The sequence below is a fragment of the Streptomyces sp. JW3 genome, assembly GCF_052216785.1.
Taxonomy (GTDB): domain Bacteria; phylum Actinomycetota; class Actinomycetes; order Streptomycetales; family Streptomycetaceae; genus Streptomyces.
The window spans coordinates 1-41,969 of record NZ_JBQOUX010000072.1 but is presented as its reverse complement, the minus strand read 5'-3'; the positions used below and the strand labels follow the sequence as shown (position 1 = coordinate 41,969).

General features: G+C 70.1%; 38 protein-coding genes. 15 read left to right on the top strand and 23 right to left on the bottom strand.

Translation table 11 applies throughout. The features are described 5' to 3' along the window. Positions 1-343 precede the first annotated feature (343 nt). A complete protein-coding gene (locus tag ACTT8P_RS25880; RefSeq protein WP_442834148.1) occupies positions 344-985 on the bottom strand; it encodes a DNA-3-methyladenine glycosylase in 642 nt (213 codons plus the stop codon). Between the two features lie 149 nt (positions 986-1,134). Between ACTT8P_RS25880 and ACTT8P_RS25875 the strand changes: the two genes are divergently transcribed. The 3 genes from ACTT8P_RS25875 (at position 1,135) to ACTT8P_RS25865 (ending at position 3,163) form a co-directional block, all read left to right on the top strand. Continuing rightward, the gene (locus tag ACTT8P_RS25875) at positions 1,135-1,917 is read left to right on the top strand and encodes a sporulation protein (RefSeq protein WP_442834147.1); all 783 of its coding nucleotides are present in this window, start codon (positions 1,135-1,137) and stop codon (positions 1,915-1,917) included. A gap of 41 nt (positions 1,918-1,958) precedes the next feature. Beyond that, entirely contained in the window at positions 1,959-2,498 is a 540-nt protein-coding gene (locus ACTT8P_RS25870; RefSeq protein WP_442834146.1) for a YbhB/YbcL family Raf kinase inhibitor-like protein, read from the top strand. A 158-nt stretch (positions 2,499-2,656) separates the two neighbouring features. After that, positions 2,657-3,163, top strand: coding sequence for an HNH endonuclease (locus tag ACTT8P_RS25865; protein ID WP_442834145.1), 507 nt, complete (start codon positions 2,657-2,659; stop codon positions 3,161-3,163). Between the two features lie 113 nt (positions 3,164-3,276). On the opposite strand, the gene ACTT8P_RS25860 is transcribed toward ACTT8P_RS25865, so the two are convergent. The 3 genes from ACTT8P_RS25860 to ACTT8P_RS25850 form a co-directional block, all read right to left on the bottom strand. Then, positions 3,277-4,218 carry an SPFH domain-containing protein gene (locus ACTT8P_RS25860; RefSeq protein ID WP_361173405.1) on the bottom strand — a complete coding sequence of 314 codons (942 nt, stop codon included), beginning with the start codon at positions 4,216-4,218 and terminating at the stop codon, positions 3,277-3,279. Positions 4,219-4,361: 143 nt separating this feature from the next. Continuing rightward, on the bottom strand, positions 4,362-4,796 hold the full coding sequence (locus ACTT8P_RS25855) for an NfeD family protein (RefSeq protein WP_442834144.1): 435 nt from the start codon (positions 4,794-4,796) through the stop codon (positions 4,362-4,364). 54 nt (positions 4,797-4,850) lie between these two features. Continuing rightward, positions 4,851-5,648, bottom strand: coding sequence for an ABC transporter ATP-binding protein (locus ACTT8P_RS25850; protein ID WP_361173411.1), 798 nt, complete (start codon positions 5,646-5,648; stop codon positions 4,851-4,853). Between the two features lie 150 nt (positions 5,649-5,798). Here ACTT8P_RS25850 and ACTT8P_RS25845 point away from each other — a divergent pair, with 150 nt between their 5' ends. Next, positions 5,799-6,581 carry a hypothetical protein gene (locus ACTT8P_RS25845; protein ID WP_442834143.1) on the top strand — a complete coding sequence of 261 codons (783 nt, stop codon included), beginning with the start codon at positions 5,799-5,801 and terminating at the stop codon, positions 6,579-6,581. Positions 6,582-6,747: 166 nt separating this feature from the next. Here the strand turns inward: ACTT8P_RS25845 and chpE are convergent, their stop codons facing one another. The 3 genes from chpE to ACTT8P_RS25830 form a co-directional block, all read right to left on the bottom strand. Further along, on the bottom strand, positions 6,748-6,993 hold the full coding sequence (gene chpE, locus ACTT8P_RS25840; RefSeq protein WP_442834142.1) for a chaplin ChpE: 246 nt from the start codon (positions 6,991-6,993) through the stop codon (positions 6,748-6,750). A gap of 112 nt (positions 6,994-7,105) precedes the next feature. Continuing rightward, the gene (locus tag ACTT8P_RS25835; RefSeq protein WP_442834141.1) at positions 7,106-7,762 is read right to left on the bottom strand and encodes a response regulator; all 657 of its coding nucleotides are present in this window, start codon (positions 7,760-7,762) and stop codon (positions 7,106-7,108) included. Then, positions 7,755-8,900, bottom strand: a complete 1,146-nt coding sequence (locus ACTT8P_RS25830) for a GAF domain-containing sensor histidine kinase (protein WP_442834140.1) — start codon at positions 8,898-8,900, stop codon at positions 7,755-7,757. Before ACTT8P_RS25830 ends, ACTT8P_RS25835 begins: the two co-directional genes overlap by 8 nt. Before the next feature lie 295 nt (positions 8,901-9,195). Between ACTT8P_RS25830 and ACTT8P_RS25825 the strand changes: the two genes are divergently transcribed. The 3 genes from ACTT8P_RS25825 (at position 9,196) to ACTT8P_RS25815 (ending at position 12,121) form a co-directional block, all read left to right on the top strand. Continuing rightward, a complete protein-coding gene (locus ACTT8P_RS25825) occupies positions 9,196-9,897 on the top strand; it encodes an SDR family NAD(P)-dependent oxidoreductase (RefSeq protein ID WP_442834139.1) in 702 nt (233 codons plus the stop codon). Further along, positions 9,894-11,054, top strand: coding sequence for an S-adenosylmethionine:tRNA ribosyltransferase-isomerase (locus ACTT8P_RS25820; protein ID WP_442834138.1), 1,161 nt, complete (start codon positions 9,894-9,896; stop codon positions 11,052-11,054). Before ACTT8P_RS25825 ends, ACTT8P_RS25820 begins: the two co-directional genes overlap by 4 nt. Before the next feature lie 359 nt (positions 11,055-11,413). Beyond that, positions 11,414-12,121, top strand: coding sequence for a transglycosylase SLT domain-containing protein (locus ACTT8P_RS25815; RefSeq protein ID WP_442834137.1), 708 nt, complete (start codon positions 11,414-11,416; stop codon positions 12,119-12,121). Positions 12,122-12,213: 92 nt separating this feature from the next. Here ACTT8P_RS25815 and ACTT8P_RS25810 read toward each other — a convergent pair whose 3' ends face one another. After that, positions 12,214-14,793: an FHA domain-containing protein gene (locus tag ACTT8P_RS25810; protein WP_442834136.1), complete on the bottom strand. Its 2,580-nt coding sequence runs from the start codon at positions 14,791-14,793 to the stop codon at positions 12,214-12,216. 241 nt (positions 14,794-15,034) lie between these two features. On the opposite strand from ACTT8P_RS25810, the gene ACTT8P_RS25805 reads away from it, so the two are divergent. Together ACTT8P_RS25805 and serB are read left to right on the top strand one after the other, a co-directional pair. Further along, positions 15,035-16,978: a streptophobe family protein gene (locus ACTT8P_RS25805; protein WP_442834135.1), complete on the top strand. Its 1,944-nt coding sequence runs from the start codon at positions 15,035-15,037 to the stop codon at positions 16,976-16,978. Between the two features lie 119 nt (positions 16,979-17,097). Beyond that, positions 17,098-18,336: a phosphoserine phosphatase SerB gene (gene serB / locus ACTT8P_RS25800; RefSeq protein WP_442834134.1), complete on the top strand. Its 1,239-nt coding sequence runs from the start codon at positions 17,098-17,100 to the stop codon at positions 18,334-18,336. A 52-nt stretch (positions 18,337-18,388) separates the two neighbouring features. Here serB and ACTT8P_RS25795 read toward each other — a convergent pair whose 3' ends face one another. From ACTT8P_RS25795 to ACTT8P_RS25780, 4 genes are all read right to left on the bottom strand, one after another. Continuing rightward, positions 18,389-18,907, bottom strand: coding sequence for a SixA phosphatase family protein (locus ACTT8P_RS25795; protein WP_442834133.1), 519 nt, complete (start codon positions 18,905-18,907; stop codon positions 18,389-18,391). Positions 18,908-19,023: 116 nt separating this feature from the next. Continuing rightward, positions 19,024-19,230 carry a hypothetical protein gene (locus ACTT8P_RS25790; protein ID WP_442834132.1) on the bottom strand — a complete coding sequence of 69 codons (207 nt, stop codon included), beginning with the start codon at positions 19,228-19,230 and terminating at the stop codon, positions 19,024-19,026. Between the two features lie 209 nt (positions 19,231-19,439). Continuing rightward, positions 19,440-19,556 (bottom strand): SGM_5486 family transporter-associated protein, encoded by a 117-nt coding sequence (locus tag ACTT8P_RS25785; protein WP_442834131.1) that lies wholly within the window; start codon positions 19,554-19,556, stop codon positions 19,440-19,442. Positions 19,557-19,614: 58 nt separating this feature from the next. Then, positions 19,615-21,015 (bottom strand): CynX/NimT family MFS transporter, encoded by a 1,401-nt coding sequence (locus ACTT8P_RS25780; protein WP_442834130.1) that lies wholly within the window; start codon positions 21,013-21,015, stop codon positions 19,615-19,617. A 61-nt stretch (positions 21,016-21,076) separates the two neighbouring features. Between ACTT8P_RS25780 and ACTT8P_RS25775 the strand changes: the two genes are divergently transcribed. Continuing rightward, positions 21,077-21,769, top strand: a complete 693-nt coding sequence (locus tag ACTT8P_RS25775) for a FadR/GntR family transcriptional regulator (protein WP_442834129.1) — start codon at positions 21,077-21,079, stop codon at positions 21,767-21,769. On the opposite strand, the gene ACTT8P_RS25770 is transcribed toward ACTT8P_RS25775, so the two are convergent. From ACTT8P_RS25770 to ACTT8P_RS25735, 8 genes are all read right to left on the bottom strand, one after another. Beyond that, complete coding sequence (locus ACTT8P_RS25770) at positions 21,747-22,049, bottom strand: hypothetical protein (protein WP_442834150.1); 303 nt, start codon at positions 22,047-22,049, stop codon at positions 21,747-21,749. The two genes, ACTT8P_RS25775 and ACTT8P_RS25770, sit on opposite strands and share 23 nt — an antisense overlap. Before the next feature lie 356 nt (positions 22,050-22,405). Continuing rightward, the gene (gene fabI, locus ACTT8P_RS25765; protein WP_442834128.1) at positions 22,406-23,173 is read right to left on the bottom strand and encodes an enoyl-ACP reductase FabI; all 768 of its coding nucleotides are present in this window, start codon (positions 23,171-23,173) and stop codon (positions 22,406-22,408) included. Positions 23,174-23,178: 5 nt separating this feature from the next. Next, positions 23,179-23,898 carry a 3-oxoacyl-[acyl-carrier-protein] reductase gene (gene fabG / locus ACTT8P_RS25760; RefSeq protein WP_442834127.1) on the bottom strand — a complete coding sequence of 240 codons (720 nt, stop codon included), beginning with the start codon at positions 23,896-23,898 and terminating at the stop codon, positions 23,179-23,181. Between the two features lie 242 nt (positions 23,899-24,140). Next, on the bottom strand, positions 24,141-24,527 hold the full coding sequence (locus ACTT8P_RS25755) for a type II toxin-antitoxin system VapC family toxin (protein ID WP_442834149.1): 387 nt from the start codon (positions 24,525-24,527) through the stop codon (positions 24,141-24,143). 5 nt (positions 24,528-24,532) lie between these two features. Then, on the bottom strand, positions 24,533-24,820 hold the full coding sequence (locus ACTT8P_RS25750; protein ID WP_442834126.1) for a type II toxin-antitoxin system Phd/YefM family antitoxin: 288 nt from the start codon (positions 24,818-24,820) through the stop codon (positions 24,533-24,535). Positions 24,821-24,913: 93 nt separating this feature from the next. Beyond that, a complete protein-coding gene (locus ACTT8P_RS25745; protein WP_442834125.1) occupies positions 24,914-27,115 on the bottom strand; it encodes an AIPR family protein in 2,202 nt (733 codons plus the stop codon). A 10-nt stretch (positions 27,116-27,125) separates the two neighbouring features. Then, on the bottom strand, positions 27,126-28,634 hold the full coding sequence (locus tag ACTT8P_RS25740) for an N-6 DNA methylase (protein WP_442834124.1): 1,509 nt from the start codon (positions 28,632-28,634) through the stop codon (positions 27,126-27,128). Positions 28,635-28,841: 207 nt separating this feature from the next. Then, complete coding sequence (locus ACTT8P_RS25735) at positions 28,842-29,312, bottom strand: ATP-binding protein (RefSeq protein ID WP_442834123.1); 471 nt, start codon at positions 29,310-29,312, stop codon at positions 28,842-28,844. Between the two features lie 155 nt (positions 29,313-29,467). Between ACTT8P_RS25735 and ACTT8P_RS25730 the strand changes: the two genes are divergently transcribed. Next, positions 29,468-30,337, top strand: a complete 870-nt coding sequence (locus tag ACTT8P_RS25730) for a helix-turn-helix domain-containing protein (protein WP_442834122.1) — start codon at positions 29,468-29,470, stop codon at positions 30,335-30,337. Then, complete coding sequence (locus tag ACTT8P_RS25725; protein WP_442834121.1) at positions 30,334-30,555, top strand: DUF397 domain-containing protein; 222 nt, start codon at positions 30,334-30,336, stop codon at positions 30,553-30,555. The genes ACTT8P_RS25730 and ACTT8P_RS25725 overlap by 4 nt, the downstream gene beginning before the upstream one ends. A 65-nt stretch (positions 30,556-30,620) precedes the next feature. Here the strand turns inward: ACTT8P_RS25725 and ACTT8P_RS25720 are convergent, their stop codons facing one another. From ACTT8P_RS25720 to ACTT8P_RS25710, 3 genes are read right to left on the bottom strand one after another with little or no spacing between them, the layout of a single operon-like run. Continuing rightward, on the bottom strand, positions 30,621-32,234 hold the full coding sequence (locus tag ACTT8P_RS25720) for an N-6 DNA methylase (RefSeq protein WP_442834120.1): 1,614 nt from the start codon (positions 32,232-32,234) through the stop codon (positions 30,621-30,623). A gap of 8 nt (positions 32,235-32,242) precedes the next feature. Continuing rightward, a complete protein-coding gene (locus ACTT8P_RS25715) occupies positions 32,243-33,775 on the bottom strand; it encodes a restriction endonuclease subunit S (RefSeq protein ID WP_442834119.1) in 1,533 nt (510 codons plus the stop codon). Continuing rightward, on the bottom strand, positions 33,772-37,266 hold the full coding sequence (locus ACTT8P_RS25710) for a type I restriction endonuclease subunit R (protein WP_442834118.1): 3,495 nt from the start codon (positions 37,264-37,266) through the stop codon (positions 33,772-33,774). Before ACTT8P_RS25710 ends, ACTT8P_RS25715 begins: the two co-directional genes overlap by 4 nt. Before the next feature lie 409 nt (positions 37,267-37,675). On the opposite strand from ACTT8P_RS25710, the gene ACTT8P_RS25705 reads away from it, so the two are divergent. The 3 genes from ACTT8P_RS25705 to tyrS all read left to right on the top strand — a co-directional run bounded on the left by ACTT8P_RS25705 (position 37,676) and on the right by tyrS (position 41,928). Next, positions 37,676-39,199 (top strand): TldD/PmbA family protein, encoded by a 1,524-nt coding sequence (locus tag ACTT8P_RS25705; protein WP_442834117.1) that lies wholly within the window; start codon positions 37,676-37,678, stop codon positions 39,197-39,199. Further along, the gene (locus tag ACTT8P_RS25700; protein ID WP_442834116.1) at positions 39,196-40,593 is read left to right on the top strand and encodes a metallopeptidase TldD-related protein; all 1,398 of its coding nucleotides are present in this window, start codon (positions 39,196-39,198) and stop codon (positions 40,591-40,593) included. Before ACTT8P_RS25705 ends, ACTT8P_RS25700 begins: the two co-directional genes overlap by 4 nt. A 66-nt stretch (positions 40,594-40,659) precedes the next feature. Beyond that, positions 40,660-41,928, top strand: coding sequence for a tyrosine--tRNA ligase (gene tyrS / locus ACTT8P_RS25695; RefSeq protein ID WP_442834115.1), 1,269 nt, complete (start codon positions 40,660-40,662; stop codon positions 41,926-41,928). Positions 41,929-41,969 lie beyond the last annotated feature (41 nt).

Sequence of the window (41,969 nt, the reverse complement as noted above, 5' to 3'; positions counted from 1 at the left end):
CCGAGAGACTCTCTCAGGCTTTCCTCCGGGCGCTTCCCTTCGGTCTTGCTGTCTTGCGTTTCCGACTCTATCAGATCGTTTTCGCGATCCGATTCCCTGTCGACGGGATTGCCGTAGGTCTTGGGCTTTCGCCTGTCGGCCTTTCGACATTCACTACGTTAGCGGGTTTCCCGGCCGATTCATAATCGGCCTTTCGCGAGTTCGAATTCGGGCATGCGAGCACGCCGAATGCGACCCCGCTGAGGGGTAGTGCTACGTAGTGGGTTGGCCGCTTCGGGATGCTGGCGATTGCCGTACCCGGCTCAAGCGGCTCGGGCTACGTTACGCAACGCGCAAGGGCGCGTCAACTTCGGCGTCGCCTGGGGACGTGCGCCCGGTAAGGGCTGACGGTGGGGTCGTCGGCGATCCAGTAGCGCCAGGGGTGGACCCCTCCTTCGCCGGCCACGCCGGTGCGCGGGCCGTTGCGTACCTGGTCACGGGGTGTCACCGTGCCGGTCAGGATGCGCAGCGGGGTGTCGCCGGGGGCGCAGGCGTCCGTGCCGTTCAGGGCGCGGTCGACGTCGAGGGCGGTGGCCAGGCGGGCCGGGCCTTTGGCCAGTTCCTTGTCGTTGCGGGCCGAGAGGCGACGGGTCCGGGCCAGCTCCGCGCCCTCGACGATCTCGCCGGCGCGGAGCAGGACCGCGCTCGATCTGCCCTCGGGGCCGCACACCAGGTTCATGCAGAACCACATGCCGTAGGTGAAGTAGACGTACACGTGTCCGGGGGGACCGAACATCACGTCGTTGCGGGGGGTCCGGCCGCGGTAGGCGTGCGAGCCGGGGTCGTTCTGACCGTCGTATGCCTCGACCTCCGTCAGACGGAGGGTGATTGGGCCGTCCGGGGTGGTGCGGACGAGGACGCGGCCCAACAGGTCGGGGGCCACCTCGAGGACGGGGCGGTCGAAGAACTCCCTGGGCAGGGGCGTACGGTCAGGGGTCGCGATCATGCCGTCCGAGCGTAACGGAGACGGTAGGGGTGGTGGGGTGGTCAGCGGGTGGATGCCTTGCCAAGGTGGGCGCGGAACCGGCCACGGCCGGATCGCGTTTGTAGGGATCAAGGGTTCGGTTCACGCGTAAGCGCTGGAGAAGGAGAGACATGGCGTTCAAGAAGCTGCTCGCGAGTCTGGGAGCCGGCGGGGCCTCGGTCGAGACGGTGCTGAACGAGGTGAACGTCGTTCCGGGCGGGGTCGTCCAGGGCGAGGTGCGGATCCAGGGCGGGTCCGTCAACCAGCAGATCGAGGGGCTGTCGGTCGGGCTCCAGGCCAAGGTCGAGGTGGAGAGCGGCGACCAGGAGTACAAGCAGGACATCGAGTTCACCAAGGTCAGCCTCGGGGGCGCCTTCGAGCTCCAGGCCGGCGCGGTGCACGCGGTGCCGTTCGGTCTTGAGATTCCCTGGGAGACGCCGGTCACGATGATCGACGGGCAGGCGCTGCGCGGGATGAACATCGGGGTGACCACCGAGCTGGCGATCGCGCGGGCCGTGGACTCCGGGGATCTGGACCCGGTCAACGTGCACCCGCTGCCGGCGCAGAAGGCGATCCTGGACGCGTTCATCCAGCTGGGCTTCCGGTTCAAGAACGCGGACATGGAGCGCGGGCACATCCGGGGGACGCGGCAGAAGCTCCCCTTCTACCAGGAGCTGGAGTTCCAGCCGCCGCAGCAGTACCGGGGGCTGAACCAGGTCGAGCTGAGCTTCGTCGCCGACGACCAGGCGATGGACGTCATCCTGGAGATGGACAAGAAGCCGGGGCTGTTCAGCGAGGGCAGCGACACCTTCCGGTCCTTCCAGGTCGGGCTGCACGACTACCAGGGGACCGACTGGGCGGCGTACCTCAACCAGTGGCTGTCCGAGGTCGGCAGCAAGCGGAACTGGTTCTAGGCTCGGAGGCGACTGAACGCTTTCGATCAGGAGGTACCGAGGTGTCCCAGCTCAAGCGGCGGCCGCTCCCCCATGACTTCCACCCGCCCGTGCCGGCGTTCACGGTGACGAGCGAGGACGTCGAGGAGGGCGCGACGCTCAAGGACGCTCAGGTGTACGCGGCCGGCAACACCTCGCCGCAGCTGCGGTGGGAGGGGTTCCCGGCCGAGACCAAGAGCTTCGCCGTGACCTGCTACGACCCGGACGCGCCGACCGGCAGCGGGTTCTGGCACTGGGTGGTGTTCGACATCCCGGCCTCGGTGACCGAGCTGCCGGTGGGTGCGGGCAGCGGGAAGTTCGAGGGGCTGCCGGAGGGTGCCGTCCAGGCGCGCAACGACTACGGCAGCAAGGACTTCGGGGGCGCGGCGCCGCCGGCCGGGGACGGGCCGCACCGGTATGTGTTCACGGTGTACGCCGTGGACGCGGAGAAGCTGGGGCCGGACGCGGAGGCGTCGCCGGCGTTCGTCGGCTTCAATCTGCGGTTCCACACGATCGCCCGGGCCCAGCTGATCGGCGAGTACGAGGTGCCCGCCGAAAGCTGACCCACAATCGAGCGTTCATGGAACGTTTGCTCGCCCCTGGTCTTGGAAGTGATCAGGGGCGGGCATTTTTTTATTGCGTTGTCCATCTCGGCGTGCCCGGCCAGAGTTGATCCAGCCCGCCAGGGGGTGGGCCGGTGCATACGGGAGGTGGGCTGGTCATGCGGGACACGCTGGTGCTGAACGCGAGCTTCGAGCCGCTGTCGACGGTGACGTTGAACCGAGCCGTCGTTCTGGTGCTCCAGGACAAGGCCGTCGTCGAGCAGGCCCACCCCGAACTGCGGATGCGCGGAGCCGCGCTGGACATACCGGCGCCCCGGGTGATCAGGCTGTGCCAGTACGTACGGGTGCCCTTTCGAAGACGTGCGCCGTGGTCGCGGCGGGGAGTGCTGGTGCGGGACCGGCACCGGTGTGCGTACTGCGGGCGGCGGGCCACCACCGTGGACCACGTGGTGCCGCGGTCGCACGGCGGACAGGACACCTGGCTGAACACGGTGGCCTGCTGCGCGGAGGACAATCACCGCAAGGCCAACCGGACGCCGGAGCAGGCGGGGATGCCGTTGCTGCGGGAGCCGTTCGAGCCGACGCCGGCTGATGCGATGTTGCTGGCGCTGGCCAGGGATGACTTTGCCGCGTTGCCGGAGTGGCTGGTGTTGGACGCGGCGTAGCGGTTTCGCCGTGGGGGGTTCGGTTGTTCCCCGGCTGCGGGTTCGTGGGGGTTGGTCGCGCAGTTCCCCGCGCCCCTGGGTGGGCGGCGCGGGGCCTGCGTTCAAAGGTGCTGTCAGTCGATGGTCGGCTTTTCTCGGCGTTCCTGGGCGGGGACCGTGGGGGCGCTCGGGGCGCCGCCCAGGCCGCCGAAGTTGCCCATGGCGCCGGAGAGGCCCTTGAGGGCGTCGCCGATCTCGCTGGGGACGATCCAGAGCTTGTTGGCGTCGCCCTCGGCGATCTTCGGGAGCATCTGAAGGTACTGGTAGGAGAGCAGCTTCTGGTCCGGGTCGCCGGCGTGGATGGCCTCGAAGACCGTGCGGACGGCCTGGGCCTCGCCTTCGGCGCGCAGGGCGGCGGCCTTGGCCTCACCCTCGGCGCGCAGGATCTGGGACTGCTTCTCGCCCTCGGCGCGCAGGATCTCGGACTGCCGGACACCTTCGGCCTGGAGGATCGCGGCGCGCTTGTCGCGGTCGGCGCGCATCTGCTTCTCCATCGAGTCCTGGATGGAGGTGGGCGGCTCGATCGCCTTCAGCTCGACCCGGTTGACGCGGATGCCCCACTTGCCGGTGGCCTCGTCGAGGACGCCGCGCAGGGCCGCGTTGATCTCCTCGCGGGAGGTCAGGGTGCGTTCCAGGTCCATGCCGCCGATGATGTTGCGCAGCGTGGTGACGGTGAGCTGCTCGATCGCCTGGATGTAGCTGGCGACCTCGTAGGTGGCGGCGCGGGCGTCGGTGACCTGGTAGTAGATGACCGTGTCGATGTTGACCACCAGGTTGTCCTGGGTGATCACCGGCTGCGGCGGGAACGGCACGACCTGTTCGCGCAGGTCGATGCGGTTGCGGATGGTGTCGATGAACGGGACGACGATGTTGAGGCCCGCGTTCAGCGTGCGTGTGTAGCGGCCGAAGCGCTCGACGATGGCGGCGCTGGCCTGGGGGATGACCTGGATCGTCTTGATCAGGGCGATGAAGACCAACACCACCAGAATGATCAAGACGATGATGACCGGTTCCATGGTCGTTCCCGTACCCTTCTCCGCCTCGGCGCTCTCGGCAGATCCTGACTGCTGCTGATCTTACGGCTGTTGAGGATCTTGCTGGTCGAGTGTGACAGACCGTCGCCCGCCTCGGGGGCTGTTTCCCCAGTTCGTCGTGGTGATCACAGGATGATCGCGGTCGCGCCCTCGATGTCCACGACGTCCACCTCCTGTCCCACGTCGTAGGAGCGCGCGGTGTCCAGGGAGCGGGCCGACCAGATCTCTCCGGCCAGCTTGATGCGGCCGCCGCCGGAGCCGTCGACGCGTTCGAGGACGACTGCCTGTTTGCCCTTCAACGCCTCGACGCCCGAGACGAGTTGGGGCCGGTCCTCGCGGTGCCGGGCCGCGATCGGGCGGACCACCGCGATCAGGGCGACCGAGACGATGACGAAGACGAGGACCTGTACGACGACGCCGGCCCCGATCCCGGAGGCGATCGCCGCGGCGACGGCGCCCACGGCGAGCATGCCGAACTCCGGCATCGCGGTCACGACGAGGGGGATTCCGAGTGCTGCTGCGGCGACGAGCCACCACACCCATGCGTCGATGTCGTTCACATGGTCATGGTAGGTGCGGGCGTCGCTGCGGGACAGGGCGCAAGGGGGGCGGGGTCAGGACAGCGGGAGGCCCTGCGCGGTCCAGCGGTCGCCGACCTGCTCGACGACGAGCGGGAGGCCGAAGCAGCGGGAGAGATTGCGGGAGGTCAGCTCCAACTCCAGCGGGCCGGCGGCCAGTACCTTGCCCTGACGGATCATCAAGACGTGGGTGAAGCCGGGGGCGATCTCCTCGACGTGGTGGGTGACCATGATCATCGAGGGGGCGATCGGGTCGCGGGCGAGGCGGCCGAGGCGGCGGACGAGGTCCTCGCGGCCACCGAGGTCGAGGCCGGCCGCGGGCTCGTCGAGGAGGAGCAGCTCGGGGTCGGTCATCAGGGCGCGGGCGATGAGGGTGCGCTTGCGCTCGCCCTCGGAGAGGGTGCCGAACCTGCGGTCCAGGAACTCGGTCATGCCCAGGCGGTCGAGGAAGGCGCGGGCGCGCAGCTCGTCGATCTCCTCGTAGTCCTCCTGCCAGGTGGCCGTCATGCCGTACGCGGCGGTCAGCACGGTCTCCAGGACGGTCTGGCGCTTGGGCAGCTTCTCGGTCATGGCGATGCCGGCCATGCCGATGCGGGGGCGGAGCTCGAAGACGTCGGTGCCGGGCCGGCCGAGGGTCTCGCCGAGGATGGTGGCGGTGCCCGCGCTGGGGAAGAGGTAGCTGGAGGCGAGGTTGAGGAGGGTGGTCTTGCCGGCGCCGTTGGGGCCGAGGATGACCCAGCGCTCCCCCTCCTTGACCGACCAGGACACCTCGTCCACGAGAGCCCGGCCCTCACGGACCACGGATACGTCCTGAAGCTCCAGAACATCGCTCATGAGCGCGTTGTCTCCCCTTACAGTGTGGCCGGTCTCGGCTGTGGCGTACGCCTGTGGCTCGGGTGGTCGCGCCGGTGGGCGCAGCCCCTATGAAATCTACGCCACCGGTCGGCCGGGCCGTTCCATCGGTCCGGTCCTTAGGGTGGGGGCATGCTCACGGAACCACGTGCGGGACGACTCGCCTCTTGGGGTAATGCCCTTCTTGTCGGACTTGTATCGCCGGACGACGCGGTGCTCGCGATCGTCGGTGCGGACGCGGTGCACCGGGTGGCCGGGTTGCCGGGTGAGTCGGCGCCGGTCGGGCTGACGCTGGCGCTGGGGCGGCTGCGGGCGCTCGGGGTGACCGGGCTGCGGGTGGCGCTGCCGGCGCCGGGGCATCCGCTGGGGCTGAGCGGGCCGCCGGAGTTCAACGCGCGGGCGCTGGAGGCGGAGCAGGCGGTGGTCTGTCACGGGGCGGCGCTGGGGCTGGTGCCCGAGGTGTACGAGGCGGGGCCCGCGGGTGACGTGCACGTGGAGGTGGTCTGGCACTGTCTGCCGGTGCGCCAGGCGCCGCCCGCGGACGTGCCGTCGCTGTCGGAGGCGGAGCGGGAGCTGGCGGAGGCGCTCCGGGACGCGACGGAGATGCTGACCCGGCTCGATGTGGCCGGGTCGGGGCCGGTGACTCAGGCGGCGGTCGCCGCCTACCGGGCGCGGGCGGAGGCGGGGCGCGAGGTGCTGGCGCCGGGGTATCCGCCGCGGGCGGTGCGGGTGCTGGAGCTGGCGCAGCGGGTGGGGGCGCTGGTGTCGCTGGCGTACGAGAACGGGCCCGGGGGTGCGGTGAGCGCTTCCGAGATGGCGGCGCGCTCGCTGGCGCTGCGGCCGGTGGAGCGGACGGCTCGGCGGGCGCAGGTCGCGGCGTACAACTCCGTGGTGGAGGAGCGGGGGCGGAGGTGAGGTCGTTGAAGGGGTGAGCGGCGTCGAGGTGAGCCGGGTGGGGTGACGCGGTCCGGCGTCGACGGGGTGCCGTCCGCGCCCACCCGTGCCGCCCATGCCGCACGGGTGCCCGCGGGCAGCGGGCAGCCGGCAGCGGCTTTGACGGCACCCCGTCGCACGACAAGGGTCAGCGGTTGAGGCCCAGGTTGCCGAAGGCCGGGTTCAGGACGCCGATGACGCTCACGCTGTTGCCCACGGCGTTGACCGGGACGTGGATCGGCGCCTGGACGACGTTGCCCGAGGCGACGCCCGGGGAGTTGACGGCCTTGCCGTGCGCGTCGGCACCGCCGGTGGCGGAGGCCATTCCGGCACCGGCGGCGATCAGACCGCCGGCCACCATCGTCACGGCCGCTGCCTTCTTCAGGTTCTTCACTTGCAAGCCCTCCTTGCGATCACCGCGGCGGGCGCCGCGGCACGCACTGGAGAACGGCCGGACCCGCCGGAGGTTGCGCCATCCGGGGGACATTCCCACGACGGTATGAATCTCACTTCGGAGTGGAACCTTCCGCATGGCCGTGGCGTACGGCCCACAGGGCGGCCTGGGTGCGGTCCGCGAGGTCGAGTTTCATGAGGATGTTGGAGACGTGCGTCTTCACCGTCTTCTCGGAGAGGACCAGGGCGCGGGCGATCTCCCGGTTGGAGCGGCCGTCCGCTATCAGGGCGAGCACCTCGCGCTCCCGGTCGGTGAGGGAGCCGCCCCTGCCGTGGGCGGCGCCGAAGCCCTCCGCGGAGAGCAGGGCGCCGGCCACCTCGGGCTGGAGCAGGATGTGACCGGCGTGCACCGAGCGGATGGCGCCGGCCAGCGCGTCGGGATCGACGTCCTTGTACACGTATCCGGCGGCGCCCGCGCGCAGGGCCGGGACGACCGTGCGCTGTTCGGTGAAGCTGGTGACGATCAGTACGCGCGCGGGGTGGTCGAGTTCGCGCAGCCGGCGCAGGGCGTCGACGCCGTCCATGCCCGGCATCTTGACGTCCATGAGGATCACGTCGGGGTTCAGCTCCGTGGCGCGGGCGACTCCTTCGGCGCCGTCGGCGGCCTCCCCGACCACCTCGATGTCGTCCTGGACCTCCAGGAAGGTGCGCAGGCCGCGGCGGACCACCTGGTGGTCGTCGACGAGCAGCACCCTGATTGCGTCAGCCACCGGGGACCTCCATCCCGATCGTGGTGCCCTTGCCGGGCTCCGATTCGACGGTCAGCGTGCCGCCGGCCCCGCTGGCCCGGTCCCGCATGGAGACCAGGCCCAGATGGCGTCCCGCGCGGCGCACGGCGAGCGGGTCGAAGCCGCTGCCGTCGTCGGTGACCCGCAGTACGGCGCCGGGACCGGATCGGTGCAGGGTCACGTCGACGTGCTCCGCGCCGGAGTGCCGCAGGGCGTTGTGCAGCGCTTCCTGGGCGACCCGGAGCACGGCTTCCTCCTGGGCGGCGGGCAGGGCGCGGACGCCGTGGCCGGTGAAGGTGACGCGGGCGGTGTGGGCGCGGTCGAGGACCTGGACGTGGGTGCGCAGGGTGGCGAGCAGGCCGTCCTCGTCCAGGGCGGCGGGGCGCAGCTCGACGACGGCGGCGCGCAGTTCGTCGGCGGCCTCGGCGGCCAGCGCGGCGACCTGCTGGAGCTCGCCCTTGGCGCGGGCCGGGTCGCGGTCGACCAGGCGGGCGGCGGCCTGGGCGGTCAGGCGCAGGGAGAACAGTTTCTGGCTGACCGCGTCGTGCAGTTCGTGGGCGAGGCGGGTGCGTTCCTCGGCGATGGTCAGTTCGCGGCTGCGCTCGTAGAGGCGGGCGTTGGTGAGAGCGATGGCGGCGTGCTGGGCGAGGATGCCGAGCAGTTCCTCGTCGTCCTGGGTGAAGCCGCAGCCGCCCTGGGGTTTCGCGCAGTTCTTGTTCGCCAGGAAGAGCGCGCCGATGACCTCGTCGCCGTCCCGGATCGGCAGGCCGAGGAAGTCGACGAGGTCGGGGTGGGCGGCCGGCCAGCCCTCGAAGCGGGGGTCCTCGCGGACGTCGGCGAGGCGCTCGATCCGGGCGTCGTGCAGCATCGCGGCGAGGATGCCGTGCTGGCGGGGCAACGGGCCGATGGCCTTCCACTGCTCGTCGCTGATGCCGTCCACCACGAACTGGGCGAAGCCGCCGTGGTCGTCGGGGACGCCGAGGGCCGCGTACCTCGCGTCGAGCAGCTCGCGGGCCGAGGCGACGATCGTCTTGAGGACGTCGCGCACCTCCAGGTGTCTGCTCATGGCCAGCAACGCGGAGCTGACCGCGGCGAGGCCGGACCGGGGGCCGTGACTCATGACCTCACGGTACCGGCGGGGTGTGACAGCGCGGATCGGGCCTGTGGCGGGCGGTTACGTGGGTCGGTGGTCCTAGGGCGGAGGTCCTGGCCTCTGGGGGGGACTTCTGGGCGGGGGATGTGGGGCTCCGGATGGAGGGGGCCGGTCGGGCGGCTTACGGCGAAGGGACCGGGGGCTTTGCGGCCCTTGTCCGAGGTGGCCGGGGCGGGGTGGTTCCTACGTTGAGGGCGTCGAGGGCGTACCAGTCCTCGGCGGGGACGCAGGGACGCAGGGACGACGAGGGGACGTGGGTGGCATGCCGGTGGCGATCATCACGGGGGCGTCGAAAGGGCTGGGCCGGGCGCTGGCCGAGGCGCTGGCGGGGCGCGGCTGGGACCTGGTGCTGGACGCCAGGACGCCGGGGCCGCTTCAGGCGGCGGCCGACGCGCTGGAGCGGCGGTACGGCACGCGCGTGAGGGCGCTGCCAGGGGACGTCACGGACGCCCGGCACCGGGCCGCGCTGGTGGCGCGGGCGCGGCGGCTGGGCGGGGTGGACCTGCTGGTGAGCAACGCCAGCGCGCTGGGCGCGGAGCCGCTGGTGCGGCTGGCTGAGCTGCCGCCGGCGGGGCTGCGGCGGGCGCTGGAGGTGAACGCGGTGGCGGCGCTGGGCCTGGTGCAGGAGGCGCTGCCGCTGCTGCGCAGGTCCGGCGCGGGCACGGTGGTGACGGTCAGCTCGGACGCCGCCGCCGAGGCGTACGGGACGTGGGGCGGCTACGGGGCGTCGAAGGCGGCCCTGGACCAGTTGGCGGCGGTGCTGGCGGTGGAGGAGCCGGGGCTGCGGGTCTGGGCGGTGGACCCCGGGGACATGGCCACGGACCTGTACGCGGCGGCCGTACCCGACGATGCCGGGCCGCGGCCGGAGCCGGGCGCCGTGGTGCCGGCGTTCCTGCGGCTGCTGGACGAGCGCCCGGCGAGCGGCCGCTACGCGGCGCCGGCGCTGCTGGACGGGCGGCGATGACGCCGGCGGTGCGGGTGCCCGCGGAGCTGTCGGCGCGGGTGCCGGCCGAGCAACGCGGGCCCGGCCTGGACCGGGACGACGTACGGCTGCTGGTGTCGCGGGGGACGGAGGTGGCGCATCACGCGTTCCGGGAGCTGCCGCGGCTGCTGCGGGCCGGGGATCTGCTGGTGGTCAACACCTCCCCCACGCTCGCCGCGGCCGTGGACGGGCGGATCGGGCGGCACGCGCGCGTGGTGGTCCATTTCTCCACGCGCGGGGACGACGGCCGGTGGGCGGTGGAGCTGCGGGAACCGGACGGGCGGGGCACCACGCGCGCGCGTGCGGGACGCGCGGGGGCACGCGCGGGGACTGAGGTGTGGCTGCCCGGGGGTGCCCGTCTGGTGCTGGAGGAGCCGCTGAGCGCGCGGGGGGAGCGGTTGTGGTGGGCGCGGGTGGAGGTGGTGAGGGCTGAGAGGACTGAGAGGGCTGAGGGGAGGGGTGCGGGCGGGACGGGCTCGGCGGGTGGGGTCCGGGCAGACGAGGTCCGGGCAGGCGGGGCGGTCGGGGTCGACGTACCGGGACTGTTGCGGGTGCACGGGCGGCCCATCCGTTACTCCTATACGGCACGGGACCAGCCGCTGTCCGTGTACCAGACGGTGTTCGCGCTGCCGTCCGGCGACGGGGCGGGCAGCGCGGAGATGCCGAGTGCGGCGCGGCCGTTCACCGCGCGGATGGTGGTGGAGCTGGTGCGCCGGGGGGTGCGGTTCGCGCCGGTGACGCTGCATACGGGGGTGGCGTCGGCTGAGGCGCACGAGCCGCCGTATCCGGAACGGTTCGCGGTGCCGGCGGCGTCGGCGGGGCTGATCAACGGCGCTCGGGCCGAGGGCGGCCGGGTGGTGGCGGTGGGGACGACGGCCGTGCGGGCGGTGGAGTCCGCGGCCGGGGCGGACGGGGTGGTGCGGGCCCGGGCCGGGTGGACCGGCCTGGTGGTCACGCCGGAGCGGGGGGTGCGGGTGGTGGACGGGCTGCTGACCGGGCTGCACGAGCCGGTGGCCTCGCACCTGCTGATGCTGGAGGCGGTGGCGGGGCGGGCGGCCATCGACCGGGGGTACGTGGCGGCGGTGCGCGGGCGCTATCTGTGGCACGAGTTCGGGGACGTCCACCTCCTTCTGCCGTGACCGCCCCGGCAGTCACTCACGTATCGCATTGCTCCAGCAACTCCCGGTGAGATGACAGGGGGGCGGGTGTGAGCCCGCGCATAGGGCCCAGATCACGTACGAAGAGGAGTAGGAGTGCGACTCGTCCGTTTTGACCGGGCAGATGGTCCATTCTGCCCGGTTTCTCCTGCGCCTGATCCACTATCCGGCTTCGTACGTCACACCTTTGCCAGCCGATTTTGCGGCCGCTAAGAATTGCTCATGTCGCTCGGTGCCGTGGGCTGTGAACCACGGTGTTCGTGCCGGAAGCACGGAAACCACCCCTGTACTGACGCAGGACGAGAGCGACCTCCGCGCAACTCGAAGAGGTCTATCCCGCCATGCCCAAGAACATCCTCACCCGTGGCCATAGTCGTTCCCTGACCCGCAACCACAAGATCGCCATAGCCGGTGTCGGTACCCTCGGTGCCGCCGCCCTCGCGATCTCCGCGGTGCCCGCCAGCGGTCACACGGCCGCCACGAGCGAGGCCGCCCCGGCGGCCAAGGTGGCGTACAGCTCCGAGCAGATCAAGGACGTCAAGACGTCCGTCACCGACCAGCTCGCCGGTACCGGCGAGAAGCTCGCGGCCATCGACGCGAAGAAGCAGGCCGCCGCCGACGCCAAGGCGAAGGCCGCGGCGAGCGCCGCCAAGGAGCGCGCCGCCAAGGAGTCGACCAGCCGGTCCGCCGAGCGCACCGAGGTCAAGCAGGTCAGCACCAAGAGCTACGCGAACAATCTGAACGGCTGGATCAGCGAGGCCCTGGCCATCATGAAGGACAAGGGCATACCCGGCTCCTACAACGGCCTGCACAAGAACATCATGCGTGAGTCCTCGGGCAACCCGAAGGCCATCAACGACTGGGACATCAACGCCATCAACGGCATCCCGTCCAAGGGCCTGCTCCAGGTGATCCCGCCGACCTTCAAGGCGTACCACGTGGCCGGTACCTCCTGGAACATCTACGACCCGGTCGCCAACATCACCGCCGCGGCCAACTACGCGGCCGACAAGTACGGCACCATCGACAACGTCAACAGCGCGTACTGAGGTCAGCGCGGACCTCTTCGCGTACGAAACGTGCCGAAGGGCGGCACCCCGCAGCAGGGGTGCCGCCCTTCGGGCCGTGCGGGGCGCGGTGGCTACTTGCGCATGACCTCCGGCTCGTGGCGGCGCAGGAAGCGGGCCACCAGGAAGCCGCAGAGCACGCCGAGGGCGAGCACGGCGGCCATGTCCATGCCCCACGCGGCGGCGGTGTGCTCCCAGAGCGGGTCGGCGCCGGTGTCCCCCTCCGGCGGGCTGATCCGGTTGAAGTCCAGGGTGGCGCCGGCCGCGGCGACCGCCCAGCGGGACGGCATCAGGTACGAGAACTGGTTGACGCCGACCGCGCCGTTCAGGGCGAACAGACAGCCCGTGAAGACGACCTGGACGATGGCGAACATGACCAGCAGCGGCATGGTCTTCTCGGCGGTCTTCACCAGCGCGGAGATGATCAGGCCGAACATCATCGAGGTGAAGCCCAGCGCCATGATCGGCAGGCAGAGTTCGAGGAGGGTGAGACCACCGAGGACCACCCCCTCGTCGGGGACCTTCCGGGTGGCGAAGCCGATGACGCCGACCAGCAGTCCCTGGAACACGGTGATCACGCCGAGGACGAAGACCTTGGACATCAGGTACGCGGAACGGGACAGGCCGGTCGCGCGCTCCCGTTCGTAGATGACCCGTTCCTTTATCAGCTCGCGGACGGAGTTGGCCGCGCCGGCGAAGCAGGCGCCGACCGCGAGGATCAGCAGGACCGTGGTGGCGGTGCTGTTCGGGGTGATCAGCTTGATCCTCGGGTCCACCGGGTTGGGCAGCAGACCGGTGCCCCAGTCGATGGGCAGGCTGACCGCGCCGAGCACGGCCGGCAGGACCACCATCAGGGCGAGGAACCCCTTGTCGGACGCGATCACCGAGATGTAGCGGCGCACCAGGGTGGCGAACTGGGCCGTCCAGCCCTGCGGCTTCGGCGGTCGCATCGCCTGCATCGGCGGCATCGCTACGGACTGCGCCGCCACCGCGTCCAGGTCGGCCGCGTACATCTGGTAGTGCTGGGAGCCCTTCCAGCGGCCCGCCCAGTCGTAGTCGCGGTAGTTCTCGAAGGCGGAGAAGACGTCGGCCCAGGTGTCGTAGCCGAAGAAGTTCAGTGCCTCCTCGGGCGGGCCGAAGTAGGCGACGGAGCCGCCCGGCGCGAGCACCAGGAGTTTGTCGCACAGGGCCAGCTCGGCCACCGAGTGGGTGACGACGAGGACGGTGCGGCCGTCGTCGGCGAGGCCGCGCAGCAGCTGCATCACATCGCGGTCCATGCCCGGGTCGAGGCCGCTGGTCGGCTCGTCCAGGAAGATCAGTGACGGCTTGGTGAGCAGTTCGAGGGCGACGGAGACCCGCTTGCGCTGGCCGCCGGAGAGCGAGGTGACCTTCTTGTCCCTGTGGACGTCGAGTTTCAGCTCGCGCAGCACCTCGTCTATGCGGGCCGCGCGCTCCTGGCCGGTGGTGTCGGCCGGGAAACGGAGCTTGGCCGCGTAGGTGAGGGCCTTCTGTACGGTCAGCTCCTTGTGCAGGATGTCGTCCTGCGGGACCAGACCGATCCGCTGGCGCAGCTCGGCGAACTGCTTGTAGAGGTTGCGGCCGTCGTAGAGCACCTCGCCCTCGTTCGCGGGGCGGTAGCCGGTGAGCGCCTTGAGCAGGGTCGACTTGCCGGAGCCCGACGGGCCGATGACCGCGATCAGCGACTTCTCCGGTACGCCGAAGGAGACGTCCTTGAGGATCTGCTTGCCGCCCTCGACGGTGACGGTCAGCCGGCGGGCGGAGAAGCTCACCTCGCCGGTGTCGACGAACTCCTCGAGCCGGTCGCCGACGATCCGGAACGTGGAGTGGCCGACGCCCACGATGTCGGTGGGGCCGAGCAGCCGGGAGCCGCCCTTGTCGATCGGCTGGCCGTTGACGTACGTGCCGTTGTGCGAGCCGAGGTCGCGGATCTCCATGCGGCCGTCGGGCGTCGAGTGGAACTCGGCGTGGCTGCGGGAGACCTGGAGGTCGGAGACGACCAGGTCGTTCTCCAGGGCGCGGCCGATGCGCATCACCCGGCCGAGGGAGATGTGGTGGAAGGTGGTGGGGCTGCGGTCGCCGTAGACGGGGGGCGCGCTCGCCAGGTCGTGTGCGCTGCCGCCGCCGCGGCCACTGCCGTGGCCTGCGCTGTCCGGGCTGTCCGGGCTGTCTGGGCTGTCCGGGACGCCTGCGCCGTGTTGTTGCGGGATGTGGGGCGTGGGTTGTTGGTAGGGCGCGGGTTGCTGGTGGTGGGGCGCGGGGTCGTGGTGGGGTGCCGGGTCGCGGTGAGGTGCGGGGTCGTGGTGTCGTGCGGGCTGGGTCTGTGGGGTGGTTACGGCGGCGGCCGCGCCGGACAGGGTCAGCTGCGGGCCGTCGGTCGCGTTGCCCAAGTGTACGGCCGTACCGGGGCCGAGGTCGGACCGGTGGATCCGGCGGCCCCGCACGAACGTGCCGTTGGTGCTGCCGTTGTCCTCGATCGCCCAACCGCGGCCGTCGAAACGGACCGTGGCGTGCCGCCAGGAGACTCTGGCGTCGTCGAAGACGATGTCCCCCTGCGGATCGCGCCCGAGGGCGTAGGACCTGGACGGATCGAGTGTCCAGGTCTGCCCGTTCGCTTCCAGTACGAGTTCTGGCACCCCAAGCCCCACTGAGTTGTCCCCCGACGTACCCCGGTCACCGGGAGTCTAGGGATGGTGAACATCGGGGGGAACTATTTCAGGCGCGGCTCCTGACCGAAAGCCGGGTCTTGCGTGAACCGGACGAGAGCGCGTCTTCCGTTTCCGTTGACGGGGTTGAAACCAGCCCGGAGAGTGGTAAAGCACGCGAGGGGGACATGCGCGGCGACCCGGCCGCGCCGTGCGGATCGGGGGGTCTGCGATGAGCGCGTCCAGCAGTGCGGCGGCCGCGGAACACGGCGTGAAAGTGCCGTGGGGCGATGTGCTGCTGTCCGCGATCGCCGCCGTGAGCTGGGCGTTGATCGGGATGGCGGGGACGGCGGCACTGGGTCTGCACCTGCTGGAGGCGGACGGCGCGGCCTCGTTGGGGCCGATGACCGCGGCGGTTGTGGCGCTCGGGGCGGGTGGTTCGGTCACACCGTCGGGCGATGTGTCCGCGTTCGGGCTGGCGGGCGCCGAGGCGCGTACCGCCATCGAGATCACGCCACTGGGGGTGAGTCTGGTGGGTGCGCTGCTGCTGTCCTTCTTCTTCCTGCGGTCGTTGCGGGCGGCGGGAGTTGTCGTCGCGCCCGCCGAACTCGCGGCCCGGGCGGGGGCGGTGGTCGTCCTGTTCACGGCGATGACGGGCGGGCTGGCCTGGGCGGGCCACGACGTCATCACGATCGACGGGGGCTCGCTGGGGGTGGACGACCTGCCCGGCGTGGGCGACATCGGTGGGCTGCTGCCCGACCGGCTCGGGGACCTCGTGGACGCGCAGGCGGCGGTCGGGTTCACCGTGGACACCGTGCCGACGCTGCTGGGCGGGCTGGGCTGGTCCGCGGGGGTGCTGCTGATCGCGCTGCTGGCGTCGCGCCGTACGCCGCTGCCGCGCAGCTGGGACGCCGTGCACCGGGTGGTGCGGCCGGCCGTGTCCGCGGTGGTCGCGGTGGCGGTACTGGCGGTGGTGGCGGGGCTCGCGGCGGCGGCGTATGCGGCCATCGGCGACGACCATCCCCGGCGGATCGCGGGCGCGGCGCTGCTGGGGGCGCCGAACGGGGTGTGGCTCGGCGTGCCGCTCGGCCTGTTCGTGCCGTGGGACGGGCGGGCGACAGGGGCACTGGCCGGTGTGCTGCCGGATCCGTTGGACGATCTGCTGCGGGCGGACGCCGGTGAGCCGGTCGCTCTCGGTCGCCTGGCGGAGCTGGACAGCCGGGTCTGGCTGCTGGCGGTGGCGGCGGCACTGACGATGCTGCTGGCGGGGGTGCTCACGGCGGTGCGGACGCCGGTGGCGGTCACGGCGGCCACGGGGGCCGTGCCCGAGGGGGTGCTGGGATTCGCGGGGCGCTGTGCGCTGCGGCTGGGGATCGCGACCGCGCTGGCGCTGCCGCTGCTTCTCTGGCTGACGGAGGTGTCGGTGGACGCCTCGCTCTCGGTCCTCGGCGTGGACGCGTTCGGCGGCGGGATCGTGCTGCGCGGCGACCTCGGCATGGCACTGCTGCTGGGCGCCGTGTGGGGCGCGGGGGCGGGCGCGGGCGGCGCGCTGCTGGCGCGGGCCACCGGGGCGGCGGGACGGCGGGCGGCGCCGTTGGCACGGGGCGTAGGGGTGCCAGGGCCGGCGTCTGCGGCTGGCGGGGCCGGCAGGGCGCAGTACGTGGGGGGCGAGCAGGGCGCGGCGTATTCCGGGGAACGGGCGCACCCGAGCGATGCGCCGGGCGCGGGGCAGCCTCCCTACGCGGAGCGGTCGCCGTACTCGGGGCAGCCTCCGTACACGGGGCAGCCTCCCCGCACGGAGCAGTCTCCGTACGCGGAACCGGCCGGGCAGCCCGGACCGTACCGGCCCGGTGCGGCGTACCCGCCGCCGAATCCCGACACCAACCCTTACCTCCGTCCGCCGGGCCGGCCGCCGGACCGGCCGCCGGAGCGTCCACCGGGTCCGGCGGGTGCCCGACGGAGCGACGAACCGCGTCCGTACGGCACCGGGCCCGCGCCCGGCCAGGGGAACGACGACGTGTACGGCGCGCCCACCGTGGCCGGGCCGGTGGTGCCGCCGAAGCCGCCTCCCCGGCGGGCCCGGCCGCAGGCGGAGCGGGGTGAGGGACCGCCGCCCCCACCGCCGCCGCCCCCGCCTCCACCCCCTCGGCCGAGGCGGCCGGAGCGCGGCAAGTGATCACGTGACCGTCGCCGTTCCGACAGACCCGCGCCACTGGACCGACACCGAGAGTTCCGTGTCCGGCAGGCGGACCTCGGGCGCGCACGGCCCGGGGCGCCGGATACCGTATGAGCACCATGAGCGCTACGCAGACCTCTGACGTCCCTACTCTTCTCGTCAAGATCTTCGGCAAGGACCAGCCGGGTATCACGGCGGGCCTCTTCGACACCCTCGCCGCCTTCTCGCTCGACGTCGTCGACATCGAGCAGGTCGTCACCCGGGGCCGGATGGTGCTGTGCGCGCTCGTGACGCAGCCGCCGCGGGGACTGGAGGGCGAACTGCGGGCCACCGTCCACAGTTGGGCGGAGTCGATGAAGATGCAGGCCGAGATCATCTCCGGCACCGGCGACAACCGGCCGCGCGGCCTCGGCCGCTCCCTGGTCACGGTGCTCGGCCATCCGCTCACCTCCGAGGCGACGGCCCAGGTCACCGCCCGGATCACCAAGACCGGCGGCAACATCGACCGGATCTTCCGGCTGGCGAAGTACCCGGTGACGGCGGTCGAGTTCGCCGTGTCCGGCGTGGAGACCGAGCCGCTGCGGACCGCACTGGTGACGGACGCGGCGGCGCTGGGCGTCGACATAGCGGTGGTCGCCGCCGGACTGCACCGCAGGGCGCAGCGGCTGGTCGTCATGGACGTGGACTCGACGGTCATCCAGGACGAGGTGATCGAGCTGTTCGCCGCGCACGCGGGCTGTGAGGCCGAGGTGGCCGAGGTGACGGCTGCCGCGATGCGCGGGGAGCTGGACTTCGAGCAGTCGCTGCACGCACGGGTGGCGCTGCTCGAGGGCCTGGACGCCTCGGTCGTGGACAAGGTGCGCAGCGAGGTGCGGCTGACGCCCGGCGCGCGCACCCTGATCCGTACGCTGAAGCGGCTCGGCTACCAGGTGGGCGTCGTCTCCGGCGGGTTCACGCAGGTCACCGATGATCTGAAGGAGCGGCTGGGGCTGGACTTCGCCCAGGCCAACACCCTGGAGATCGTCGACGGGAAGCTGACCGGGCGGGTCACCGGGGAGATCGTGGACCGGGCGGGCAAGGCGCGGCTGCTGCGCCGGTTCGCCGCGGCGGCGGGCGTACCGCTGTCGCAGACCGTGGCGATCGGGGACGGCGCCAACGACCTGGACATGCTGAACGCGGCTGGTCTCGGGGTGGCCTTCAACGCCAAGCCGGTGGTGCGGCAGGCCGCGCACACCGCGGTGAACGTGCCGTTCCTGGACACCGTCCTGTATCTGCTGGGCATCACCCGCGAGGAGGTCGAGGCGGCGGACACCCTCGACCAGCAGCTCCTGGACCGGGCCGAGGGCGAGGACGGCTGAGAACCGTCGGCGGCTGAGGGCCCGGGACCGGGCCCTCAGCGTGGCAGGCCGGTCAGTCCGTGGGCGCCCAGTAGTCCCGCAGGGTGGCGACGCCGGGCTCCAGGGATTTCCAGGGACCGGTGAAGGTCAGCACCGCGAAGGCGGCGGCCGGGAAGCCGCGGCCCGCCATCCGCTCGTGGGCGTCGCCCTCGGCCGAGCCGGCCAGTACCTCGGTGAGCCCCTGCACGCCCGGGTTGTGTCCGATTAGCAGGACGTTGCCCAGGTCGTCGGGGGTCTCGTTGAGCACGGCGATCAGCTCGCCCGGCGACGCCTCGTAGATCCGCTCCTCGTAGACCGTCTTCGGACGCTGCGGGAACTCCTGGACGGCGAGCTTCCAGGTCTCCCTGGTCCGGGTGGCCGTGGAGCACAGGGCCAGGTCGAAGGAGAGGCCGGTGTCGGTGAGGCGGCGTCCGGCCTCCGCGGCTTCCTTGCGGCCCCGCTCGGCGAGCGGTCGCTCGTGGTCGGGCACCTGGGGCCAGTCGGCTTTCGCATGCCGGAAAAGGACAATCCTGCGCGATTCTGCGACGCTCATGTCTCCCAGCTTCGCATGAAACAGGCCACGGGGCGCAGGGAGTTGACTTGCGGATTTCCGGTCGCGGGGCACGGTCGGGGCGGCCGGGCCGGTCCGCGCGCCCCGGGGGCGCCGAGTCAGCGTCCCAGCAGGTGCCGGGCCTGCTCCAGCAGGTGGGCGAGGGCGGGCTGGTCGGCGGCCGCGTGGGCCTGGGACGGGTTGAGTATCAGCGCCAGCAGCATCACGAAGGCGAGGGTGGGCAGGGCCAGCGCCCACCAGGGCAGCCGGATGTCGACGCCGCCGCGGGAGACGGGGCGGGGGCGGGTGTGCGTGGGGGTCGACATGAGTGCCTCCGCGGGTCTTCGGCGTCCCCTGGTCCGTGATCGTGCGAGGTGAGCCGCGGTCCCCGTCGCCGGGGCTCTCGCGTCCACACCACGAAGTTACGGAATCCGGGGCCGCCGTCCCATCCGGTGACCCACCCACTCGACCCTGAGTCTCACCCCCTAGGGGACTGGGGGGTTACCCCCACCTCGCCGAGCCGGGGCCGCCCGGTTCACGGGGAGGCGATCGTCGCCACGATGCCGATGATCACGAAGATCGCGAGGAACGAGCCGAAGACGATCAGCATCTTCTTCTGGCCGTTGCGGGGATTCGGGTCGAGAACTGGCATACGGCAAGTCTCGCACCCGGGACCGGCAGCCCGGTCAGCGGGCCGGTCAGCAGGCCGGTCAGCGGGCCGCCTCGTCCTCCACCGTACGGTTGCGGCCCGCCAGGACGCCGGCCGCCATCTGCGGCACCATCAGGGCGCTCATCAGCGCGATCGGCAGTCCCCAGCCGCCGCTGTGCTGGTAGAGGACGCCGACCAGGAGCGGCCCGGGGATCGAGATCAGATAGCCGGTGCTCTGCGCGAAGGCCGAGAGCTGGGCGACGCCCGGGCCGGTCTTCGCCCGCATCCCGACCATGGTCAGGGCGAGCGGGAAGGCGCAGTTGGAGATGCCGAGCAGCACGGCCCAGGCCCAGGCGCCGCCGGCGGGCGCGAGGTACAGGCCGGCGTATCCGGCGAGGCCGCAGACGCCGAGGACGACCACCATCGGGCCCTGGTGGGGCAGCCGGCTCGCCACTCGCGGGATGACGAAGGCCAGCGGTATGCCCATCGCCATGGTGACGGCCAGCAGCACGCCGGAGGTGCCGGCGGAGACGCCCGCGTCCCGAAAGATCTGCGCCATCCAGCCCATCGTGACGTAGGCGCCGGTGGCCTGGAGCCCGAAGAAGACGGCGAGCGCCCAGGCGGTCCGGCTGCGGGTGATCCGCAGGGCGGGCCGCTCGGCGGGAGCGGACTGGGCGGGAGCGGACTGGGCGGGAGCGGACTGGGCGGAGGCAGCCCCGGCGGCCGGGTTCTCAGCGGGAACGGCGGTCGCGGCGGTCGCGGTGGTCACGGCGGCCGGCCCGGACTCGCTGGGACCGCTCCCCCGCGCGGAGGCCGCGCCGCGGTCCCGGACGAACGGCAGCCAGGGCAGCACGGCCACCGCCGCCAGGGCGGCCCACACCGTGAGGCCGGGCTGCCAGCCGCCGCCCAGGGCGTCGGTCACCGGCACGGTCGCCGCCGCGGCGATCGACGTACCGCAGGCCAGGGCCATCGAGTACAGGCCGGTCATGGAGCCGACCCGGTCGGGGAACCAGCGCTTGACGATGACCGGCATCAGCACGTTGCTGACCGCTATGCCCATCAGCGCGAGGGCGCTGGCGGCCAGGAACCCGGCCGTGCCGCCGGCGTACGGGCGGATCAGCAGCCCGGCGGTGAGTGCGGCCATGCCGGCGCAGACCACCGCGCCGGGGCCGAAGCGGCGGGCGAGCCGCGGGGCGGTGACGCCGAAGACGGCGAAGCAGAGCGGCGGCACGGAGGTGAGCAGCCCGGCCACGCTGCCGCTCATGCCCAGTCCGTCGCGGACCTCCTCCAGGAGCGCGCCGAGGCTGGTGATCGCGGGCCGCAGATTGAGCGCGGTCAGCACGATGCCGAGGACGAGCAGCCGGGCCTTCCACGGCGTCCACGCGCGCGTAGCGGGCCGTACCGGCTCCCGGGCGCCGCCGTGCGGGGCGGTCTTCAGCGTCGAAGTTTCCTCACTAGCCATGAGACCCATCATAGAATCATGGGATGATTACCTGTCCACTCCCGCTTCCCAAAGGTGCGCCATGCCCCTGAGCCATCCTCACCGCTCGGCCCTGTCCGAGCAGGTCATCACCGCGCTCCGCCAGCAGATCACCTCGGGCGAGTGGCCGGTCGGCTCTCGTATCCCGACCGAGCCCGAGCTGGTCGAGCAGCTGGGGGTGGCCCGGAACACCGTCCGGGAGGCGGTCCGCGCGCTGGCGCACAACGGGCTGCTCGACATCCGCCAGGGCTCCGGCACCTACGTGGTCGCCACCAGCGAGCTGGCCGGGGTGATGCACCGCCGCTTCGCCGACGCCGACCCCCGGCACATCGCCGAGCTGCGCTCCACGCTGGAGTCGGCCGCCGCCCGGCTGGCCGCCGCGCGGCGCACCGAGAAGGACCTCAAGCAGCTGGACGCGCTGATGGTGCGCCGCGCGGAGGCGTGGGAGTCGGGCGACGCGGAGGCGTTCGTGACCGCGGACGCCACCTTCCACCTGGCCGTGGTGGCCGCCTCGCACAACGACGTGATGACCGCGGTGTACGCGGACCTGGGCGAGGTGATGCGGGACTGGCTGCGCGAGGACGTCGGCACGGAGCTGACCCCGGAGACGCACATGGACCACACCCGGCTGATGGACGCGATCCGCGCGGGCGACGCCGGGACGGCCGGTGAGGAGGCGGCGGGCTACCCGTTCGTGTGCCGCCCGGGGCGGGTCAGTCCGGACGCCGGTGGCTGATCCAGACCGAGCCGATCTCCTTCCAGCAGCGCCCGGTCAGCCGTACGGTCCGCGCGGGGCCCGCCGCCACCGGGGCGCCGTCGCTGTCCAGGTCCCACCAGCGGACGCACTCGACGTGCAGGCTGACCCGGTCGGGGTCCGGATAGGGGTTGTGGCAGTACGCGGTCACCCGGGAGCCGGTGCGCCGGATGCGGCACTCGGCGCCGAACGGCCGGGGCGGCGCGGCGCGGCCGCGATCGCTCGCCACGCGCGCGTGCGGCGACACCGCCTCGAACGGCACCGGCACCGCCCCGTGCGGCACCGACTCCGCCTCGCGCGGCACCGACTCCGCCTCGCGCGGCACCGACTCCGCCTCGCGCGGCACCGACTCCGCCTCGTGCGGCACCGACTCCGCCTCGTACGGCAGGACGAGCCCGAAGGCGACGACGGCGGCTGCCGCGGCCAGGCGGCGGGCGCAGCGCACAAGCGGACCCCCTCGGCCGGTACGGGGCGAAAAGCGCGGGTGGGAACGCGGGGTGGCGTCGCCTCCCAGCCTGCGCCGCCGGCCCTCGGGCCGCCCGGCCGGCGGGGCCGGACGGGTGACACGCGAAGGGCCCGCGCCCTTGCGGACGCGGGCCCTGGCGGCGCAGGCGGCTGTCAGGCTCCGATCGCGTGCAGACCGCCGTCGACGTGGATGATCTCGCCGGTGGTCTTGGGGAACCAGTCGCTCAGCAGGGCGACGACGCCGCGGCCGGCCGGCTCGGGGTCCTTGAGGTCCCACTCCAGCGGGGAGCGGCTGTCCCACACGGCGGCCAGGTCGCTGAAGCCCGGGATGGACTTGGCGGCCATGGAGCCGAGCGGACCGGCCGAGATGAGGTTGGACCGCACGTTCTGCTTGCCCAGGTCGCGGGCGAGGTAGCGGTTGGTGGCCTCCAGGGCGGCCTTGGCCGGGCCCATCCAGTCGTACTGCGGCCAGGCGTACTGGGCGTCGAAGGTGAGGCCGACGACGGAGCCGCCGTTCTGCATCAGCGGCAGGCAGGCCATGGTGAGCGACTTCAGGGAGAACGCCGATACGTGCATGGCGGTGGCGACCGACTCGAACGGCGTGTTGAGGAAGTTGCCGCCGAGCGCGTCCTGCGGCGCGAAGCCGATGGAGTGCACGACGCCGTCGAGGCCGCCCAGCTCCTCGCCGACGATGTCCGCGAGGCGCCCGAGGTGCTCGTCGTTGGTGACGTCCAGCTCGATGACCTTGGTGGGCCTGGGCAGCTTCTTGGCGATGCGCTCGGTCAGCGTGGGCCGCGGGAAGGCGGTCAGGATGATCTCCGCGCCCTGCTCCTGGGCCAGCTTGGCCGCGTGGAAGGCGATGGAGGACTCCAGCAGCACGCCGGTGATCAGGACGCGCTTGCCCTCGAGGATTCCGCTCATGGTGATCAGTGACCCATTCCCAGTCCGCCGTCAACGGGGATGACGGCTCCAGTGATGTACGAGGCGTCGTCCGAGGCGAGGAACCGCACCGTCGCGGCGATCTCCTCCGGCTGCGCGTACCGGCCCAGCGGCACCTGGGAGACGATGCCCGCGCGCTGCTCGTCGGTGAGCACCTTGGTCATGTCGGTGTCCACGAAGCCGGGCGCGACGACGTTGAAGGTGATGTTGCGCGACCCCAGCTCACGGGCGAGGGAGCGCGCGAAGCCGACCAGACCGGCCTTGGAGGCGGCGTAGTTGGCCTGCCCCGCCTGGCCGAGCAGTCCGACGACGGACGAGATGAGCACCACGCGGCCCTTCTTGGCGCGCAGCATGCCCCGGTTGGCGCGCTTGACGACGCGGAAGGTGCCGGTGAGGTTGGTGTCCAGGACGGAGGTGAAGTCGTCCTCGGACATCCGCATCAGCAGCTGGTCCTTGGTCACGCCGGCGTTGGCGACGAGGACCTCGACGTTGCCGTGCGCCTCCTCGATCTCCTTGTAGGCCTGCTCCACCTGCTCGGCGTCGGTGATGTCGCACTTGACGGCCAGGCAGCCCAATTCCGTCAGGGCGGCCGGCGGCTCACCCGAACGGTAGGTGAAGGCGACCTTGTCGCCGGCGTCGGCGAACGCGCGGGCGATGGCGAGGCCGATGCCCCGGTTGCCTCCGGTGACGAGAACCGAGCGGCTCAACGGATCACCCTTTCGATAGGGGTCTGAACACGTCCGCCCGGACATCTGGACGCATCTGGATGAGACACATCCGGATGGCAGGCGGCTTCCTCGAAAACCTATCGGTCCCGGCTCCCGCGCGGAGAATCGGGCACCCACAGTGGCTTACGGCGGGCGCTGTCGGGTCCCTACAGTTGAGCCGCCCACGCATGGCACTTAGGCCCGCCATGTCCGGTGCGTAAGCGGGCAGCCCCCTGTACGCGTCAGTACGCCGTGCCGGGCGCGTGTGCGGTCAGCCCTGACTCCCGGGCCGCGTCGAGCATCCGCTTGTCGTAGGAGATCAGGGAGTCGAGAGCGTCGCCGATGACCAGAGCACTGGCCACGTGGACAGCATCAAGCGACCGCAGATTCGCCGGAACCCTTGTGGACAGATCCCGGACCTCCGCGGTGAGGAGGATTTCGGTGACCATGTGGTCCAGGTCGGCCAGAGCGTTCGGGAAAGATCCGACCCTGTCCAGTTGCCTCACCGTCTCCACCACTCCGACCGTGCTGGTGGCCATGGGCAGACCTGGCCGTGCGGAGAGGAAGTCACGCAGTTCGTCGGCGCCCGGCCTGCCGATGAGCAACGTCAGCAGTGCCGAGGAATCCATGTAGATCAACGGTCGTTCTCCTCGCGCTCTGCGAGGAGAAGCTCGACTGGATCGGGAGCCCCGGCTGGCAGCCGGTAACGCGGAAGCCGGTCCAGGTCTGCCGTCGTAGTGGCCTTCAGGCGGATTTTGCCCTGAGCCACGAGATCAGAGTAGCGGGCGACCGGCCCCGCGCCGGGAAGCAGTATGGCGATGACCTTGCCGTGGCGCGTGACTTGCACCGCCTCGCCCTTCTCGACGCGGGCGAATACGGCGCTGGGGTTGTACGAGAACTCACGGACGGAGATGGCGCTCATGGCGGCCCCCTCGTTTGTGCCTACATAACACTCACTGTAACCACGAATGAGGGGCCCACGTCACGGTCGGGGAATGCCCATCCTGCTCAGCCGCTACTCGGCGTCCTTCTCTTCCTCCATCCCGTCGAGAAGCCGCCGGGCAAGGTCGGAGAGCGTCTCCCCTTCCTGGGTGGCCCAGCGGGCGGTGCCCTGGTTCGAGACCGGGCGTCCTTCCCATTCGGCCAGCTCCCACATCCGTGCGATGAGACCACTGGGCGAGTACGCGATGCCGTCGGCGGCCCAGACGATCGGACGAGTCCGGTTGGTGTTGGTCCACTTCGCAAGTGCCCTGCGCGGGTTCGCGTCGAGCCAGGCGGCCAGTGCGTCTTTCTCCGGCTGGACGTACAGGGCAAGACGGAGGGGCGCTCCTTCGTCCAGGACACCCCTGTCGATGATGACGTGCACCGCGTTGGGCCTACGGCGCTTGCGCGGCTTGTTCTCCTCACGCCGGTACTTCGCGGCGGCGTCCGCAGTCCCGCCTCCTTCGAGGGCTGCCAGGACCGCGGTCACGAGATCGGCGGCCTGCCCGGGGTCGGCGCACGCGCGCTGGAGGCTCGTTCGGGTCCCCACCTCGTCGTCCAGGGCCTGCACCAGCACCGGGACGATGCGCTTGACCAGGTCGGGTACCTGCCCCTTGGCTGCGGCAGCCCATGCGAGCGACTGGTCCGGCTCGCCCATGCCGGCGTCCTGGGCGAGCAGTCTCCGGAACGCCAGGTGGGTGATGAGAAACGTGCCATCGTCGATGACGGCCGCCGCACGCCCCGCGTACTGTTCGCGTTCCGTACGCAGAGCCGTACGCACCGCCCGTAGGACGTTCACCGCGTTCCAGGTCTCGTACACGCTCGGCACGGAACGGAAGAGGGGGTCGTAGATACCGCTGCTGCCCCGTTCCCAGAGCACGTCGGTGGACCCGGATGCCACGAGCCGGGCTGCGAACCGGCTGCCGGTATGGGCGCAGGCCAGCGCGCACGCGGCCTCCACGACGGAGCAGCCCTCGTCGTCCTGCGGTTCGAGTTCGCTGCGACGCACGCTGTACACCAGACCGAGCTCGGCGCGGAACTCGTCGATGAGCACCGCCTGAACGGGGTCGAGGGCGATGCGGTCGCGCTCGGTGATGTGGTTCTGCCGGTTGGTGGCCTGGGTGGTGCGGTTGGCGAAGTCGGTGTCGCCGCCGGTGACGATGAAACGTACCGTGACCTCGGCGAGCCCAGCCTCCTCGGCCTGCTGGGCAGCGTCGATGACGGAGCGGACGGTCTGTGCCCCGTTCACGACGCTGGCGCCGTGTGCCGTCAGACGGATCGGGTGACGTTCGGGGAACTTCTGTGACCCGGGCACCACGTTCACGGAGTCACACAGGATGGTTACTCCGTTGTTGAAGTACCAGAAGAGGGACGGCTCGTCGGTGAGAGTGTCCACCAGTTCCTTGTTGATCGGGGTCAGTCCCAGCGGGTTGCGGATGTTGCGGACGAACAACTCGTTGCCGTGCTTGGCCCAGCTCGCGACCTCTTCCGCCTGCATGACGCCCTCGTAGGAGAGGTAGGGCGAGGGCACACTGAACCAGGGCTGAAGCGTCGCTTCGAGGGTGACGGGGTCGCTGCGCTGATCCTTCCGGACCAGAGCGTGGATCTCCTGAGCGTGCAGAAAGTGATGATCGACGTAGTCACCGTGGGAGTTGAACTCCCCCTCGCCGTTCTTGATGACCTGTCGTACGCCCGGCGAGGGCCGCTCGGTTCCCATGAGCACGATCACCTGTGTGATCTTGGTGGCCTTCTCGCTGATGAGTTCGTGCGCCTGCTTGGCGAGAATCTGACCGCGAGGGTTGAACTGGGCAGCCTCCCCGGAGTCTATGAGGGTCAGTCCCGCGAAAAGCTTGTGTACGGCGGTCTCGTCCGCCTTGGCCGTTCCGGTCGGGCTCCACTTGGCCTGCACGAGGTAGATGTGTGCGGCCGTCTCGTCAATGGCGATGGCATCGATCCCCTGATCCTGGCCGCCGTCGATGACGCAGTCGGCCGCCTGTTCATGGGTCCACCCCGTCATGATGCGCACGGCGTGCGCCGCCAGGGCGCGGGAGCGGAAAGCGGGCTTGGTCTGCTCCGGCGGCCGATTGCCGAAGTCGCTCACGTCAATGAGGCCGGTGTACGTCTCGTCGAAGGCACGCCCGATCTGGCGGACCTGGGTGGGGACGTCGGGCTGCTGGGGGGTGGCGTTCATGGTCTTCCTGTCCGGCTGACTAGGGGCGGCGATGGGGGCGGGCACAGGAGGAACATCAGCTGAGGGAGTCCAGTACCACCTGGAAGCTACGCTGCGCGTCGCCGAGATGATCCACGATCGACTGCGCGATGTCGCGCGGATTACCGAAGTCGTCGTCCGTGTCGGCGAGATGAGCCTTCAAGTCGAGGCCGGCACGGGAGCTGTCCAGTATTCTCCGCACGGCGTCACGGTCGTAGCGTTTGAAGCGCGGGGATTCCGTGCGGCCGGAGAGCCCTTCCTCGCCGGGTCGGTACGCCTCCAGGAATTCCGCGAAGTCGTCCTCGGTGAGCGGGTTCTCGGTGTTCGTGTGGTGACGGTCGCGGATGTCGTAGACCCACAGCTCATCGGTGGCCGGCTCGCCGGTCGGGCGCGGGACGGACTTGGTGAAGAAGAGAATGTTCGTCTTGGAGCCGGTGTCGTGGAACATGCCGGTCGGCAGCCGCAGCAGAGTGTGCACATTGCAGTTCTTCAGGAGCGCCTTGCGGATGGTTGCCGCCGCCCCGCCCTGGAACAGCACACCATCGGGGACGAAGACAGCCGCCCTGGCCCTCTGAGGCAGCGTGATGGCCAGGTGCTGGAGAAAGTTGGCCGGGAGCGCGGCATTCTGCGCCCAGAAGTCGTCCCGCTGCTCGGTGTTCGCCTCGACGTTGCTCTTGAACGGCGGGTTGCAGATGGCGACGGTGGCAGCCACGTCCCGCTCGTGCCGGCGCACTGCGCGCTCCTTCGCCTTGAGCGAGTCGGCGCGCAGGATCGGCGGTACGTCGTGGAACTGGCGGCCGGTGTTGAGGAGCACGTTCATCGTCGCCAGGCGGCACATCTGTACGTCGATGTCGGCACCCGCGATGGCGGCGGCGTCGACGCGGCCCCCGTGCGCGGCCATCTCCCGATGAGCGGCGATGAGACTGGTGCCGACCCCGACCGCAGCGTCTATCACCCGGTCCTGTGGGGTCAGGGCGAGCGCCTTGACTATGACTTTCAGCAGATCGGGCGGTGTGAGGAACTGGCCCGTCTCCCGTTTGGTCCGGATGTCGTCACGGCAGTCGGCGATCAGCAGGGAGAAGGCGGCGCCGAGTTCGTCCCGTCGCACGTCCGACCAGCGGTACGAGTCGAACTCCTCGATGATCAGCCGTCCGAGTTCCGCCATCCTGTCCACGTTCCAGGGACGGGAGTCCTGGAAGACGACGCTTGCGATGCCCCGGCGGGGATCCTGCGGGTTCGGCTTGCCGAGTTCAGCCATCAAGCCGGTGAGGGCACGGTGCAGATCCTCACCGCTGGCCAGCACGAGGCTCGGCCAACTGTCCGCCGGAGCGATCGGCTGACTTGCGAACATCCCCGTTCGCTGGGCGCGCTCATGATCGAGCTTGAGGAAGAGCAGATACGCGATGTGCTCGGTGAACTCCAGCCGGGTCAGAGCCTTGCCGCTTGTCTCCTGCTCGTAGAACCGCTTCCAGCGCCTGAAGATCCCCTTCCCCGTCCAGTCGCTCTCCGGCCCTCTCGCCCCGATGTTGTCACGCTCCGTCGCCATGCCCCACCCGTTCTCGAACGTCCCTGTTCGAGTGGATACGCCGACGGGCCACCCCCCTGAGGCCGGCACAGTGTCGGAACCAGCGGCTAAGCGCTCCGAGAACACATCCGACCGGCCGATCGGGCCGCAGGCGATCAACTCCCTTCCATGGTAGGCAAAAGCCCGGATCTCGGTACTACAAGTGGCGTTTTCACCAGCAGCGTCCTGTCAGGCCCCGATCTCCCTTTCAGCGGGAATCCGGCAGCGCACCTGTTTGCCGACCGGCGTGACCGCGACCCGCCATCCCGGCGCGAGCAGATCGACCAGAGGCAGCCCACGTCCCGACTCCGCCTCAGGATCGTCCAGCCGTACGCTGCCGAGCACGGGCAGCATCTGCCGGTACGGGTCGTGCAGTCTGACCCGTACGCCGCGCTCCGCGCCTCCGCCGAACCCCTGCGGCGGTTCGACCGCCACCTCGGCGACAAGTGGCACGAAGTCGCCGCAGGCGCGGACCGCGTTCCCGCACAACTCGGACATCACCAACTGCACGGCGTGTGCCAGGCCTTCGTCGATCCCGGCGTCGGCAAGCGTCTTGCCGACGAGGGCTCTGGCGGCACTGAGGTGATCCGGAGTGGCGGAGAGATGGAGGACGAAGCCGGCGGGGGTGGGGGTGTGGTACCAGCCGAGGGAGTGGGGCATGGGGGCTCCTACACGTCGGGGGCAATCTCTCGTTGCCCTGCGATGCATTGAGCTTGCTCTCCATTCATGATCGTCAGCAAGTTTGTCACCCGAAATGATTGATCGAACCCTTATTCCCCTGGACGTTCAATGTCTCTCAATGGAAGGCTCGGCACATGCCAAATGTGCGCCCTGTACCTACTGTTCGACGTCGACGACTGGGCGAGGCATTGCGCCGGTACCGCAACGCGACGGGGATGAGCCTCGACGTGGCATCCGCTGAGCTCGGCTGGCTGGGGCCGAGGTTGTCCCGGATCGAGACCGCCAACGGCCTCATCCGCCCGGCCGAAGTCGCCCCGCTGCTCAAGGTCTACGGGGTGACCGATCCCGATGTTGTGAGCGCGCTGGAGGGGCTGGCCAAGGACGCCCGAAAGCAAGGCTGGTGGCAGACTTACAGTGGGGTTGTAGCTCCCGCCTACGCGGACTACATCTCTCTGGAGTCGGACGCGGAGAGCGTGCACATCTGGAGCCCTCTGCTCATTCCTGGACTGTTGCAGACCGCCGGATACGCGCGGGAGGCGGTCAGCGCCAACGCCACCACGCGCACGCCGGAGGAGGTCACGGCTCTGTCCGAGGTGCGTATGGCTCGACAGGCCGTACTCACTCGCCCTGAAGGCCCCCTGAAGTTTTGGGCAGTTCTCCATGAGGCGGTCCTGTATCAGCGCTTCGCGGTACGACCCGACACGATGCGCGATCAGTTGCGGCGTCTCCTGGACGCGGCGGAACTACCCAACGTCACTCTGCAGATCATGCCGCTGGCCGCGACTCCACACCCGGGCGGCGCCGGCGGCTTCAACTTGGTCGGTTTCCCCGGGCCGATGCCAGATGTCGTTCTCTTGGAAAACCTCATCGGTGCGACTTACGTTGAGGGCATCGACGAAGTGCAGATCTTCGCCGACGCCTTCGAGCGCATCGTCGCGGCAGCACTTCCCGTGGATGACTCGATGGCACTCATCGCACGGAAGGAAGAGGAAAGCCGCAGGTGAAGGACCCAAAGGCTGAGCTGTACGCAGAGGAACTCTCTGGCGCGAGGTGGCGCAAGGCATCCGCGAGCGCGGGCGAGAACGACTGCGTCGAGGTCGCTGAGCTGCCGCGCGGCGCGCGGGCTGTGCGTGATTCGAAGAACCCGGAGCGGGACCCGCTGCGGTTCACCGCGTCGGAGTGGGCCGCGTTTCGGGCGGGTGTGATAGCGGGCGAACTGTGAGCGCGTAGACAGGAAGCAACGGCAGGCCGGTGGCTCTTGGAGAACCACCGGCCTGTTCGCCGTGTCTACTTCTCGTCGGCCGACGGTGGCGCGTCCTTCTTCAATGCGCGGGCCACGGCCGTGAACTCGGCCAGTGCCACTTCGAGTTCGTCGACGATCTCCTGGGCGATCACGTCCGGGGACGCGTACTCCCTGGTCGCGGTGGCGTCGGAGTTGAGCACCGTGAGGTCGAGGTTGACCTTGTCCCGGGCGATCAGCTCGTCGTAGTCGTACGCGCGGAAGCGGTCGCTCGGGGTGCGCTTGGTGAAGTCCGTACCGCCGGAGTGGTACGCGGCGACGAAGTCGTCGAGGTGCTGGCGGCCCAGCTGGCGTTGTTTGAGCGTGAAACGCTGGTCCGTGCGGAAGTCGTAGACCCAGAGCTTGCGGGTGCCGGGGCGGCCTCCGGTGCGCTGGCCGGTCTTGTCGAAGAACAGGACGTTGGCCTTGACGCCGTTGGCGTAGAAGATGCCCGTGGGCAGACGCAGGAGGGTGTGGACGTCGCAGAGGTTGAGCAGGTTCTTGCGAATGGTCTCGCCGGCGCCGCCCTCGAAGAGGACGTTGTCGGGGAGAACGAGGGCGGCTCGGCCGTTGGTCTTCAGCAGGTTGTAGATGTGCTGGACGAAGTTGAGCTGCTTGTTGGTGGTCGGCGCCCAGAAGTCGGTACGGGAGGTGTACGACTCACCGGTCACCGAACCGACGCCGAAGGGCGGGTTGGCGAGCACGATGTCGTAGTGCCGCTTCGGGGGGCGGGCAAGCGAGTCCTGGATGGTGATGAGCGGCTTGGCCTCGGAGCTGCCGATGCCGTGCAGCAGCATGTTCATCAGGGCGAGGCGCCCGGTCTCGCGGACGAGTTCGTAACCGGTGATCGCGCCCGTCTGGAGGGCGCGGCCCTTGTCGCCGTACAGCTCGTCCTCGTAGTTCTGGACGAGGTGGGCGTGCGCGGCGATGAGGAAGCCGCCGGTGCCGCAGGCGGGGTCGGTGATGGTCTCGCCGGGTTTCGGCTGAACACAGTCGACCATGGCGTCGATGAGCGGGCGGGGTGTGAAGTACTGACCCGCGCCGGTCTTGCGGTCCTCGGCGCCGCGCTGAAGCAGGCCCTCGTAGGCGTCGCCCTTGAGGTCCTGGTTCTCGGTGGTCCAGGTGTAGGGGTCGATCAAGTCTTTGATCAGGCGGTCGAGGACAGCCGGCTCGTGAATCTTGTTCTGCGCCTTGGTGAAGACCTCGCCGAGCATGGTGCCGCCGCGCTGACCAAGGTCCTTGAGAATGAACTCGTAGTGGTCGAGCAACGCCTCGGCGGACCGGGTGGTCAGGCTCTTCCAGTCCCGGCCCTCCGGAACGAGAGGCCGCTCGGGGGTGTTGCGCCGGAAGACGACCGGGCGGTTGGCGCGCTCGTCGGCCATCTTCAGGAAGAGGAGGTACGTCAGCTGCTCGACGTAGTCCAGGGTGGAGACGCCGGAGTGACGGAGCAGTTCGCAATACGACCAGAGACGGTTGACGAGGGTGGAGGTCGAGGTCGAGGCGGCGGGGGCAACCCTGGTGATGGCTTCGACCGTACGGAGGACGGAAGCCGTGCCGGTTGCCGAAAAGACCGCCGCCTCAGCGGGTTCCGCGGAGGTCGGCTTTTCAGCGCTGCTGCTCATGAGAGTGCTCACAGGGGAAGTGCTTCCTGGGTCCCGGAGGGGACTGGTCGGCTTGAGATCTGGGGGGTGGCCGCAGGCGTAACGCGAGGCGCGCGCCTACGCCTGGGCTGCTTGGCGTCGACGGCGCGCTGAGCGCGGTTCCGATCAAGGAGGACGGAGGCGGGTTCTTCGTCAGGGTTTCGAGGGACGAGAGCGCCGGTGAAGGCGGCGTGAAGGAGGGCGTTGCGCAAGTTCGCGCCTTGCTCGTGCACCCCCTGAACCACCTGCTGAGCGGTTTCGGCCTCTGTCAAACGGCTTTCGATCGACTTGACCAGATCCGCCTGTACAGATTTCGGCGGAACAGGGACGGGTAGCAACTTGATTCTTCGGAGACTGATAGAAGCAAGGTTCACTGTCTGTTTCCCGTTGCGATCACACCAGTTTTTACCGAACGCGTTCGCATGCCAGGCAAGCAACCTAGGATCCAGAACTTCACCTATCACACGGGCACGAAACACGTGATTTTGATGGATGCAGTCCTTGATCTGCCCTTCCCAGATCCAACCACGGCCTAGTTTGTCTCGATCTCCACCTTCATTGAGAAGGACGTCCCCGACCTCAAGCTTCAGCATTTTAGCTTTTTTCGCAGGAACCCGGATCTTTTCAACTCGATCGAGCACGATTCGCCCGCGCTGGACGTTCGCTACCCGAAGGTACGGAACCTCGACGTATTCAGGGTCGTTTTGCTTCTTGCTGTCTTTCGTGACCCCCCCGACTACATCTGCAATCTCCCCGAGACGCATCCACCGCCATCCGGTCGGGAGGTCGGGAAGCGTTCCGTCATCTATGTCTGCCGAATCGAGCATGACGGGGAACCGCTCAACTCCGTCGAGGCCACCACACGCTCCATCTCCTGTGATCTGATTCCGCAGGATCTGAGAGGCAGCCAAGGCGGCTTGGACTGCTGCCTCCCCCGCCTCGACATGCGCCAACTGCTCGTCCAGCTTGGCGACGATGCGGTGCTGCTCCGCGAGGGGTGGTACAGGAATCTCCAGCTCAGCCAGATAGGGGCGCGGTACACGACGCTGGCCCACAGCACCCGTCATGTGCTGCTCCGCCATCCGTCGAACGTGGCGTTGCAGCAGAAAGTGCATCAAGTATTCAGGGAGAACAGCCCCGCGACTTCGCAGCACATGGAACTCGGTGCTTCCCAGCGCCCGGCCTCCTGCCAGCCCCTGCGCTTTCGCGATCTTTCCATTCTCCATACAGGGGGTGATCTTCGCGAAGAGTACGTCATTCTCCTGGAACCTGGTCAGCGACTTCTTTTTGAGATCGCCATACCGAACCAGAGTCGACGCATCAATGCGCCCCGTCCCTGCTTCGACGGAAGCCATGGGCACCTGCGAGATGAAGTCGTCGTCGTCGGGTTCCTCGTCGAATCCCCGGGGATTCACATCGCACAACTCGCCGATAGTCGCCCGCGTCCACCCCGCAGGCAGCTCCTCCGTGACAGCCCCGTCGGCCCCCGAACCCCCCGGCCCCGCACCCGAGTCGGTCGTCACGCGCTCAGCTCCCTGTCCAGTTCAGTAATTATGTGTTCCGCCCGCGTCCCCCCGAATTCGGCGATGAATCCGTCCGTGCCGTTATGTGAGGTGAAAGGGGCGTAATCAAGGTCAGCGGTGTCGAAGCGTACACGTTCCGCTGTCGCGGCGGCGATGCGGTCGAGCCACCAGCGCTGACGTTCGGTGAATCGGGTGCCCAGCTGTTCCTGGCGGGCGATCCAGGCCTGGTAGCGCTCGCGCACAAGCTCCTCGTACGGGCGCGGGGCCGGCGCGCCCCGCTCCGCGCCGCCCGCGAGTTCGTAGCGGAGCAGGGCCAGCAGATCGGAGGCCGTGTGCTTGCGGCGGGCCTCGTCGACAACTGTCTCGCCCACCTTCTCGTATGCCGCCCAGAGTCGGTCCGGCGTCCAGGCGCGCGGCGGGCGGGCGATGCTGCGGGCCACGTCCTTGAGCCTGTTCATCGCGACGCCCGGCGGCACGTCGGAGCCGGCGCTGAACGCGAGGGACATCGCCGCGATCTCATCGCGGTTGTCAGCGATGTACTGGCGCCAGTCGCGGACCGTTGCCGTTGCCGTGTCCTTGTCGTCGACGGCCGCGCCCGCGCGGAGCAGCTCGTCCGCGCCGTTCTCGTCGTAGAGGATGTCCTTCGCGCGCCGCATCTCCAGCAGTCGGGCGCGCAGTGGCGGCTGGGCGGCGAGCGGCTGCACGGCCTGCTCAATGAGGTCGCGTACCGCGCGCTCGGGGTCACGGCCCGCGCGCTCGGCGGCCTCCCGGACTTCCAGCTGCCGGTCCGCCGAGACGGCGTCGACCATCCCATGAACGATCTTCGTCAGTTCCTGTCCGCCGCTCAGGCGGCGGATCTCGGCGCGCTCCTCGTCCGTCATCTGGATGTCGAGCTTGGCCAGGCGGGCCGCGAGGGTGGAGACCTCTTCTTCCTCGATGGTGTTCGCGGCGGTCTTGCGGAGCAGCTTCTCCAGGCTGATCTGCTTGTCGGTGTGACGTTCCAGCGGCGCCGCGTCGACCTTGGGCTTCTTCGTCACGCCGACCGCGTCGACGATCACGAAGCGGGTCTTGGGGCCGACACCGGGGGTGACCTTCTCGAAGTCCGTGAGGGACAAGGTCCGGGCGCCGCGGCCCTTCATCTGCTCGAAGTACGCCCAGCTCTTGACGTCCCTCAGGAAGAGGAGGCATTCGAGCGGCTTGACGTCCGTGCCCGTGGCGATCATGTCGACGGTGACCGCGATGCGCAGCTCCGGGAGGTTACGGAAGGCCGAGAGGCGCTCGGCGGCGTTGCGTGCCGCGCTGGTGATCTTCGCGCAGAAGTCGTTGCCCTTGCCGAAGACGTCGCGGATGACCTCGACGATCTCCTCCGCGTGGTTGTCGTTCTTGGCGAAGACCAAGGTCTTGGGGACGTACATCTCGTCCCACCGCAGGGTACCCGTGGCCGAGTCACGTTTGGCCCGCTCGGGGAAGATCTCCGTGAACAGCCGGTCGTGGAAGGTCTGGACGACCGTACGCAACTGGTCCTTGCTGATGACTCCGGCACCGACCTGGTTGGCGCCGTACTCGATGTCCTCGTCGATGTCCTCGTAGCGTTGGCGGCGGGTGCGGCGATCGCGGACGGGAATGGTGCCGTGCGCGATGACACCGCCCTCGGTTGTTATCCGCGTCTCGATCTCGTAGACGGAGAAGTCGACGTTGACGCGGTCGGCCACCGCCTCCTGGTACGAGTACTCGCTGACCAGGTTGCCGTTGAAGTAGCCGAAGGTCTGGGCGACGGGAGTGGCGGTGAGGCCGACGATGGGGGCGTCGAAGTATTCGAGGACGGAGCGCCACTTGCCGTAGATGGAGCGATGGCACTCGTCGACGACGATCAGGTCGAAGGCCTCCGGAGGGATGTCCGCGTTGTAGCCGACCTCGATGCCGCCCGGCACATCGACGTCGTAGTCGATGTCCCCGTCCTGCCGTTCGGTACCCGGCAGGCTCGCGCCGGTGAGCTCCATGTAGAGGCGTTGGACGGTGGAGATGACGACCTTGGAGGAGGCGAACATGCCCTCCGCGCCGAGGCGCTGAACGTTGTAGAGGTCAGCGAACTTGCGATCGGTGTCGGGCGTTTTGAAGTTCTCGAACTCGGCGAAGGCCTGCACTCCGAGGTTGTTGCGGTCGACGAGGAACAGGACGCGCTCGGCACGCGCGTGCTTGAGCATCCGGTACGAGAACGTCACCGCCGTGAACGTCTTGCCCGCGCCGGTGGCCATCTGGACGAGGGAGCGCGACTGGCCCATCCCTTGCTGGCCCTTGCCGAGCGCCACCGAGTTCTCTACCTCGCGTACTGCCTGGATCTGCGCCGGACGCAGTGGGCGTTCGTCGAGTTCGGGCATGCGCCGGCGCAGGCGGGCACGGTAGCTGGGGGCCTGCTCATCCTCCTCGGCCTGGCGGACCCAGCGGGCCAGTGTGCGCGGCTGGTGGAAGGAGAAGATGCGGCGGGTACGGGAGTCCGGGTCGAGGACGGAACGGAAGCGGGTCTCGCCGCCGTCGCTCACGTAGCGGAAGGGGAGCGGGGTGCGCCAGGCGCTGAGGCGTTGCTGGGCATCGGTGAGGTGGTCGGCGTAACCGTCGGCCTGGGCCTCTGCGGCGGACAGGTCGGCGCCCTCGCGCTTGGCCTCGATGACGCCGACGAGCTTGCGGTCGACGTAGAGGGCGTAGTCGGCGCGGCCCCGGGCGGTGGTGACCTCGCGGACGGCGACGCCGTTGCCGCGCCGGTCGCCCTGGACGTGGAGGTTGAGGTCCGCGCCGCCACTCTGGACGTCCCAGCCCGCCGCCACGAGCATGGCGTCGAGGCGCTTGCGGACCTGAACCTCGGTGAGGGGTTCGCGGGATGCCTGCTCGGCGTTGTCGAGGAGGCGGGCGCGCTCGGCGACGGCGGCCGACGCGGCGGCCCGGTCTGCGGCGCCGGCCCGGCGGCGGCCGACCTGCGTGGCCTCGGCGGCAGCCTGGAACTCCTTGAGCCGGCCCTGCATGGCCGCGACCGCACGGGCCAGCTCCTCGCGTTCGGCCTGCGCCTGGGCAAGCTCACGTTCGACAGCGGTCCGGGCGGCCTGCTCGGCCTGGGCCTGGGACGCCTGGTCGCGGTAGCTGACGCGGGCCTCTTCGAGGTCCTTGCGGGCCTGGGCGACGTCCTGCAGCAGGCGCTCGTTCTCAGCGGCCGGGACGCTGTCCGGGCTGGGCGGCACGAACGGCAACTGTTCCCGCGATCCGGTGAGCAGCCGGTGGTACCAGGTCCCGAGACGGAAGCAGGTGCGCAGGGCCCGGAAGGCGTCGTCGGCGCTGTCGAGTCCCGAATGGTTCGCGTCGTTGCCGAGAGCCCGCACCTCGTGAAAGGCGGTGCCGACATCGCCGTGCAGGTACCCCTCCCTGTCCAGTGCCCGCAGCCGGTCGAACTGGGTACTGCCCTCCACCCGGACCCGGGCCCGGCTGACCAGGTCAGCTGCCATGGCCTCGCCGAACTGTCGGGATTTGATCAGGGATGTGTTCGGGTCGCTGAAGACATGACTCTCGGCAGCGGTTCCGTACGCGACGAGCAGCGGAAGGTGTGGCAGCAGGAAGCCGAAGTTGCGGGACCTCCCAGCCAGGCGTACAAGTCGGGGGTCTGGTGCCTGGGACGCCCCGCCTGCGCTGCTCATGGGGTGGTACCGCCTTTCCGGGAGCTCAGAGGCCGATGCTGCTTGTGCGGCGTGATCGCCCATAGAGCCTAACCGGCGGCCGGTCCTTCTCGTCGGCCTTCGGCACTACAGATCCGACCGGCGTGGCCTTGCTTCCGTCACCGTGAAACAGCCACACCGACTCCATTGACGACGTGGTTCACTCACCCGGACCGCACGATGACCGAACGGGAGGCCGCACATGGCCCATGAGATCGATCAATCGTTCCTCGCCCTCCCGCTACGCCCCCTCGCCGACGCCGCCCTGGCCCGCGCCCGTTCCCTCGGTGCCGAGCACGCGGACTTCCGGCTCGAGCGGGTGCGCAGCGCCTCGCTGCGGCTGCGGGACGCCAAGCCGTCCGGTTCCTCGGACACCACTGACCTCGGGTACGCGGTGCGCGTCGTGCACGGCGGTACGTGGGGTTTCGCGTCCGGCGTGGACCTGACGCCGGACGCGGCCGCCAAGGTGGCCTCGCAGGCGGTGGCGATGGCGAAGCTGTCGGCGCAGGTGATCAAGGCGGCCGGTTCGCAGGAGAGGGTCGAGCTGGCGGACGAGCCGGTGCACGCCGACCGTACCTGGGTGTCGGCGTACGACATCGACCCGTTCACCGTGGCCGACGCCGAGAAGGCGGCGCTGCTGGCCGACTGGAGCGGGCAGCTGCTGGCGGCCGACGGGGTCGACCACGTGGACGCCTCGCTGCTCACCGTCCATGAGAACAAGTTCTACGCCGACACCGCCGGGACCTCGACCACCCAGCAGCGGGTGCGGCTGCACCCGGTACTGACCGCGGTGTCCGTCGACGACTCCAGCGGCGAGTTCGACTCGATGCGGACGCTGGCGCCGCCCGCCGGGCGCGGCTGGGAGTACCTGACCGGCACCGGGTGGGACTGGGACGCCGAACTGGCCGAGATCCCCGGGCTGCTGGCCGAGAAGATGCGGGCGCCGAGTGTCCGGGCGGGACTGTACGACCTGGTGGTCGATCCGTCCAACCTGTGGCTGACCATCCACGAGTCCATCGGGCACGCCACCGAGCTGGACCGGGCGCTCGGTTACGAGGCCGCCTACGCCGGTACTTCTTTCGCCACCTTCGATCAGCTCGGCAAGCTGCGCTACGGCTCGGAGCTGATGAACGTCACCGGTGACCGCACCGCCGAGCACGGGCTCGCCACCATCGGGTACGACGACGAAGGGGTGGCGGGACAGTCCTGGGACCTGGTGAAGGGCGGCACGCTGGTCGGGTACCAGCTGGACCGGCGGATCGCCCGGCTGACCGGCTTCGAGCGGTCCAACGGGTGCGCGTACGCCGACTCCCCCGGTCATGTGCCGGTGCAGCGGATGGCCAACGTGTCGCTGCGGCCCGACCCCGGCGGGCTGTCCACGGAGGATCTGATCGGCGGGGTGGAACGCGGTATTTACGTCGTAGGCGACCGTTCATGGTCAATTGATATGCAAAGGTACAATTTTCAGTTCACCGGTCAGCGGTTCTTCCGGATCGAGAACGGGCGGCTCGCCGGGCAGCTGCGGGACGTGGCCTACCAGGCGACGACCACCGACTTCTGGGGCTCCATGGCGGCCGTCGGCGGTCCGCAGACGTATGTCCTGGGCGGCGCCTTCAACTGCGGCAAGGCCCAGCCGGGCCAGGTCGCGGCGGTGTCGCACGGCTGCCCGTCCGCCCTCTTCAAGGGCGTCAACATCCTCAACACGACGCAGGAGGCCGGTCGATGAGCCCGCGCATGAGCAGCAAGCCGCACGAGATCGTCGAGCGGGCCCTTGAGCTGTCCCGCGCGGACGGGTGCGTGGTCATCGCGGACGAGCACTCCACCGCCAATCTGCGCTGGGCGGGAAACGCGCTGACCACCAACGGCGTCACGCGCGGGCGCACGCTCACGGTGGTCGCCACCGTGGACGGGAGCGAGGGCACGGCGACCGGCGTGGTGTCCCGGTCCGCCGTCACCCGTGACGACCTGGAGCCGCTGGTGCGGGCCGCCGAGCAGGCGGCGCGCGGCGCCGGGCCCGCCGAGGACGCGCAGCCGCTGGTCACCGGCGTACCCGAGGCGCCGGACTTCACGGACGCGCCGGCCGAGACGTCGTCCGCGGTGTTCGCCGACTTCGCGCCGGCGCTCGGGGAGGCGTTCGCCCGCGCGCGGGCCGGCGGGCGGGAGCTGTACGGGTTCGCCAACCACGAGCTGACCTCCACCTATCTGGGGACCTCGGCCGGGCTGCGGCTGCGCCACGATCAGCCCACCGGGACGCTGGAGCTGAACGCCAAGTCGCCGGACCGGTCGCGCTCGGCGTGGGCGGGGCGGGCCACCCGGGACTTCAAGGACGTCGACCCGGCGGCGCTCGACGCCGAGCTGGCCGTACGCCTGGGGTGGGCCGAGCGGCGGGTGGCGCTGCCCGCGGGCCGCTACGAGACGCTGCTGCCGCCGACCGCGGTCGCGGACCTGCTGATCTACCAGCTGTGGTCGGCGTCGGGCCGGGACGCGGCCGAGGGGCGGACGGTGTTCTCCAAGCCGGGCGGCGGCACCCGGCTGGGCGAGCGGATCGGGCGGCTGCCGCTGACCCTGCGCAGCGATCCGGCCGAGCCGGGTCTGGAGACGGCGCCGTTCGTGGTGGCGCACTCCTCCGGCGACGACCAGTCGGTGTTCGACAACGGGCTGCCGGTCTCCCCCACGGAGTGGATCAGGGAGGGTGAGCTGGCCCGGCTGACCACCACCCGGCACAGCGCCGCGCTGACCGGGCTGCCGCCGGCCCCAGCTGTCGACAACCTGATCCTGGACGGCGGCAGCGACCGTTCCCTGGAGGAGATGGTCGCCGGCACCCGGCGGGGGCTGCTGCTGACCTGCCTGTGGTACATCCGCGAGGTCGACCCGGCGACGCTGCTGCTGACCGGCCTGACCCGGGACGGGGTCTATCTCGTGGAGGACGGCGAGGTGGTCGGCGAGGTGAACAACTTCCGGTTCAACGAGTCGCCGGTGGACCTGCTGGGGCGGGCCACCGAGGCGGGGCGCACCGAGCGGACGCTGCCCAGGGAGTGGGGCGACTGGTTCACCAGGGCGGCGATGCCCGCGCTGCGGGTGCCCGATTTCAATATGAGCTCTGTCAGCCAGGGCGTATAACCTCGTAGCCGCAGACGAGAAGCTGCGTACGTCTGCGTACGAGATCACCGAGGAGACACGAGAACCGTGACGGACATCGTCGACGAGCTGAAGTGGCGCGGGCTGTTCGCCCAGTCCACCGACGAGGACGCTTTGCGCAAGGCGCTCGCGGACGGTCCCGTCACGTTCTATTGCGGCTTCGACCCGACCGCGCCGTCGTTGCACGTGGGGCATCTGGTGCAGGTGCTCACCGTGCGCCGGCTCCAGCAGGCCGGGCACCGGCCGCTGGCGCTGGTCGGCGGGGCGACCGGGCAGATCGGCGACCCCCGGCCGACCGCGGAGCGCACGCTGAACTCGCCGGAGACGGTGGCCGGGTGGGTGCGGCGGCTGCGCGGGCAGATCGAGCCGTTCCTGTCCTTCGAGGGTGCGAACGCGGCCGTGATGGTCAACAACCTCGACTGGACCGAGGGGCTCTCCGCGATCGAGTTCCTGCGGGACATCGGCAAGCACTTCCGGGTCAACAAGATGCTGACCAAGGACTCGGTGGCCCGCCGGCTGGAGTCCTCGGAGGGCATCAGCTACACGGAGTTCAGCTACCAGCTGCTCCAGGCCATGGACTTCCGGGAGCTGTACCGGCGCTACGGCTGCGTGCTCCAGCAGGGCGGCAGCGACCAGTGGGGCAACCTCACGGCGGGCCTGGACCTGATCCACCGCCTGGAGCCGGACGCCACGGTGCACGCGTACGCGACGCCGCTGATGACCAAGGCGGACGGCACCAAGTTCGGCAAGACCGAGGGCGGGGCGGTCTGGCTGGACCCGGAGATGACGACGCCGTACGCGTTCTACCAGTTCTGGCTGAACGTGGACGACCGGGACATCTCGGGCTACTCGCGCATCCTGTCCTTCAAGTCCCGCGAGGAGCTGGAGGAGCTGGAGCGGCAGACCGCGGAGCGTCCGCAGGCGCGGGCGGCGCAGCGGGCGCTGGCCGAGGAGCTGACCACGCTGGTGCACGGCGCGGACCAGACGGCGGCCGTGATCGCCGCGTCCAAGGCGCTGTTCGGCCAGGGCGACCTGGCGGAGCTGGACGAGCCGACGCTGACCGCCGCGCTCTCGGAGCTGCCGCGCTTCGAGGTCGCCGAGCCGGCTCCGGTGGTCGACCTGTTCGCCGAGGTCGGCCTGGTCGCCAGCAAGTCGGCGGCCCGGCGCACGGTCAAGGAGGGCGGCGCCTACGTGAACAACGTGAAGGTCGCCGCCGAGGACGCCGTCCCGGCCGCCGGGGAGCTGCTGCACGGGCGCTGGCTGGTGCTGCGCCGCGGCAAGAAGAACCTGGCCGCGGTGGAGGTCACCGGCGCCTGAACCGGCGGCTGAGCGCACACCGAGGGGCGGTCCCCGCGTCC

What these genes read in the sequence shown, in the direction of transcription:
- ACTT8P_RS25880 (WP_442834148.1), bottom strand. Translation starts at nt 985, where the DNA reads ATGATCGCGACCCCTGACCGTACGCCCCTGCCCAGGGAGTTCTTCGAC.
- ACTT8P_RS25875 (WP_442834147.1), top strand. Translation starts at nt 1,135, where the DNA reads ATGGCGTTCAAGAAGCTGCTCGCGAGTCTGGGAGCCGGCGGGGCCTCG.
- ACTT8P_RS25720 (WP_442834120.1), bottom strand. Translation starts at nt 32,234, where the DNA reads ATGAGCAGCAGCGCTGAAAAGCCGACCTCCGCGGAACCCGCTGAGGCG.
- ACTT8P_RS25785 (WP_442834131.1), bottom strand. Translation starts at nt 19,556, where the DNA reads ATGCCAGTTCTCGACCCGAATCCCCGCAACGGCCAGAAGAAGATGCTG.
- ACTT8P_RS25700 (WP_442834116.1), top strand. Translation starts at nt 39,196, where the DNA reads ATGAGCCCGCGCATGAGCAGCAAGCCGCACGAGATCGTCGAGCGGGCC.
- ACTT8P_RS25825 (WP_442834139.1), top strand. Translation starts at nt 9,196, where the DNA reads ATGCCGGTGGCGATCATCACGGGGGCGTCGAAAGGGCTGGGCCGGGCG.
- ACTT8P_RS25860 (WP_361173405.1), bottom strand. Translation starts at nt 4,218, where the DNA reads ATGGAACCGGTCATCATCGTCTTGATCATTCTGGTGGTGTTGGTCTTC.
- ACTT8P_RS25730 (WP_442834122.1), top strand. Translation starts at nt 29,468, where the DNA reads ATGCCAAATGTGCGCCCTGTACCTACTGTTCGACGTCGACGACTGGGC.
- ACTT8P_RS25705 (WP_442834117.1), top strand. Translation starts at nt 37,676, where the DNA reads ATGGCCCATGAGATCGATCAATCGTTCCTCGCCCTCCCGCTACGCCCC.
- ACTT8P_RS25830 (WP_442834140.1), bottom strand. Translation starts at nt 8,900, where the DNA reads ATGAGTCACGGCCCCCGGTCCGGCCTCGCCGCGGTCAGCTCCGCGTTG.
- ACTT8P_RS25735 (WP_442834123.1), bottom strand. Translation starts at nt 29,312, where the DNA reads ATGCCCCACTCCCTCGGCTGGTACCACACCCCCACCCCCGCCGGCTTC.
- ACTT8P_RS25710 (WP_442834118.1), bottom strand. Translation starts at nt 37,266, where the DNA reads ATGGCAGCTGACCTGGTCAGCCGGGCCCGGGTCCGGGTGGAGGGCAGT.
- ACTT8P_RS25865 (WP_442834145.1), top strand. Translation starts at nt 2,657, where the DNA reads ATGCGGGACACGCTGGTGCTGAACGCGAGCTTCGAGCCGCTGTCGACG.
- ACTT8P_RS25805 (WP_442834135.1), top strand. Translation starts at nt 15,035, where the DNA reads ATGAGCGCGTCCAGCAGTGCGGCGGCCGCGGAACACGGCGTGAAAGTG.
- ACTT8P_RS25795 (WP_442834133.1), bottom strand. Translation starts at nt 18,907, where the DNA reads ATGAGCGTCGCAGAATCGCGCAGGATTGTCCTTTTCCGGCATGCGAAA.
- ACTT8P_RS25845 (WP_442834143.1), top strand. Translation starts at nt 5,799, where the DNA reads ATGCTCACGGAACCACGTGCGGGACGACTCGCCTCTTGGGGTAATGCC.
- serB (WP_442834134.1), top strand. Translation starts at nt 17,098, where the DNA reads ATGAGCGCTACGCAGACCTCTGACGTCCCTACTCTTCTCGTCAAGATC.
- ACTT8P_RS25820 (WP_442834138.1), top strand. Translation starts at nt 9,894, where the DNA reads ATGACGCCGGCGGTGCGGGTGCCCGCGGAGCTGTCGGCGCGGGTGCCG.
- ACTT8P_RS25755 (WP_442834149.1), bottom strand. Translation starts at nt 24,527, where the DNA reads ATGGATTCCTCGGCACTGCTGACGTTGCTCATCGGCAGGCCGGGCGCC.
- fabI (WP_442834128.1), bottom strand. Translation starts at nt 23,173, where the DNA reads ATGAGCGGAATCCTCGAGGGCAAGCGCGTCCTGATCACCGGCGTGCTG.
- ACTT8P_RS25850 (WP_361173411.1), bottom strand. Translation starts at nt 5,648, where the DNA reads ATGAGCGATGTTCTGGAGCTTCAGGACGTATCCGTGGTCCGTGAGGGC.
- ACTT8P_RS25775 (WP_442834129.1), top strand. Translation starts at nt 21,077, where the DNA reads ATGCCCCTGAGCCATCCTCACCGCTCGGCCCTGTCCGAGCAGGTCATC.
- ACTT8P_RS25740 (WP_442834124.1), bottom strand. Translation starts at nt 28,634, where the DNA reads ATGGCGACGGAGCGTGACAACATCGGGGCGAGAGGGCCGGAGAGCGAC.
- ACTT8P_RS25790 (WP_442834132.1), bottom strand. Translation starts at nt 19,230, where the DNA reads ATGTCGACCCCCACGCACACCCGCCCCCGCCCCGTCTCCCGCGGCGGC.
- ACTT8P_RS25815 (WP_442834137.1), top strand. Translation starts at nt 11,414, where the DNA reads ATGCCCAAGAACATCCTCACCCGTGGCCATAGTCGTTCCCTGACCCGC.
- ACTT8P_RS25750 (WP_442834126.1), bottom strand. Translation starts at nt 24,820, where the DNA reads ATGAGCGCCATCTCCGTCCGTGAGTTCTCGTACAACCCCAGCGCCGTA.
- ACTT8P_RS25780 (WP_442834130.1), bottom strand. Translation starts at nt 21,015, where the DNA reads ATGGCTAGTGAGGAAACTTCGACGCTGAAGACCGCCCCGCACGGCGGC.